Annotated in this window: 45 protein-coding genes, 1 tRNA gene and 1 pseudogene (2 of these 47 cut by a window edge); 23 read left to right on the top strand and 24 right to left on the bottom strand. The window is 62.0% G+C overall.

What is annotated here, in order from left to right; genetic code table 11:
• The 3 genes from D0550_RS07790 to D0550_RS07780 form a co-directional block, all read left to right on the top strand.
• Positions 1–996, top strand: partial view of an acyl-CoA dehydrogenase family protein gene (locus D0550_RS07790; RefSeq protein WP_206606154.1) — the 3' portion only. Its footprint begins 192 nt before the window's first position; the window shows 996 of its 1188 coding nt (coding positions 193–1188); the start codon falls outside the window, past its left edge; its stop codon occupies positions 994–996.
• Positions 997–1013: 17 nt separating this feature from the next.
• Entirely contained in the window at positions 1014–2144 is a 1131-nt protein-coding gene (locus D0550_RS07785) for an acyl-CoA dehydrogenase family protein (protein ID WP_116808722.1), read from the top strand.
• Positions 2145–2365: 221 nt separating this feature from the next.
• Positions 2366–2632 carry a hypothetical protein gene (locus D0550_RS07780; RefSeq protein WP_116808552.1) on the top strand — a complete coding sequence of 89 codons (267 nt, stop codon included), beginning with the start codon at positions 2366–2368 and terminating at the stop codon, positions 2630–2632.
• A 1-nt stretch (position 2633) separates the two neighbouring features.
• Here D0550_RS07780 and D0550_RS07775 read toward each other — a convergent pair whose 3' ends face one another.
• Entirely contained in the window at positions 2634–3467 is an 834-nt protein-coding gene (locus D0550_RS07775; protein ID WP_161965697.1) for an MOSC domain-containing protein, read from the bottom strand.
• Positions 3468–3670: 203 nt separating this feature from the next.
• On the opposite strand from D0550_RS07775, the gene D0550_RS07770 reads away from it, so the two are divergent.
• Positions 3671–4462, top strand: a complete 792-nt coding sequence (locus D0550_RS07770; RefSeq protein WP_206606153.1) for a queuosine precursor transporter — start codon at positions 3671–3673, stop codon at positions 4460–4462.
• Between the two features lie 8 nt (positions 4463–4470).
• Here the strand turns inward: D0550_RS07770 and trxA are convergent, their stop codons facing one another.
• Positions 4471–5328, bottom strand: a complete 858-nt coding sequence (gene trxA, locus D0550_RS07765) for a thioredoxin (RefSeq protein WP_161965696.1) — start codon at positions 5326–5328, stop codon at positions 4471–4473.
• A gap of 168 nt (positions 5329–5496) precedes the next feature.
• On the opposite strand from trxA, the gene putA reads away from it, so the two are divergent.
• Together putA and D0550_RS07755 are read left to right on the top strand one after the other, a co-directional pair.
• On the top strand, positions 5497–8652 hold the full coding sequence (gene putA, locus D0550_RS07760) for a bifunctional proline dehydrogenase/L-glutamate gamma-semialdehyde dehydrogenase PutA (RefSeq protein ID WP_206606152.1): 3156 nt from the start codon (positions 5497–5499) through the stop codon (positions 8650–8652).
• 288 nt (positions 8653–8940) lie between these two features.
• A pseudogene (locus tag D0550_RS07755) lies at positions 8941–9881 on the top strand (IS110 family RNA-guided transposase).
• A gap of 435 nt (positions 9882–10316) precedes the next feature.
• Here the strand turns inward: D0550_RS07755 and D0550_RS07750 are convergent.
• The 10 genes from D0550_RS07750 to D0550_RS07705 all read right to left on the bottom strand — a co-directional run bounded on the left by D0550_RS07750 (position 10317) and on the right by D0550_RS07705 (position 18276).
• The gene (locus D0550_RS07750) at positions 10317–11030 is read right to left on the bottom strand and encodes a YkgJ family cysteine cluster protein (RefSeq protein ID WP_116808549.1); all 714 of its coding nucleotides are present in this window, start codon (positions 11028–11030) and stop codon (positions 10317–10319) included.
• A gap of 103 nt (positions 11031–11133) precedes the next feature.
• Positions 11134–11634: a SixA phosphatase family protein gene (locus D0550_RS07745; protein ID WP_116808548.1), complete on the bottom strand. Its 501-nt coding sequence runs from the start codon at positions 11632–11634 to the stop codon at positions 11134–11136.
• An 8-nt stretch (positions 11635–11642) separates the two neighbouring features.
• The gene (locus D0550_RS07740) at positions 11643–11954 is read right to left on the bottom strand and encodes a Rieske (2Fe-2S) protein (protein ID WP_116808547.1); all 312 of its coding nucleotides are present in this window, start codon (positions 11952–11954) and stop codon (positions 11643–11645) included.
• Positions 11955–12506 carry a putative Fe-S cluster assembly protein SufT gene (gene sufT, locus D0550_RS07735; protein ID WP_116808546.1) on the bottom strand — a complete coding sequence of 184 codons (552 nt, stop codon included), beginning with the start codon at positions 12504–12506 and terminating at the stop codon, positions 11955–11957.
• A 13-nt stretch (positions 12507–12519) separates the two neighbouring features.
• Positions 12520–12966 carry a Fe-S cluster assembly sulfur transfer protein SufU gene (gene sufU / locus D0550_RS07730; RefSeq protein WP_116808545.1) on the bottom strand — a complete coding sequence of 149 codons (447 nt, stop codon included), beginning with the start codon at positions 12964–12966 and terminating at the stop codon, positions 12520–12522.
• Between the two features lie 4 nt (positions 12967–12970).
• Complete coding sequence (locus D0550_RS07725; protein WP_116808544.1) at positions 12971–14224, bottom strand: cysteine desulfurase; 1254 nt, start codon at positions 14222–14224, stop codon at positions 12971–12973.
• On the bottom strand, positions 14221–15543 hold the full coding sequence (gene sufD, locus D0550_RS07720) for a Fe-S cluster assembly protein SufD (RefSeq protein ID WP_161965695.1): 1323 nt from the start codon (positions 15541–15543) through the stop codon (positions 14221–14223). Before sufD ends, D0550_RS07725 begins: the two co-directional genes overlap by 4 nt.
• Positions 15540–16292, bottom strand: coding sequence for a Fe-S cluster assembly ATPase SufC (gene sufC / locus D0550_RS07715; protein ID WP_116808542.1), 753 nt, complete (start codon positions 16290–16292; stop codon positions 15540–15542). The genes sufD and sufC overlap by 4 nt, the downstream gene beginning before the upstream one ends.
• A gap of 46 nt (positions 16293–16338) precedes the next feature.
• Entirely contained in the window at positions 16339–17796 is a 1458-nt protein-coding gene (gene sufB / locus D0550_RS07710; RefSeq protein ID WP_116808541.1) for a Fe-S cluster assembly protein SufB, read from the bottom strand.
• A 21-nt stretch (positions 17797–17817) separates the two neighbouring features.
• Positions 17818–18276, bottom strand: coding sequence for an SUF system Fe-S cluster assembly regulator (locus D0550_RS07705; protein WP_116808540.1), 459 nt, complete (start codon positions 18274–18276; stop codon positions 17818–17820).
• A 291-nt stretch (positions 18277–18567) separates the two neighbouring features.
• On the opposite strand from D0550_RS07705, the gene D0550_RS07700 reads away from it, so the two are divergent.
• The 8 genes from D0550_RS07700 to D0550_RS07665 all read left to right on the top strand — a co-directional run bounded on the left by D0550_RS07700 (position 18568) and on the right by D0550_RS07665 (position 25054).
• Positions 18568–19587, top strand: coding sequence for a class I fructose-bisphosphate aldolase (locus D0550_RS07700; protein WP_116808719.1), 1020 nt, complete (start codon positions 18568–18570; stop codon positions 19585–19587).
• 56 nt (positions 19588–19643) lie between these two features.
• Positions 19644–20504: an ABC transporter ATP-binding protein gene (locus tag D0550_RS07695; protein WP_116808539.1), complete on the top strand. Its 861-nt coding sequence runs from the start codon at positions 19644–19646 to the stop codon at positions 20502–20504.
• A complete protein-coding gene (gene mlaE, locus D0550_RS07690) occupies positions 20501–21268 on the top strand; it encodes a lipid asymmetry maintenance ABC transporter permease subunit MlaE (protein WP_116808538.1) in 768 nt (255 codons plus the stop codon). The genes D0550_RS07695 and mlaE overlap by 4 nt, the downstream gene beginning before the upstream one ends.
• Positions 21269–21281: 13 nt before the next feature.
• Entirely contained in the window at positions 21282–21797 is a 516-nt protein-coding gene (gene mlaD / locus D0550_RS07685; protein ID WP_116808537.1) for an outer membrane lipid asymmetry maintenance protein MlaD, read from the top strand.
• Positions 21794–22477 (top strand): MlaC/ttg2D family ABC transporter substrate-binding protein, encoded by a 684-nt coding sequence (locus D0550_RS07680; protein WP_116808536.1) that lies wholly within the window; start codon positions 21794–21796, stop codon positions 22475–22477. The genes mlaD and D0550_RS07680 overlap by 4 nt, the downstream gene beginning before the upstream one ends.
• Positions 22474–22818: an STAS domain-containing protein gene (locus D0550_RS07675; protein WP_116808535.1), complete on the top strand. Its 345-nt coding sequence runs from the start codon at positions 22474–22476 to the stop codon at positions 22816–22818. The genes D0550_RS07680 and D0550_RS07675 overlap by 4 nt, the downstream gene beginning before the upstream one ends.
• Before the next feature lie 76 nt (positions 22819–22894).
• The gene (locus D0550_RS07670) at positions 22895–24025 is read left to right on the top strand and encodes a pyridoxal phosphate-dependent aminotransferase (RefSeq protein WP_116808534.1); all 1131 of its coding nucleotides are present in this window, start codon (positions 22895–22897) and stop codon (positions 24023–24025) included.
• A 72-nt stretch (positions 24026–24097) separates the two neighbouring features.
• Positions 24098–25054 (top strand): FRG domain-containing protein, encoded by a 957-nt coding sequence (locus D0550_RS07665; protein ID WP_161965694.1) that lies wholly within the window; start codon positions 24098–24100, stop codon positions 25052–25054.
• A gap of 9 nt (positions 25055–25063) precedes the next feature.
• Here the strand turns inward: D0550_RS07665 and D0550_RS07660 are convergent, their stop codons facing one another.
• Positions 25064–25825, bottom strand: coding sequence for an MlaA family lipoprotein (locus tag D0550_RS07660; RefSeq protein ID WP_116808532.1), 762 nt, complete (start codon positions 25823–25825; stop codon positions 25064–25066).
• Between the two features lie 124 nt (positions 25826–25949).
• A complete protein-coding gene (locus tag D0550_RS07655) occupies positions 25950–27413 on the bottom strand; it encodes a M48 family metalloprotease (RefSeq protein ID WP_161965693.1) in 1464 nt (487 codons plus the stop codon).
• A gap of 580 nt (positions 27414–27993) precedes the next feature.
• On the opposite strand from D0550_RS07655, the gene D0550_RS07650 reads away from it, so the two are divergent.
• The 4 genes from D0550_RS07650 to D0550_RS07635 all read left to right on the top strand — a co-directional run bounded on the left by D0550_RS07650 (position 27994) and on the right by D0550_RS07635 (position 36107).
• Positions 27994–29685: a ShlB/FhaC/HecB family hemolysin secretion/activation protein gene (locus D0550_RS07650; RefSeq protein WP_116808530.1), complete on the top strand. Its 1692-nt coding sequence runs from the start codon at positions 27994–27996 to the stop codon at positions 29683–29685.
• A 19-nt stretch (positions 29686–29704) separates the two neighbouring features.
• The gene (locus tag D0550_RS07645) at positions 29705–34522 is read left to right on the top strand and encodes a two-partner secretion domain-containing protein (RefSeq protein WP_161965692.1); all 4818 of its coding nucleotides are present in this window, start codon (positions 29705–29707) and stop codon (positions 34520–34522) included.
• Between the two features lie 152 nt (positions 34523–34674).
• A tRNA-Ser gene (locus tag D0550_RS07640) sits at positions 34675–34767 on the top strand.
• A gap of 179 nt (positions 34768–34946) precedes the next feature.
• Positions 34947–36107 carry a Fic family protein gene (locus D0550_RS07635; protein WP_116808528.1) on the top strand — a complete coding sequence of 387 codons (1161 nt, stop codon included), beginning with the start codon at positions 34947–34949 and terminating at the stop codon, positions 36105–36107.
• Between the two features lie 53 nt (positions 36108–36160).
• On the opposite strand, the gene D0550_RS07630 is transcribed toward D0550_RS07635, so the two are convergent.
• The 9 genes from D0550_RS07630 to D0550_RS07590 all read right to left on the bottom strand — a co-directional run bounded on the left by D0550_RS07630 (position 36161) and on the right by D0550_RS07590 (position 47405).
• Complete coding sequence (locus D0550_RS07630) at positions 36161–36478, bottom strand: hypothetical protein (RefSeq protein ID WP_153067083.1); 318 nt, start codon at positions 36476–36478, stop codon at positions 36161–36163.
• 124 nt (positions 36479–36602) lie between these two features.
• Complete coding sequence (locus tag D0550_RS07625; protein ID WP_116808526.1) at positions 36603–38048, bottom strand: PQQ-dependent sugar dehydrogenase; 1446 nt, start codon at positions 38046–38048, stop codon at positions 36603–36605.
• A gap of 94 nt (positions 38049–38142) precedes the next feature.
• A complete protein-coding gene (locus tag D0550_RS07620; protein ID WP_116808525.1) occupies positions 38143–41223 on the bottom strand; it encodes an efflux RND transporter permease subunit in 3081 nt (1026 codons plus the stop codon).
• Positions 41224–41238: 15 nt separating this feature from the next.
• Positions 41239–42222, bottom strand: a complete 984-nt coding sequence (locus tag D0550_RS07615; RefSeq protein ID WP_116808524.1) for an efflux RND transporter periplasmic adaptor subunit — start codon at positions 42220–42222, stop codon at positions 41239–41241.
• Position 42223: 1 nt separating this feature from the next.
• A complete protein-coding gene (locus tag D0550_RS07610; protein ID WP_161965691.1) occupies positions 42224–43579 on the bottom strand; it encodes a TolC family protein in 1356 nt (451 codons plus the stop codon).
• 96 nt (positions 43580–43675) lie between these two features.
• Positions 43676–45112, bottom strand: coding sequence for a heavy metal sensor histidine kinase (locus D0550_RS07605; RefSeq protein ID WP_116808522.1), 1437 nt, complete (start codon positions 45110–45112; stop codon positions 43676–43678).
• 15 nt (positions 45113–45127) lie between these two features.
• Entirely contained in the window at positions 45128–45799 is a 672-nt protein-coding gene (locus D0550_RS07600) for a heavy metal response regulator transcription factor (protein WP_116808521.1), read from the bottom strand.
• A 56-nt stretch (positions 45800–45855) separates the two neighbouring features.
• Positions 45856–46884: a FecR family protein gene (locus D0550_RS07595; protein WP_116808520.1), complete on the bottom strand. Its 1029-nt coding sequence runs from the start codon at positions 46882–46884 to the stop codon at positions 45856–45858.
• 2 nt (positions 46885–46886) lie between these two features.
• The gene (locus D0550_RS07590) at positions 46887–47405 is read right to left on the bottom strand and encodes an RNA polymerase sigma factor (protein WP_161965690.1); all 519 of its coding nucleotides are present in this window, start codon (positions 47403–47405) and stop codon (positions 46887–46889) included.
• A gap of 199 nt (positions 47406–47604) precedes the next feature.
• Between D0550_RS07590 and D0550_RS07585 the strand changes: the two genes are divergently transcribed.
• The 4 genes from D0550_RS07585 to D0550_RS07570 are packed head-to-tail and all read left to right on the top strand — an operon-like array spanning position 47605 to position 53254.
• Entirely contained in the window at positions 47605–50088 is a 2484-nt protein-coding gene (locus D0550_RS07585; protein ID WP_116808518.1) for a TonB-dependent receptor, read from the top strand.
• A 12-nt stretch (positions 50089–50100) separates the two neighbouring features.
• Positions 50101–51450 (top strand): spinster family MFS transporter, encoded by a 1350-nt coding sequence (locus D0550_RS07580; RefSeq protein ID WP_116808517.1) that lies wholly within the window; start codon positions 50101–50103, stop codon positions 51448–51450.
• A 17-nt stretch (positions 51451–51467) separates the two neighbouring features.
• On the top strand, positions 51468–52415 hold the full coding sequence (locus tag D0550_RS07575) for an alpha/beta hydrolase (protein WP_116808516.1): 948 nt from the start codon (positions 51468–51470) through the stop codon (positions 52413–52415).
• A gap of 8 nt (positions 52416–52423) precedes the next feature.
• Positions 52424–53254, top strand: a complete 831-nt coding sequence (locus D0550_RS07570) for a M55 family metallopeptidase (RefSeq protein WP_161965689.1) — start codon at positions 52424–52426, stop codon at positions 53252–53254.
• Here D0550_RS07570 and D0550_RS07565 read toward each other — a convergent pair.
• Positions 53227–54669: a MaoC family dehydratase gene (locus D0550_RS07565; protein ID WP_153067082.1), complete on the bottom strand. Its 1443-nt coding sequence runs from the start codon at positions 54667–54669 to the stop codon at positions 53227–53229. The two genes, D0550_RS07570 and D0550_RS07565, sit on opposite strands and share 28 nt — an antisense overlap.
• Positions 54670–55166: 497 nt before the next feature.
• On the opposite strand from D0550_RS07565, the gene D0550_RS07560 reads away from it, so the two are divergent.
• Positions 55167–57671 carry the 5' portion of an HAD-IIIC family phosphatase gene (locus D0550_RS07560; protein WP_161965688.1) on the top strand. The gene runs 1071 nt beyond the window's last position, so only the first 2505 of its 3576 coding nucleotides appear in the window; it begins with the start codon at positions 55167–55169; its stop codon lies beyond the right edge, outside the window.

Genomic DNA, 57671 nt, shown 5'->3' with positions numbered 1-57671 from the left:
GTGCCCGAGTGGCCGAAGCAGTACGGTGGCGGCGGTTTGAGCAAGGACGAGGCGCGGGTGCTGCGTGAAGAGATGGCGGCGATGAAATGCCGTCCGCCGCTGACTTCGTTTGGCATTTCGATGCTCGGGCCGGCGCTGCTGAAGTACGGCAACGAGAAACAAAAGAGCGAGCACATTCCGAAGATCGCGCGCGGCGAGATTCGCTGGTGCCAGGGATATTCCGAGCCGGGCGCCGGCTCCGACCTGGCATCGTTGAAGACGCGCGCCGACGATCACGGCGATCACTTCATCGTCAACGGCTCCAAGATCTGGACCAGTTACGGCGACAAAGCGGATTGGATCTTCTGTCTGGTCCGCACCAGCTTTACCGGCAAGAAGCAGGAAGGCATCAGCTTCGTGTTGTTCGATATGGAATCGCCGGGGGTCACGACCAGCCCGATTCGGCTGATCTCGGGTTACTCGCCGTTCACGCAGACGTTCTTCGACAACGTCAAAGTGCTCAAGGAAAACCTGCTCGGCGAGTTGAACAAAGGCTGGACCATTGCGAAGTACCTGCTCACGCACGAACGCAACATGATCGGCGGCTTCGGTACCCAGCGGGTCACGCCGCTCAGCCAGCTCGCCATCAAGAGCGTTGGGCTTGCAGCGGGGCGGCTGGCGGAGCCCGCGTTGCGTACCGATATTGCGCGCTTCGAAATGGACGCGCTTGCGTTTGCGCTCACCATGAGCCGCGTTACCGACGAGGCGAAAGCGGGCAATGAGACCGGCGCGATATCGTCGATGCTCAAGTACTACGGCACCGAGCTGAACAAGCGCCGCGCCGAGCTGACCATGTCCGTGGGCGGCAGCGAAGGCTTGAAGTTCGGCGATGCTCCCGGCGAGGAACAGCTGGCTTCAATGTGGCTCAGGACCAAGGCCAACTCCATCGAGGGTGGCACGTCGGAAATCCAGCTCAACATCATCGCCAAGAACGTGCTGCGTCTGCCGGGCGCGTGACACGCAAGGAGCGGCTCATGACTCTGGTACTCAATGACGATCAATTGATGTTCCGTGATGCCGCGAAGCGCTTTGCCGCCGAGCGTGCACCGGTTTCTCAGTTGCGCAAACTGCGTGACGATGCCGACCCGGTCGGCTTCGATCGCAATGTCTGGAAAGAAATGGCCGAGATGGGCTGGGCGGGCGTGCTCGTGCCCGAAGAATATGGCGGTGTGGGATTCGGCTTCGTCGGCGCCGGGCTGATCGCCGCCGAGATCGGTCGCAATCTGAGCGCGACTCCGCTGCTGTCGACCGCGGTGTTGGCAGTGACCGCGCTGTTGCGAGGTGGCACGCAGGCACAGAAAGAAACATTGCTGCCAGCCATTGCTGGCGGTGACTTGCTCATCGCGTTTGCCAGCGACGAGTGCGTGCGTCATACGCCGTATCACATTGCCACTCGCTGCACGGGCAAGTACAAGCTGAGCGGGCGCAAGTTGCACGTGCTCGATGGCCACATCGCCGATCGTTTGATCGTTAGCGCGCGCACGTCAGGCGACATCAGCTCGCGCGACGGTATCTCTCTGTTCCTGATCGATCCGAAAGCGGACGGCGTCACCATCACGCGCTCGTCGATGGTGGATAACCGCAATAGCGCGGTGGTCGAGTTGCGCGACGTGGTGGTCGGCGAAGCTGACGTCGTCGGCACATTCGATAAAGGCGCGATTGTTCTCGATGCGGTGCTCGATGCGGGCCGCGCCGTGTTGGCGGCGGAGCTGTTGGGAGTCGCGGAGGAAGCGTTCGAGCGTACGTTGAGTTATTTGCGTGAGCGCGAGCAGTTCGGCGTCAAGATCGGCACGTTCCAGGCGCTCCAACATCGTGCAGCCCATTTGTTCTGCGAGATCGAATTGGTGCGCTCGGTGGTACTGCGAACCATGCAGGGGCTGGATGCGCAGGAGCCGACAGCGTCATCGCTGGTGTGTCTCTCAAAAGCGAAAGCCAGCGATGTGGCACGCATCGCGACCAATGAAGCCGTGCAAATGCATGGCGGCATTGGCATGACCGACGAATTCGACATCGGTTTCTTCATGAAGCGCGCTCGCGCCGCCGCGGAAACGTTCGGCGATCAGTACTACCACACGGATCGGTTTGCTCAATTGTCTGGTTATTAGTGGTTGGCAGGCTATTCGCATGAATGGCTTGTCACTGCACTGTAACCGGTACAGGGGAACCTGACCTCGCCGCCGGGCGTTGGTTACGAAGCGTGCGCGGTGCCGCGACTTCGCACGCATGTTTCACTGAGATGACGACCTTGTGATCCGTTGCTCACGGCCACTTGAGCCACAACGCGTAGGGTGCCGGGGTCGTCTGAGCTGACAGAGTGTCGAAGATTATGACAATCGAGCGCGACTACGATCCCGAAGCCACTCTCGAGATGCCCCGTCCGGTGCTGATCGATCCTGAGCTGGAAGACGCGGATCCCGAAAAGACCCTGGTGCGTGAAGACTGGGAGAGCACCGTGATCCGTCGTGTCGCTCCCCACGTTGCCGCCGTACAGAGCGCCGTCGGCGAGGATGCCGTTGCCGAGGCGCGCTTCGGTTGGGAAACGCAGACACTGCGCTTGCTGTCGCGCGTGATGACTCGCCAGCAGGGCGAGTAATTCAACCGATACTGGCCTTGCTGGTGCCGGCAGTCACTGCGAACTGCTGACCCACCTTCAATTCAGTGCCTACGCCGCCGGTCAGAATCAGGTTCTGACCGAACAGCACGCCGCGCATATTGCGGTCGAAGCGGAATTCCTTCAGCGCCTTCAATGGCTCGTCGCTGGTGCGCTCGCCGGTGAGCTGATCGGTGGTCGTGACCACGCAGCGGTCGCAAGGCTTGACCACTTTCATGCGCACCTCGCCCGCGATGAATTCATCGACGCTGTCTTCACCAAACGGCGGCAGGCCGTCCACGACGATGTTGGGACGGAAGCGGTTCATCGGCAGCGGAGTCTGCATCCGGCGATTCAAGTCCTCGAGCGAGCCCTGCGAGATCAGCAGCCAGGGCCAGCCGTCGGCAAATTGAGTCAGGGCCTCGACTCCATCGGTCCACTGCGTGTTGCTCACACGCTTGCGTCGCTTGTCAAAGCGCACCAGCCGCGCCGGTTTGCCCAGGTGCGCGGTGAGCCAGGTCGCGGCTTCATCCCCTGCATCGAAGGCATCGACTTTGTCGCGCCAGATCGTGACTTCCCGCTCTGAGCCGGTCAGGTTCAGCGGTACTGTCAGATCGGCGCCGGCGGGCTTGCGCAGGATGAGTTGATCGCCACCAATGGCGGTTTCGATTTGCGCCAGTTGCGGGCGCTCGCGTTGAGTCAGGAAGCGGCCCTCGGGCGTGATGACCAGCCATTCGCGGTCATGCTCGAACCCGGTCTCGGTGAGGCGCGCGCTTTGGAGCGCAATCCCGCGACAAGACTTGACCGGATAGATGTTCAGCTCCGTGATCTGGACCATGATCTTGTGAACCGTGCGGAGGAAAGGGCGAAGCATAACCGGTCCCGCACGCGGGTGGCATCGCTTGCCCGCCCCGGAAGTGGTGCATACTCGTACGACTGCATAACACCAATAGCACCTGGTGAACCTTGGTTTCATCTCCAGACACGGCGCATCCAGAGACGGCGCGGCCGCTGCCCGCCGCGCACTCGCAAGCTCTCAGTTTGGCCGCCACCACCGCGGTGGGGCATCCGGTGCACAACCGGGCGGCGAAGCTGTTCATCGTGCTCGCGGCATTTCTGGTCTGTAACGCCGTGATCGCCGAGTTCGTCGGCGTGAAAATCTTTGCGCTGGAGCCGACGCTCGGCATGCAGCCTTTCAACTGGAACCTGTTCGGGCAGAGCGGCTCGTTGTCCTTCACCAGCGGGGTGCTGTTGTGGCCGGTCGTGTTTCTGATGACCGACATCATCAATGAATATTTCGGCACGCGCGGCGTGCGTTTCATTTCCTGGCTGACCGTGGTGCTGATCGTCTACGGCTTTATCGCGGCCTATGCGGCCATCTCGCTCACGCCGGCCGGGTTCTGGGTCGAGGCCAACAGCGAGCGCGGCGTGCCGGACATGCAGGCGGCTTTCAGCAATATCTTCGGACAGGGAATGTGGACGATTGCCGGCTCGGTGACGGCCTTTTTGGTGGGCCAGCTGATCGACGTGGCGGTGTTTCACCGCATTCGTATGATGACCGGTGAGCGCTGGATCTGGCTGCGCGCGACCGGCTCGACGGCGGTGTCACAGCTGATCGACAGCTTCATCGTTCTCTATATCGCCTTCGTGATCGGTCCGCAGCAATGGCCGATGCCGTTGTTCCTTGCCGTCGGCAGCGTGAACTACGCGTATAAGCTGCTGATGGCGTTCCTGCTGATTCCGTTGATCTATGTCACGCGGCGCTTGATCCACGCCTATCTGGGACGCGAAACGTCGCAGCACCTGCAGGAGACGGCGCGTCTCTCCAACTGAGACGCGGCTCAGAACAGCAGGCGCGCCATTTCCTTGCGGGTGCGCGGGACGATGGGGTCCGCCTCGCCAATCAACTCGAATGCCTGCAGCAAGCTGCGGCGCGCCAGATCGTCCTTATAGCCGCGGTGGTTGCGCATGATCTCCAGCCAGGTCTGCAGCGCCGGCTCGACGTCACCGCCCAACAATTGATGCACAGCCAGCGCATGTCGCAGGTCGAGGTCGCTGTCGCCGCTCGCAACCCGTTCGCGCAACGAGCGAACATCGGGATGGGCGGCGACGATGTCGCTGAAATTGAGCAACGCGGCCAGCCGTTTCACCCCGGCATGATTCGGCTCGATACCTTGCAAGCGCGCTAACTCAGCGCGTGCGCCTTCGAGATCGCTATCGAGCGCTCGCAGCTCCGCCAGCTCGGTCAGGTAAGTGATGTTGTCGCGATCGTTCGCCAGGGCGCTTTCGATGATGGCGCGGGCGCCCGAGAAATCGCCCTGGGCTTTGAGCACCTGGGCGCGCTCCAGCGGTGCATCGGAGCGGGTGGGCAAATGCTTGTCGAGCAGCCGGCGGATCTGCGCCTCCGGCACCACGCCGACAAAGTGATCCACCGAGGTCCGGTCTTTGAACAACACAACGGTCGGCAAGCTGCGGATGCCGAGCTGCTGCGCCAGTTCCTGTTGTTCGTCGGTGTTGACCTTGGCGAGGCGGAAGCGACCGCCGTATTCCTCGGCCAGCCGGTCGAGGATGGGCATGAGCTGTTTACAGGGCCCGCACCAAGGGGCCCAGAAGTCGACCAGCACCGGCACGCGCGCCGAGGTCTCGACCACTTCGGTCATGAACGTGTCGGCAGTGACGACGGTCGTTTCCTGGCTCACGCAGCCTCCCATCAAGCTGATCTGCTAAAGATGCAATCGTCCGGCGAGAGATTGAGTTTCGCCGACGCGATTTCAAGCGCTCTCGGTTTGCCCGCTGTCGCCATCTACGTACAGCCTGTGCCGCATCGCGTTGTGTATACCGTGCTTTCCTGCGGAAAGAAATAAACCATGATGTCGTCCCAGCAACCCCGCACTGCTCGGCGGCCCATCGCCGACGCCATCAACCGGAACTATCTCGGCGACGAAGAGCAGATCGTCCGCAGGCTGACAGCAGCGGCCCGGGTCTCGCAGGAGCAGCGTGACAAGATTGTAAGCCGCGCGGTAGCGCTGGTCGAAGGTGTGCGCAACTACCAGACGCAGCGCACCGGGCTCGATGCTTTCCTGCGCAAATACGATCTGTCATCCCAAGAAGGCGTGATTCTGATGTGTCTCGCAGAGGCGCTGCTGCGCATCCCTGACGATGCCACGGCCGATCGCTTGATCGCGGACAAGATCGCCGCGGGCGATTGGGCTGCGCACTTGAGCGATGCCGAATCGTTGTTCGTCAACGCGTCCACGTGGGGCTTGATGCTCACCGGGCGCATCGTTCGCCCCAGCGATGCTGACATGCACGATCCTCGCAGCGTGCTCGCTCGTATTGCCGGCCGTATCGGTGAACCTGTCATGCGCGCGGCGTTCCGTCAGGCGATGCGCATCATGGGGCATCAGTTCGTCATGGGGCGCACCATCGAGGAGGCGCTGGATCGTTCCGTCAGCGCCGAGAGCAAGCTGTACCGTCATTCGTTCGACATGTTGGGCGAATCGGCTCTGACTACGTGGGATGCCATGCGCTATCTGAAGGCGTATCACGAGGCGATTCAGAAGATCGGCGCGCATTCGAGCAAGGCCTCGTCCAGCGAGGCGTCGCCGGGCATCTCGGTGAAGTTGTCGGCTTTGTTTCCCCGCTATGAGTTTGCGCAGCGAGAGCGAGTGCTCAAGGAACTTGCGCCTCGCCTGCATGAGCTGGCGATGGCGGCGAAGACAGCAAACATCCCGTTGACTGTGGATGCGGAAGAGGCGGAGCGGCTCGAGTTGTCGCTGGAGCTCATCGAATACGTGGCGCACTCGCAGGAGCTGCAGGGTTGGGATGGATTCGGCCTGGCCGTGCAGGCGTATCAAAAGCGCGCCATCGACGTTATTCGCTGGCTGAAGGACCTGGCGCAAGCGAGCGGCCGGCGCTTGAATGTCCGTTTGGTGAAGGGCGCATACTGGGACAGCGAAATCAAACGCGCACAGGAGCGCGGCTTCACGGGCTATCCGGTATTTACGCGCAAAGTGAATACCGATGTTTCATACATCGCCTGCGCACGGGAGCTGATTGCTTCGGGCCCGGAGATCTATCCGCAGTTCGCCACTCACAACGCCCAGACAGTCGCGACCATCATCGAGCTGGCGGGCGAGCAGGGGCGGAAATTCGAGTTCCAGCGTCTGCATGGCATGGGCGAAGAGCTGTACGAGCAGATCGTTGGCGAGCAGAAGCTTGGGATTCCGTGCCGCGTGTATGCGCCGGTCGGCTCTCACGAAGACTTGTTGCCCTATCTGGTGCGGCGCCTGCTGGAAAACGGCGCCAACACCTCGTTCGTCAATCGCATCGTCGATGAGGAGCATGCAGTCACCGACATCGTCCGGGATCCCGTGCTCGAACTGGATGGATTGACGCAGATCCCGCATCCGCGGATACCGCTGCCGCGCATGTTGTACGGCTCGTCGCGCTTGAACTCGATGGGCGTCAATCTGGCCGATCCGGCAGAGCGAGAGCCGCTGCTTGCGAAGATCAAACAAGCGGCGCAGCAGCGATGGGTGGCGGGAGCCATCGTCAACGGGGAATTGCAGGAGAGTCGGGGCGTCGAGGTGCGCAATCCGGCGAATCGGAGTGAAGTGATTGGCATGGTGAGGGAAACGGACGTCGCGCTGGTCGACAAGGCGCTCGCGGCTGCCGTACCGGCGCAAGTCGAATGGGATGCGACGCCGGCGAGTCAACGCGCTGAAATTCTGGAGCGTGCTGCGGATCTTTATGAAGAGCGCATGCCGGAGTTGATTGCTTATTGCGTGCGAGAAGGCGGACGCACGATTCCGGACAGCATTTCCGAAGTGCGCGAGGCGGTTGATTTCTTGCGCTACTACGCGGATCGCGCGAGGAACGAGTTTGGCGCGGGTGTTCGCATGCCCGGGCCGACGGGTGAGAGCAATGAGTTGAAGCTGCGCGGCCGCGGCGTGTTCTGTTGCATCAGTCCTTGGAATTTCCCAATCGCTATCTTTACGGGGCAGATTGCCGCCGCACTCGCTGCTGGAAATTCAGTCCTCGCGAAGCCGGCGGAACAGACGCCGCTGATTGCGACACGCGCCGTGCAGATACTGCTGGAGGCGGGCGTACCGCCGGGTGTTTTGCATCTGTTGCCTGGTGATGGAGCAACGGTTGGTGCGCGCATCGTTGCGGACCCGCGCGTCGCTGGCGTTGCATTTACAGGCTCGACTGAGACGGCGAAGCTGATCCATCGCTCGCTGGCGAATCGCGAGGGCGTGATTCCGGTGCTGATCGCCGAGACCGGCGGTCAGAATGCCATGATCGTCGACAGTTCGGCGTTGCCCGAGCAGGTCGTGCTCGACATCGTGCAGTCCAGTTTCAACAGTGCGGGTCAACGATGCTCGGCGCTGCGGGTGTTGTATGTGCAGGATGAGATTGCAGATCGCGTTGCTGAGCTGCTCGCTGGATACATGGAGGAGTTGGTGGTCGGCGATCCCATGTTGCTGACGACGGATGTCGGGCCGGTGATCGATCCGCCTTCCTGCGAGATGCTTCGTGCACATGCGGAGAAGATCACGCGCAGGGCTCGCTGGAGTCACGCTTACAAGTTGAAGCCGGAGCACGAGCAGGGGACGTTCTTCGCACCGGCGGCGGTGGAGATTGAGGCGCTGTCGCAGCTAACGGGTGAGGTATTCGGACCGATCGTGCATTTGATTCGCTATCGGGCGAACAAGCTCGATCAGGTGATCGATGCGGTCAATGCAACGGGCTTCGGGTTGACGCTGGGCGTACATACGCGCGTTGACGCTACCGCTCGATACATTGCCTCGCGCGTTCGCGCTGGCAATGTTTACGTCAATCGGAACATGATTGGGGCGGTGGTGGGTGTGCAGCCGTTTGGAGGTCGCGGGCTGTCAGGGACTGGGCCGAAAGCTGGTGGGCCGTATTATTTGCATCGGTTCGCGACGGAGCAGACGGTGACGATCAATACCGCTGCGGTCGGTGGGAATGCGAGTTTGTTGACGATGGTGGGGGAGTGAGGGGGCGGAATCAGAGTCAGAGCGTTGGCGCTCGCACGCCGCCGAGGTGGGGGACCTTCTCCCGGCGCCGGGCACGGCCGGAGCGCACTGCGCCCCTACACCGCACGTCCCTTGTATCTTCGGTTTTCGTTAAATTTAGCTCGGCCTCGCGCAGTAGATCGTCCGTCCCCGGCACCATGAGAGTCCGATCATCAGCTTGATCGCTGCGCGAGATCTTTCCACACCCGAACAGTTGGCTGGGACACCCTAAAGGTGATCCCGAATGGGTTGCAAGGTGGGGTACGAAAGATGTCTGAGCTGTATGTAGGAATCGACGTATCGAAGGAACGCTTGGACGTTGCGTTCAGCGATGGCAGGGAGGGGCAGTTCGGCAATGATCCAGCCGGGCACAGCCAGTTGCGCGGGGTGCTATCACAGCAGCCGCCACGGCTGGTCGTGATGGAGGCGACCGGCGGTTTTGAGCGGTCAGCGGCAGCCGCGCTGGCCGCAGCGGGCCTGGCGCTGCGGATCGTCAATGCGCGGCAGGTGCGAGATTTTGCCAAGGCCAGCGGACGACTAGCAAAGACGGATCGACTCGATGCGCAGGTGCTGGTGAAATTTGCGCAGGCGATGAAGTTGGAGCCCCGCGAGCTGCCCAGCGAGCAGCAACAAGGGCTACAAGCGTTGATCGCGCGGCGCCAGCAGCTGATCGAGATGCTGGTGATGGAGAAGAACCGCCTGCGTACCGCGCACAAGGATGTCAAACGCGGTCTGAAAAAGAACATCGACTGGCTCGAGCAACAGCTCAAGCATGCCGATCAAGATCTTGGCAGTGCGTTGCGTGAGTGTGGGGTCTGGCGCGAGAAGGTTGAGCTGCTCGAATCCGTACCCGGCATTGCGCGGGTGACGGCGTTAAGGCTGCTGGCGAGTCTGCCGGAACTTGGCACCCTCAACCGCCGCGAGATCAGCGCACTAGCCGGCGTGGCGCCCTTCAATTGCGATAGCGGCGGTTGGTCGGGCATCGCTGTATCTACGGCGGTCGTGCGTTCGCCCGAAGTGCGCTGTACATGTCGGCGCTCGTAGGTGTGCGTTACAACACCGTGCTGAGGGCGTTCTATCAGCGTCTTCGCGCTGCTGGAAAGCCCGGCAAAGTCGCGTTAGTCGCCTGCATGCGCAAGCTCCTGACCATCATCAACAGCATGATCCGGCATCGCCAGTGCTGGAGCCCGAAGCTAATGGAATTAGCCTGATCACAAGACAGTTGCTGATGAGCCCTGCTGTTGCGGTCCCGTCCCTGTACCGCAAAGCCGCCGGGAGAAGGTCCCCCACCTCGGCGGCGTGCCGACAGGTCGGTGGGAGAGTCCAGGCTGCGTACTGATATGTTGGCGCGAGAGTCCAGGCCGTATGCCGACATGACGTTGAGCGAACATTCGAGGTCCGTTCGGGTCGGAACAGAGTCACGCGCGAAGCTGCTGTAACGTTTCGGCGTCGTCGGGAGTGTCTTAGCTCCTTCCGGCAGCTTTGCGGCACATGGATGGGGCCGCAACAGCAGGGCTCATCATGGACGTGCGGTGTAGGAGCGCTAGCGCTCCGGCCGTGCCCGGTGCCGGAAGGAGCTAAGACACTCCCGGCGACGCAGACCACCAACGCCTCTTACAGCAACGTTCGCAGCGCGCTTTAACGCTTCAATCGGCGAGATCTTCAAACTCACCAGGAACATCATCGCCTGACAGCTTTTTGAACGGCGCGCGTTTCTCCTCGAAACGTTGGCGCGCTTCAGGCTCCGATATCGCCGTGTCCAGCGCGCAATTCATCTCATACACGTTCGTGTCGTAACCCGCCTCACGCATGGCTCGCGTGAACGCGTCAACGTGAGCGCCGCCGGCTTGGTACACCATCGGCGCGAACTCAGGATCAATCTCAAGGTTGTCGGGATCTTCGTACGACTGCTGACAGCCCACCACATCCGTCGCGTGATAGTTGCGGCAGGTTTGCGGGCGGGCTTCGTAGATGGAGCAGCGGCCGGCGCTTAGGAACGGGCATTTGACGTTGCGGCGCATGCGTTCCATGTCGTCCATGCCCTGTAACGCTGCGCTGTTCGCGCGCACCTCGGAATAAATCCGTGCTTTCTCTTCCGCCGGTAGCGAACGCTCGACGAAATCCAGAATGCTGAACACCTCGACGGCACGGACATCGACGCTGAAATGACAACACCACGTGCAGCCAGCGCGACAGGCGAGCGTGCCTACATCGGGAGCTGACGCGATCCGAGCGTCGTGACGCTGGCGAGAGTGTTCGTACGCGCGCACGACGCCGAACTCGCCGATCTCATTCGCGGCGCGCTGATGTTCCTCAGCGAGAACGCCGAGCACGAAAGGAACGTCGAGAGAAATCTCCATTGAATAATCCAGCGCGCCTTACGGGCGTCTATCGTCTAGCCAGGCAGCTGCGTGCTGCCAGAGCGACATCATAGGGAGGTGAGGGCTTTTCCGGGCTTGCGCCCTAACAACTACTGCAGTTCTTCGGGTAGTCCAACTCGGCATTCAGGCCGCTGTCCCACTCCAGCTCGCTCCAGTCGTCGATCTCGAACTCCAGCGTATAGATCGCGCAGGTCGGCATGTTGTCGATCTCGCGCTCGGCCGAGACGCGATCGGCGAATTCCGTCAGCCCGGGATTGTGGCCGACGATCATCAGATGCTGCGCCGTGCCGCCCAGCTCTCGGACCACTTCCCTCAACACTTTCGGCGACGCGAGATACAAGCGCTCATCCTGCTGCAGCTTCGACGCAGCCAAATGCAATTCGCGCATGAAGATCTGTGCAGTAGTCAGCGCGCGTACAGCGGGGCTGGCGATCACCAGATCCGGTTTGAGCTTGCGCTCACGCAGCCGCCGCGCCATCTCCGGTGCATCCTTCTGCCCGCGGGGCTCGAGCATGCGATCCCAATCCTCCTGACCGGAGTGCTGAGCTTCGGTTTTGGCGTGGCGAAGCAGAGTGAGGCGCATGTCATTCCTTAATCGGTTTGGATCTCGACCATGCCGTCATCGTTGACGCGGGTTGGATAGGTGCGCACGGGCTCGTAAGCCGGCGGCGTCAATGCTGCGCCGGTGCGCAGGCAAAAGCGGGCGCCGTGGCGTGGGCAGACGACGACATCGCCGTCGACCTCACCGCCGGCCAGTTCGCCGCCATCGTGAGTGCAAAGGTCGTCGATCGCGTAGAACTCGCCGCAGATATTGAACACGGCGATCAATTGAGCGTCGATTTCGGTCTGCGCGTAGTCGCCGGGCGCAATCGAGGCGGCGAGAGCCACGGGATGCCAGGTCATTTACATCATTCCCGTCTGCAATCGCGCCGCTTCCGACATCATGGTCTGATTCCAGGGGGGATCGAACACCAGCTCGACATCGGCTCGTGTGACCGTCGGCACCAGCTCGACTTTGTCCTTCACGTCCTGCACGAGCACTTCGCCCATGCCGCAACCCGGCGCGGTCAAGGTCATCTTGATGTCCGCAATGCGTCCGCCTTCGGGGGTGTGCGTGATGTCACAGGAATACACCAGGCCCAGTTCGACGATGTCGATGGGAATTTCCGGGTCGTAGCAGGTGCGCATCTGATCCCACACCAGCTGCTTCACGTCCTCATCGGTCGCGTTGGGCGGCAGTTCGGGCGCGAGGCTCGGCTCTTTACCGAGCGCATCGGCATCCTTGCCGGGGATGCGGAACAGATTGCCCTCCACGTAAACCGTGAAGCTGCCGCCAAGGGCTTGAGTGATGAAGCCGGTCTTGCCTTCGCGCAGGGTCACCGGGATGCCGGCGGGAACCATGATGGCTTCGACGTCGCGCTGTAGGGTTACAGGTTCGTTGTCGTGGCTGTGCATGAAAAGGAACCAATTACTCGGTAGTCACCGGTTCGGCAGCGCGCTCGAGGGCTGCGTTCAATGTATGCCAGCACAAGCTCGCGCATTTCACGCGAGCGGGAAACTCGCGCACGCCGGAGAGGGCGGCGAGCTTGCCGAGCTTGGCGGGATCGACGCTGGCGTCGTGCTGAGTCAGCAGCGCATGCACATCGTCGAACAGTTCTTTCACTTCCGACTTCGTCTTGCCTTTCACGGCTTCGGTCAGCAACGAAGCGGACGCGACCGAGATCGCGCAGCCGGCGCCTTCGAACTTCACATCGGTGAGGTGCTCGCCCTTGAGATTGGCGTACATGGTGAGGCGATCGCCGCACAACGGGTTGTGGCCGTCGGCGTGCACGTCGGCAGGATCCAGCTTGCCGAAGTTGCGCGGATGGCGGTTGTGATCGACGATGACGTCGCGATAAAGGTCTTTCAGGTCCATCGGCTCAGCCCAACACTTGACGAGTATGTTCGAGGGCGGCCACCAGCCGGTCGATCTCCTCGCGCGTATTGTAGAACGACATCGAAGCGCGCGCCGTCGCCGGAATCTTGAAGAACTCCATCACCGGCATGGCGCAGTGATGCCCGGTACGGATCGCGACGCCTTCGGTATCGAGAATGGTGCCGATGTCGTGCGGATGAATGCCGTCGAGCATGAACGACACGACTGCGGCCTTGTTCGGTGCCGTGCCGACGATGCGCAAACCCGGGACCTGAGTCAGACGCTCGGTCGCATATTCGAGCAGCTCGTGCTCGTAGGCGGCGATGCGGTCCATACCGATCTTTTCCAGGTAGTCGATGGCCGTTGCGAGACCGATAGCGCCGGCGATGTGCGGCGTGCCGGCCTCGAACTTCCAGGGCAACTGATTGAACGTCGTCTTCTCGAACGACACCGACAGAATCATGTCGCCACCGCCCTGCCACGGCGGCATGGCTTCCAGCAGCTCACGCTTGCCGTACAACACGCCCATGCCGGTCGGGCCGAGCATCTTGTGGCTGGAGAAGCAGTAGAAGTCGCAGCCCAGGGCCTGCACGTCCACCGCCGTGTGCGGGATGGCTTGTGCGCCATCGAGCAGCACCGGCACGCCGTGCTGTTTGGCGACCTTGATGAATTTCTCGACCGGTACGATCGTGCCCAGTGCATTGGAAACATGCGCCAGCGCCAGCAGGCGCGTACGAGGACCAATGAGCTTTTGGAACTCGACGAAATCGACTTCGCCCTGCTCATTGATCGGAATCACCTTGAGCACCGCGCCGATCTGGTCTCGCAGCAGCTGCCACGGAACGATGTTGGCGTGATGTTCGAGAGCGCTGATCAGGATCTCATCGCCAGGCTGGAAACCGGTGCGCGCGAAGCTCTGTGCAACCAGGTTCACGGCTTCGGTCGTGCCGCGAACGAAGATGATTTCTTTCGTGTCGCGGGCATTGATGAAGCGGCGAATCGTCTCACGCGCGCCTTCGTAGGCGTCGGTCGCGCGCTGACTCAGCGTGTGAACGCCGCGATGCACGTTCGCGTGATCGTGCTCGTAATAGCGGGAGATCGCTTCGATGACCGACTTGGGCCGCTGACTCGACGCTGCGTTATCCAGATACACCAGCGGTTTGCCGTTCACCGTCTGGTGCAGGATGGGAAAGTCGCGCCGGATGGCGGCGACATCGAGCCCTGTCGCGCTGCGTGTGGCTGTGACAGCTGCGTTCATGCCTTGGCCTCGTTAGCTAGCTTGAACCGCTCATCGATCTGCTTTTCCAGCGCGGCGTGCACGGGGGCGAGGTCGATGGTCGAGAGAATGGATTCGGCGAATGCCCGGATCAGCGCGGCACGAGCGTCGGATTCCGACAAGCCACGTGAACGCAGATAGAAGAGGGCGGTCGCATCGAGCTGACCGGTGGTCGCGCCGTGACTGCATTTCACGTCGTTGGCGTAGATTTCCAGCTCGGGCTTGGTGTCGATCTCGGCGGTCGCTGACAGCAACAGGTTGCGGCTCGACTGACGCGAGTCGATCTTCTGCGCGTCTGGACGCACGATGATCTTGCCATTGAAGACGCCGCGGCCGCGCCCGCCGGCGATGCCGCGATAGTCTTCTTCGCTGGTCGTGTGTGGAGCAAAGTGATCGATGCGCGTGTGTGCGTCTAGGTGCTGATTGCCCATCGGGGTCAACAAACCGAACAACGCCGAGTGCGCGCCGGTGCCTTCGAGCAGCGCAGTGATGCCAGTCCGGCCCAGGCTGGCGCCGAGCTGGATGTCATGAATTGAATAATGCGCGTCCTTCGCGAGCTTGGTCTGAATGTGGCCAATGTGGAACGCACGAGGCGCTTCCTGCTGCACTCGGAAGTGCTTGACCGCGCCACCAGCAGCGACTTGGAACCGAACAACCGAGTTCGTGAAGTATTCGGCCTCGTTCGCGCCCAGATAGTGTTCGACGATAGTGGCGCGGCTGTTGCGACCCGCAGCGACGATGATGCGGGGATGACTCATCCGCCCGCTGGCCGCGCTCGTCGACTGGTGCACGATGTAGATAGGCGCATCGAGCACTACGTTGTCCGCAAGATTCACTACGACGCCATCCTCGAAGAACGCCAGATTCAACTGTTCCAGCGCGTTGCCGGTGAGCTGATCGTGATCCTTCAGATACGCGGCGACGGCAGCCGGCTCACGCTGCAGCCATTGCTTGAGCGTCAGCACGGTCACGCCCGGTGGCTGTGCCGTTTGCGAGGAGAGGGCAGGTAACCAATGACCGTTGACCAGCACGATGCGCGTGCCCGTCGTCGTCAGCCAGTCGGGTTGATGCGCGTCGAGCGCGGAAGCATCTGCTGGTGTGAACGAGCGCGTTTCGAGACGACGCAGGTTGGTGTACTTCCAGGCTTCGTCACGTTGCGTCGGAAAACCCGTCGACAGGAATTGATCGAGCGCGGCACGACGCAGTACCGTCAGCTCATCGCTGCCCGGCCAGCGCGCATCGAACGCGGCTTGGTACCGCTCGATCGGCGACGCAGTGCTTTTGGCGTCCACAGCGCTCACGCAGCGGCCTCCTGCTTCACCCAGTCGTAGCCACGCTTCTCTAGCTCCAGTGCGAGCGACCTGTCGCCGCTCTTGATGATCTTGCCGCCCGAGAGCACGTGCACCTTGTCCGGCTCGATGTAATCGAGCAGACGTTGATAGTGAGTAATCATCACGATCGCGCGATCCGGGCGACGCAGGCTGTTCACGCCGTTGGCGACGACGCGCAGCGCGTCGATGTCCAGGCCCGAGTCGGTTTCGTCGAGCAGCGCGAGCGACGGCTCGAGCACCGCCATCTGCAGAATCTCGTTGCGTTTCTTCTCGCCGCCGGAGAAGCCTTCGTTGACGCCGCGGTTCAGGAAGGCCTCGTCCATCTGCATGAGCTTCATCTTCTCGCGCACCAGCGTGAGGAACTCGAACGCGTCCATTTCGGACTCGCCGCGATGTTTGCGAATGGCGTTGAGGCCAGCCTTCAACAAATAGACGTTGTTCACGCCCGGGATCTCGACCGGATACTGGAACGCCAGGAACACGCCTTCACGCGCGCGCTCTTCGGGCGCCAGCGCGAGCAGATCCTTTCCTTTATAGGTGACGCTGCCGCCGGTGACCGTGTAACCCTCGCGGCCAGCCAGCACTTGAGCGAGCGTGCTCTTGCCGGAACCGTTGGGGCCCATGATGGCGTGCACTTCGCCCGCGCCCACTTCGAGGTCGAGACCGTGCAGGACCTGCTTTTCGCCGGCGAGCGCGTGGAGATTTTTGATACTGAGCATAAATGGTTGGCAGTTGGAGATTGGCGATGGCTACCACGTCGGCGTTTTAGCCAACGGATCCCTCGAGACTGACGGCAAGCAGGTTCTGCGCTTCGACGGCGAATTCCATCGGCAGCTCCTTGAACACGGCCTTACAGAAGCCGTTGACGATCATGTTCACCGCGTCCTCTGCGGAGATGCCGCGGCTCAGGCAATAGAACAACTGATCGTCGCCGATCTTCGACGTGGTGGCTTCGTGCTCGACGCTCGCGGTCGGCGTGCGGACTTCCATATAAGGGAAGGTGTGCGCGCCGCACTTGTCGCCCATGAGCAGCGAGTCGCACTGCGTGAAGTTGCGTGCGTTGATGGCGCTCGGCAGAACCTTCACCAGACCGCGATAGGCGTTCTGGCCGTGACCGGCCGAGATGCCCTTGCTCACGATCGTGCTGCGCGTGTTCTTGCCGATGTGAATCATCTTGGTGCCGGTGTCGGCCTGCTGATAATGGTTGGCCACGGCCACCGAGTAGAACTCGCCCACCGAGTTGTCGCCGGTGAGGATGCAGCTCGGATACTTCCAGGTGATCGCCGAGCCGGTCTCCACCTGCGTCCAGCTGATCTTGGAGTTCGCGCCACGGCATTCGCCACGCTTGGTGACGAAGTTGTAGATGCCGCCGACGCCGTTCTCATCGCCGGGGTACCAGTTCTGCACGGTCGAGTACTTGATCTGTGCGCCTTCCAGCGCGATCAGCTCGACCACCGCCGCGTGCAGCTGATTTTCATCGCGCATCGGCGCGGTGCAGCCTTCGAGATAGCTCACGTGCGAGCCTTCCTCGGCGACGATGAGCGTGCGCTCGAACTGACCGGTCTTGGCCGCATTGATGCGGAAGTAAGTGGACAGCTCCATCGGGCAGCGCACGCCTTTCGGCACGAACACGAACGAGCCGTCGGAGAACACCGCCGAATTCAGCGTAGCGAAGTAGTTGTCGGTATAGGGCACGACGCTGCCGAGATACTTCTCGACCAGCTCGGGATATTTCTGCACGGCTTCGGAGAACGAACAGAAGATCACGCCGGCCTTGTGCAGACGTTCCTTGAACGTGGTCGCCACCGACACGCTGTCGAACACCGCGTCGACGGCCACGCCGGCGAGGCGGGCGCGCTCGTGCAAAGGAATGCCGAGCTTGTCGTAAGTCTCCAGCAGCTTCGGATCGACCTCTTCGAGGCTCTTCGGCGCATCCGCCTTGGGCTTGGGCGCCGAATAGTAGGAAATCGATTGATAGTCGATGGGCTGGATGCGCAGGTGCGCCCAGTGCGGCTCTTTCATGGTCAGCCAGTGACGGTACGAGCGCAGGCGCCAGTCGAGCATGAATTGCGGCTCGCCCTTTTTGCGCGAGATGAGACGAATGACGTCTTCATCCAGGCCGGGCGGGACGGTGTCGGATTCAATGTCCGTGACGAAGCCGTGCCGGTACTTCTGGGCGACCAGGGCTTCGAGGGTCGGATCGGTTTGGGGATTGCTAGCCATTTGGAACGTTCAACCCAAAAATTAATCGTGCGAAGCGCGCAGCCGGCTCAGCGGGACGGTGGTCGTCGTCACGCCGCGCGTGGTGCCGGCGAGCTCTGCCAGCGAGATATCGGTGAGCGCGCGCCGGATCGCGGCGTTGACCTTCTGCCAGGTGTGGCCGACAGCGCATTTCGACTCGAGGCCACAGTTGCTGTGGGTGCTGCTGCACTCGGTAATGGCGAAGGGACCTTCGAGCGCATCCAGGATGCGGGCGGCGGTGATCTCGCCGGGAGGCTGCGCCAACTGATAGCCGCCATGACTGCCGCGCGCGGAGGTGACCAGGCCGCTGCGTTGCAATTTTTTCAAAAGCTTGCTGACGGTAGGCAAGCCGATATGAGTGGCCTCGGCGACTTCCGTCGCCGTCCACAAGCGGTCCGGCTGCCCTGCCAGCTGGGCGAGGATCACCGTGCCGTAATCGGTCAGCTTGCTGATACGAAGCATGGGGGTTCCATCGAGGGTTTCGGTGGAGGATATGGGACCATTCTAGTCCCAATGCAAGGCTGTGACCACCCCGAGACAGGAGTGAGCTTGGATTGCGTCAATTTTACCGGTGGGAAACCGGCCGTTGGCTACAGAGTCCAACGTTGTCGTTCCGCTACAACATGTGTATCGGCCGGAGCTGAGAACGATTTGCTATCCTACGCCCCCCAAAACTTGAGGCTTGCCGATTGGGCCGACGCTGTTGGCGGCGTGGAGCCGCGCGCAAGCTCACCCCTGAAGGCGGAGGACAATATGAATCGCACTGAGCTTGAATCGATCGCGCGCGCAATGGTTGCCAAAGGCAAGGGCATCCTGGCAGCCGACGAATCCAGCGGCACCATCAAGAAGCGTTTTGATGGCATCCAGCTCGAGTCGACCGAGGAAGCGCGCCGTACCTATCGCGAACTGCTGTTCACCACACCGGACGCGGCGAAGTACATCAGCGGCGTGATTCTTTATGACGAGACCCTCCGGCAGAAGACCAAGGATGGCACGCCGTTCCCGCAATATCTGACCAAGCTCGGCATCGTGCCGGGTATCAAGGTCGACACGGGTGCGAAGCCGCTGGCGGGTTTCCCGGGTGAGACCATCACCGAAGGCCTCGATGGCCTGCGCGAGCGTCTGGCCGAATATCACAAGCTGGGCGCGCGCTTTGCCAAGTGGCGTGCTGTGATCGACATCGGCAAGGACATCCCGACGCAGTTCGCGATCGATGCGAATGCGCACGCGCTGGCTCGTTACGGCGCGCTCTGCCAGGAAGCGAACATCGTCCCGATCATCGAGCCGGAAGTGCTGATGGACGGCGACCATTCCATCGAGCGTTGTGAAGAGGTGACGAGCGCCGTGCTGAAGTCGGTGTTCGAGCAGTTGGATTCACACCGCATTCATCTGGAAGGCATGATCCTGAAGCCCAACATGGTCATCTCGGGCAAGAAGAACACCGCGCGCGCTGGCCGTCAGCAGGTTGCCGAAGCTACCGTGCGCACGCTGAAGCGTTTTGTTCCGAGCGCGGTGCCGGGCATTGCGTTCCTCTCCGGCGGCCAGAGCGCCGCGGAAGCCACCGAGCACCTGAGCCTGATGAACAAGATCGGCGGCCTGCCTTGGGAGCTGACGTTCTCGTACGGCCGCGCCCTGCAGGACGAAGCTCTGAAGGCTTGGGGTGGCAAGGCGGAGCAGTTCGCTGCCGGTCAGAAGGCCTTCGCTCGTCGCGCCAAGTTGAACGGCGACGCGCGCAACGGCAGCTACACCGCTGCTTCGGAGCAGGCTGCTTAAGCCTGGCGTAAGTATGGGCGGAGACAATGCATCGCGTGTTCATATCGGGGTCGTGAATGGTCTCTAGCACCGATGCGTCTTCCGCCCAACGCTCCGCCGCCGCCGAATCGCTGATCGCCAGGGATTTAATAGAAATCCGCGATCTGCATTATTCGGTCGGCGGCAGGAGCATCTTCTCCGGGCTGAATCTGTCGATTCCGCGCGGTCGAATTACCGCGCTCATGGGACCGAGCGGCACCGGCAAAACCACCCTGCTGCGTCTGATCACCGGGCAGATCAAGCCGACCAGCGGGCAGGTCCTGTTCGACGGCATCGATGTGTCGGCGCTCAAGACGCGTGAGCTGTACGCGCTGCGCCGGCGCATGGGCATGCTGTTTCAGAACGGTGCGCTGCTGACCGACATGAGCGTGTTCGAGAACGTCGCGTTCCCGCTGCGCGAACACACCGATCTTCCCGAAAGTCTGATCCGCAATATCGTGCTGACTAAGTTGCAAGCCGTCGGCTTGCGAGGCGCCGCGCAGTTGATGCCGGCGGAGTTGTCGGGCGGTATGAATCGTCGGGTCGCGCTCGCTCGTACCATGGCGACCGATCCCGAAGTGCTCATTTATGATGAGCCGTTCACTGGCCTCGATCCGATCTCAATGGGTATGATCGTGCGGCTGGTGCGCCATATGAATAACGCGCTGGGCATCACCAGCATCGTCGTCTCGCACGACGTGAAAGAACTTTCCGAGCTTTCCGACACCAGTTACATCATTGCCGGCGGCAAGGTGGCGGCGTCGGGCGAGCTGAAGAATCTGAAAGGTCATCAATCCGACATCGTCAATCAGTTCGTCAACGGACTGCCCGACGGTCCGGTGCCATTTCATTATCCGGCAGCTGATTATTACCAGCAGCTGCTGGGGTCTGAAGCATGAAATTACTGCGAGAGCTGACGGACAACGCGGGGGATTTCGCGGCGAACGTCGGCGGCGTCACCTTGTTTCTCGGCCGCGTGCTCGCTCAGGTGCCGCGCGCGCTGTTGCGGCCGTCGCTGATCATCGAGCAAGTCCACAATGCCGGCGCGTTGTCGCTGGTCATCATCATGACCTGCGGACTGTTCGTGGGCGCGGTGCTCGGTCTGCAAGGTTATGACCTGTTGTTGCGCTTCGGCTCGGAAGACGCGCTGGGCACGGCCGCGGCGCTCGCTTTGATCAGAGAGCTGGGGCCGGTGGTGACTGCGTTGTTGTTCGCGGGTCGGGCCGGGACCGCGCTCGCTTCAGAGCTCGGTCTGATGCGTGCGACCGATCAGCTCACGGCGATGGAAATGATGGCGGTCGATCCGATCCGTCGCGTGGTCGCGCCGCGCTTCCTGGGCGGTTTGATCGCCATGCCGCTGCTCACCTTGATCTTCATCGCGATCGGTATTTTCGGTGTGCAGGTGGTCGGCGTGCAGTTGTTCGGCGTGGACTCGGCGTCGTTCTGGTCGCAGATGCGCTCGAGCGTCGGTCACGACGACATCGCCGAAGGCGTGCTCAAGGGCTGCGTCTTCGGTTTCGCTTGCAGCCTGATCGCGGTGTACGAAGGTTACACCGCTACCCCGACGGCCGAAGGCGTCGGCCGTGCGACCACCCGCACCGTGGTGATATCCGCGGTGCTGACTCTGATGCTGGATTACATGCTCACAGCCATCATGCTGTGATTGCGGAGCGATTATGCGTGCGACACGCACTGTAGAGATCTCGACCGGACTGTTCGTGCTGCTGGGCTTCGCGGCACTGTTCTTCATGGTCACCCAGATTACCAACCGTGAACTCTCGGTCGACGGCGGGAGTTATATGGTGACGGCCCAGTTCGAGAACATCGGCAGCCTGAAGCCGGGCGCCGCGGTCTCGATGGCCGGTGTCACGGTGGGCCGGGTCGATTCCATCAGTTACGACCAGAATGTTTACAAAGCCGTTGTGAAGATGCGAATTGCCTCCAGTTACAACCGCATTCCGAGCGACAGCGATGCGGCCATCATGACTTCGGGTCTGCTCGGCGGTCAGTACGTCGGCATCACTGCCGGCGGCTCCGATGAGTTCCTGAAGCAGGGCGATCGCATCGAGCTGGTGCAGGACGCGCTGGTCCTGGAGAACTTGATCAATCAGTTGGTTGCCAGCTTCATGAGCAAGCGCGATGACCAGTCGGGCTCGGGCGGCCAGAACAAGACGGAGGAAGCGAAGCAATGAGTATCTTCGTGAAGAGCAATCGCAGGAACATCCTTTCGGCCGGCCTGGCGCTGGTCGCCACGGTCGGCTTGTTCGCCGGCGCCGCGCAGGCGCAGGACGCAACCAAGCTCGGCCCGCAGGAGCTGGTCGCGAAGGTCGCCAACGACACGCTGAAGGATCTCGACGCGAATCGCGCCGAGTACACCAAGAACAAGAACAAGGTGCGCGAGCTGGTCGATAAGAACATGCTGCCGTACTTCGACACCGCCTATTCCGCGCAGCTGGTGCTGGCGAAACATTGGCGCACGGCGACGCCGGAGCAGCGCAAGCGCTTCGTCGAGGCGTTCTATCAGTCGCTGCTGCAGAACTACGGCGAGGCGCTGCTGGAGTTCACGCCGGAGCGTCTGAGGATCCTGCCGTTCCAGGGCAACCCGAACGACAAGGTCGCGACGGTGCGCACCGAGGTTCGTCGTGACGATGGCAGCCGCGTGCCCGTGAACTACTCGCTGCGTCAGACCGACAATGGCTGGAAGGCGTACGACGTGCAGATCCAAGGCGTCTCGTACGTGAAATCGTTCCGCACCGACTTTGGCGCGGAGATCGATCAGAAGGGCCTGGACGCCGTGATCCAGCGTCTGGAGCAGCAGGTCGCGAGCGGCACGGTCCAGAAGCCGGCCGAGCAGGCGAAGCCGGCGCGATGAACGCCAGACCGGCCACGACTTCGGGTCCAGCCAAACTTGAAGCGCTCGGCAACGGGCGCTTCAAGGTTTTCGGCGCGCTCAACGCCGACACTGCGACTGACCTGCTCAAGCGCAGTGACGAAGCCTTCAAGGGTGGCACTGCCCTCGAAATCGATCTGGCCAATGTCCCGGAAGGCGACAGCGCCGGGCTGGCCTTGATGATCGAGTGGCTGCGGCTGGCGAAACAGCGTCAGCAAACCATTCACTTCAAGAATGTGCCCGAGCAGATCGCGGCACTGGCGCGCATCAGCGAAGTCGAGAATCTGCTGAACGGCAGCGGCAAGAGCGCCGCCGAGCGCTAGATTAGTTCGGCACGCGTGTTCGGTTCATAATGTGAGCCCGCCCGGCAGGGCCGGTCCTGCCCAGCACGGTGCTCACATGCTTGCCCAAGTCGATCCCTTCTACGCCATCAGCATCAGCCGCCTCGCTCACGAGTTGAAGGCGCAGGGCCGCTCTGTCATTCATATGGAGTTCGGCCAGCCGTCGACGGGCGCGCCGCGTGCGGCGATCGAGCGGGCCCATGAGGTGCTCGATATCGATCCGGGCGGCTATTGGGAGAGCGTGGCGCTCAAGACGCGGCTCGCCAAGCACTATCTCGACAGCTACGGTGTCAAGGTCGAGCCCGAACAGTTCATTCTGATGTGCGGCGCCTCGCCGGCGCTCACACTGGCGTTGAGCTCAACGTTCGCTGCCGGCGACCGTATCGCTCTCGCGCGGCCGGGGTACGTCGCTTATCGCAATACGCTGCGCGCGTTGCATCTCACGCCGGTCGAAATTCCATGTGGGCCGGAGTCGCGATTTCAGCTGACCGCGGCCAGCATTGCTGCCCTCGATCCGGCGCCTCAGGGAGTGATTGTCGCGAGCCCTGCGAATCCGACTGGCACCATCATTGTTCCTTCCGAGTTGGCAGCCATCGCGCAAGTGTGTCGCGAGCGGAATATCACCATCATCTCGGATGAGATCTATCACGGCCTGAGCTATGTCGGCCCGGCGCGCTCCATGCTGGAGTTCGAGCCGAACGCGCGGATCGTCAACAGCTTCTCGAAATACTTCAGCATGGTCGGCTGGCGGCTCGGCTGGTTGCTCGTGCCCATGGAACACCAGCCGCGCGCTCGCGCGTTCATGGGCAATTTATTTCTAACCGCGCCGACATTGAGTCAGCACGCGGGACTGGTCGCGCTCGACTGTCGGGATGAGCTGGAAGGTTACGTCGCCACGTATGCCCGCAATCGCCAGTTGTTGTTGGAAGCGTTGCCCAAGCTCGGCCTGAACAGCATTGCTCCGCCGGATGGCGCCTTTTATATCTACGCTAACATCGGCCATCTCACCGACGACTCGATCTCTTTCTGCCAGTCCTTACTCCGCGACACCGGCGTCGCCACCGCCCCCGGCGTCGACTTCGACCCGGTCGAAGGTCACCGCTACATGCGCTTCAGCTTTGCCGTCTCGACAGCAGAAGTCGAAGATGCGATCGAACGAATCACGCCGTGGTTCGCGCGCCAGTCCTAGCGGCCGATTTAGCGGGATAGCGCACCTGTTCGTGCGGTCTTCTGTTCGTGGCATCCGAACCGAGGACTGATAGTGGAGTTGATCCGAGCGCGAACCGCGAAAGAACTGTTCAAAATCATCTCACCCAACGGCAAGCTGCTTACCAAAGAACCAGGTACGGCAATATTCCGCGGGCAGGCGGACGCAAGCTGGCCAGTCATCCCAAGTGCGTTGCGGCCTGGCGCATTGATTCCATATTCACGGGTGCGTCAGGTCTGTCCCCGCTTCACCAATAGAGACCAGATAGAACTGGAGCTGCAGGCAATTCGCGACTTTGGTGGGGTGCTGGATCGCGCTGGCCGTCACGTTCCCCATGACGACGTGGTTGCCGTCTCGGCCTACCCGCGGCAATTTCTCGAGGAAAGTAACAAGCTGGGTCGAGGTGAGCTCGTTTGGCCCCCCAAGGCCTACCACTCGCTGATCGCCCTGGCCCAGCACAATGGGCTACCGACCCGCTTCGTCGACTTTACGTATCACCCTTACGTGGCCGCCTACTTTGCCGCCGCCGGAGCACTTCATCGTAAGGACGACGGCTCAGGTGAGCTTGGCATTTATATTGTTCTGGGCTGGGCGAGGTTCGCGGTGAGCTCGTACGAGTTCCGCGAGGAACCGTGGGAAGTGTTTCTGCCGCGCGAGTCCAAGTATTGCTACCAGTTGATCCAGCCGCCTGCCTTTCACAACGAATACTTGCGGGCGCAAAAGGCGTGCTTCCTCGCATATCTGCAGTTCAAGCCGCGGGCGAACGAACTTTGCGAAGTGCGTAGCCTCGAGCGGTATTTCGAGGACCGCGTGCAACAAGAAATTGCAGCCGGCGACCTGGCATTGGGCATGCCGAAGCTGATCAAGGTCACTCTGGGCACGAGACACGCGCCCTCCCTGCTGGACATGCTCAGCAGGGAAGGCGTGGATGCGAGCACGATCTTTCCGAGTATTTCCGGCTGTGTGCGTTCGATGTACGAGCGATGCGAGGACGACGTGCCTGGCGAGTGAGTCGCTTTATTACTTCGGCGGCGTTTCCGGCGGCGACTCCTCGTCTTCCTCCGGTTCCTCGATATCTTCGAGGGTTTCCGGCGGCGGGTTGCCGTCGAAGATCTTGAATTCGCGTTGCTGCACCCAGGCGTCGCGGATGAAGACGTACGGGTCGTAGGCGCGCTTGATGGTTGCATCCAGCGGCAGCAGCTCGGAGCGGGTGTGGATCGGGCTGATGAGGCGCTGGGCCCAGTCGGCTTGCCAGGGCAGGTCGGTGTATTGCAGCGGGGTGACGAACCAGTCGAACACGCGTGAAGGGGCGTCGCGTACTGACGAGGGGCCGAACAGTGGCAGCATCAGATACGGGCCGGATGGCACGCCCCAGTGAGCCAGCGTCTGACCGAAATCCTCATCGTTCTTTTCCAGGCCGAGCGGCGTGGCCACGTCGAAGATACCGACCACGCCGAGCGTGGTGTTGATCAGAAAACGTCCCGTGTCCTTCAGGCCCAGCACCACCTTGCCCTGCAGGAACTGATTGATGAATGTGCCGGGCCCTTCCAGATTGCTCAGCACATTGCCAACGCCGGTGCGCACGAACTGCGGCACCACTTTGCGGTAACCCTTGGCGACCGGCTTCAGTGCCCCCCGGTCGAGGGCGTCGTTGAACTTATACACTCCGCGGTTGAACCCCTCGAAGCTCTCCTTGTTCGTGGTGCGGCCCGGGGCGCTGGCGCAGCCCGCAACAACTAGGGCAAGCAACAGAGGCGCGGCGGCGCGCAATAACGTGCTCATGCGTCGTGAATCCTTCAAACAAACAGAATCAGATGGGCGCCGCAAGACGGCGACATGCACCGCCGTAGGGCAGGGCCGGACCAGGGCCTATGTCGGGGCACACCCGGCGGGTGTGCAGATTGTATCAATTTGCGCGTCGACGGCCGTTGCCGTTGCTGGCCTCGATGGGCCGGCGCATCGCCCGTTTGGGCAATGCTTGCTGAATTTCGTCCAGGCGGGCATCGAAGCGCGCGCGCTGCACTTCGGTGATCTTCGGCACGGCAAGCGCGAGCTGCAGCTGATTGACGGCCAGCAGCAAGTCGCCACTCATGATGTGGTATTCGGACATGTAGTAGTACGAATCGGCCACATCGCCCGCGGCGTTGGCCGCCTGAGCGGTGAGCTTGGCTTGTTCGGGCGTCGGCGGCACGGTGTTGAACAGATCGAGCAGGATTTCGTGCGCCAGCTTGTTGTCGCCGGTCTGCATCAACGTTTCGGCATAGCGAATCGTGACCGCGACATTGCGCGGGAACAGCTCGGTCGCGCGCTTCAATGTTTGCAGGGACGCCTTGCCTTCGCCGGCCTGCAGCTGCGCCTGCCCCAGCGCGGTGTGGTACTGAAGGATGGTCGGATCCCCCGAGCGCAGCCGCTCGAAAATCGCCACGGCCTTGCCGGGTTGACCGGCCATCATCATGGCCAGGCCTTGTCCGTAAATCTGCGCCGGCGATGCGTCGGGCTCGTTGTTGATCGTGGCCGCGTAATACGCACGCGGATCTTCGCCGGCCGGCGTCGACAGCACACGCAAGCGCTCGTGCGTCAGCGCATAGCTCACGCTCGCCGGTGCCGGAGTCACAGTGAGTTGCGCCGCACGTTCCTTGGTCTCGGCGATACGCGAGGTGCTCACCGGGTGCGTGCGAAGCATTTCGGGGATGTTTATTTCGCTGGTGCCGGCCAGACGGCTCATGGTCTCGAAGAAGGCCGGCATGCCGTTCGGATCGAAGCCGGAGCGGGCCAGCAGGCCCAGACCGACGCGGTCGGCTTCGGATTCGTTGGAGCGCGTGAAGCTGATCTGCTGTTGGATGGCCAGGCTCTGCGCCGCTGCTACACCGGCCATCGCGGCATCGCCGCCGCCCGCCGCCGCACCGACCAGAATCGCCGCAAGCATGGCGGCGGTGGACACGAGACTGGAGCGACTCTGCGCAGCGATGCTGCGAGCAATGTGCCGCTGTGTAACGTGTGCAATTTCGTGGGCCAGCACGCCGGCCAGCTCGCTCTCGCTCTTGGTCTTCAACAGCAGCCCGGTGTTCACACCGATGAACCCGCCCGGCAACGCGAAGGCGTTGATGGAGTTGTCCCGGACCATGAAGAAGTTGAAGCGCTGCGCGCCGTCGTGCGCCTGGCTGGACAGCTTGTAGCCCAGCGAGCGGATGTACTCGGTGACCTCCGGATCCTCCAGGATCTGGTCCTGATCCCGCAGCCCGCGGACGATCATGCGGCCGATCTGGTACTCGTCCTCCAGGGTCAGCATGGTCTGCGCCGGGCTGCCGATGTCGGGCAAATCGTCCGGATCGGCATGACTGACGCCCCCGACCATGACCAGGGACGCCACGGTGGCGCACAGCAAAGCCTTGATTGACGAGAAAGAGGGCATTTTCACAGGCAGCAGTGTGGTGCGGGCTAGCGAGGCTGTAAAGCGTCACTACTTCGACCTTAACCGTCGCTGTACGTTCATCGCCGACGCAAAAGTCGCGACAGGTCAGGGGCTTGGGGGGAGTTCCGGCACGCACAGGGCGATATTCGCGGGCCGTGCCCGGAACGGATTCCGAGGTCGGCGGGTGACTTTCCGCTGGGGGTGAAGGAAATCGCGCCCCAGCGCGTGCCACCGATGACTCATGCCGGCACGAGTGCTTCCCCCGATGCATCGATCAGGGCACTCGCCCTGAATGCTCACGGCTCACATCTGAACCACTTCGCATCCTCAGCGTAATTGATGCTGCAACAGGCGCCGCCAACCTGAATTGCGAGTGGCGTCACGTCGTGTCCCCGATTCGAGTGAAAAAAATGTCGACACGTAGCCAGCATTCTCGATGCTCACAGTGAAGTGTCGTTTCGTGCCGGGCGTGAAATGACATACGTGGAGATTCGGGGTGAGTTCGAAACGCTGGGCTGCTTTGTGCCTGCATGCAGGCATGCTTTCTTCGATTGTGGTCGCCGCGGGTCCGGCGCTGTCGCAAGTTCGTGCACCCGACGCGGGCACGATTCTGCGTGAGACCGACCCGACGCGCGGTCTGCCGTCGCGTCTTCCTAACAACATCGGTCCCGCCGAAGCGGTGAGCTCACCAGACGCTGCTCGCGAACAGGCGCGCGTCAAAGTCACGTCCGTTCATATCGTCGGTGCAAAACGTTACAGCGAAGCGCAGCTGCAAGCGGTCGTGCAGGACCTGATCGGTCGCGAGGTGGATTTCTTCGAGCTGCGTCGGGCTGCGGATCGCATCGCTCAGCACTATCAAGAGGACGGCTGGTTCGCACGCGCTTACTTGCCCGAGCAATCCCTGAGTGACGGCGCCGTCACCATCACGGTTTTGGAAGCACGCGTCGGCGAGTTGCGTATCGAAAGCCCGGAGCAAGCGACGCGCGTTCGCGAGGAAGTGATTCGCGAAATGCTGATGGCGCGTCAGCTGCAAGCCGATGGGCTCGGAATCAAACATCTCGAGCGAGCGGCATTGCTGGTCGACGATCTGCCGGGCATCAGCGCGGCGGTCGTGTTGGCGCCGGGGTCGTCCGAAGGCGTGACCGATATCGTGGCGCGCGTTCAGAACACCGATCGGGTGCGCAGCGCGCTGGTAATGGACAACAGCGGCCTGCCAGCCACCGGACGCGAGCGACTCACGGGTCAGGTAGCCCTCGCGTCGCCGCTGCGGTTCGGCGACGAGCTGGTCGCGCTGCTGAACGTCAGTGAAGGCAATCGTTTCGGCCGTCTCAGTTATGAGCTGCCCGTGGGGCGTGATGGTTGGCGCGTCGGTGCCGCGGTGTCGGCGCTCGACTATGAGCTCGGCGATGAGTTCAAGGCGTTGGACGCCGAAGGCAAAGCGTTCACGTGGGGCTTCACCGCCGACTATCCCTTGATTCGCAGCAACCGCTTCGACCTGCGCTTCACCAGCGGCATCGAAGAGCGTCGCTATGAAAACTCGGCGCTGGGTGAAGAGACATCGGATTCGCGCATCCGCGCGGCGCGTGCTGGATTGCTCGCCAATCGACTCGACAGCTTTGGCGGCGGCGGTATGTGGGTGTACAGCGCGCTCGTCACCGCTGGCGATGTGGATCTGTCCGGCAACGCATTCGATCTGTTGCGGGATCAGGTGACCGCACGCAGCGACGGCAGCTACACGAAATATTCGTGGAACGTGGGACGTCTGCAGCGCCTCGGCGATCGCGATCGGCTGTCCGTGAGCCTCGCGGGGCAGTTCGCTTCCAAGAATCTCGATTCTTCGGAAAGGCTCAATCTCGGCGGCGCCAATGGCGTGCGCGCGTTCCCTGAGCTGGAGGGCGGCGGCGACCAAGGCTGGATCGCCAACGTCGAGTGGCTGCACACGCTGTCCGCCGATTGGCAGTTCTCTTTGTTCTATGACATCGGCTCGATTCAGCAGCACAAGCGCCCCTGGACGCGCTGGAATGCTGGCAATCCCAACCTCGACAACCGATATGAGCTGCAGGGTGGCGGCGTGAGCGTGACGTGGACCGCGTTCTCCGGTGTGGAGATCGACGCGAGCGCCGCGACTCGCTTCGCAGGCAATCCGGGGCGAGATCCGGTGAGTGGCAACGATGCGGATGGCTCGCGTCGTGAGCCGCAGCTGTGGATCTCCGCTCGCTGGTCGCTCTGAACAATCGGTTGAATCTCACATGAACAAGCACGCATCGATGAATCGAATCTACCGGCTGGTCTGGAGCGACGCGCAGAACACTTGGGTGCCCGTTGCGGAGTTGACTTCGGCACGAGGCAAGCGCAGTCGCGCCGGCCGAGCCGCCGCGGCAGTTGCACTGGCACTCGCATCGAGCGCGGCACTCGCTGCCGAGCCCGCGGTCGGTACGCTACCCAGAGGCGGTCAAGTGATCCGCGGCAACGCGTCGATCACGCAGAACGACGCGCAACTGGACATCCATCAATCGAGCAACCGCGCCGTCATCGATTGGCAGCGCTTCGATATTGGCCGCGATGCCACGGTGAACTTCTGGCAGCCGTCTGCGTCGTCGGTGACGTTGAACCGGGTGCTGTCGTCTGACCCGTCGGCGATCTTCGGTCGCTTGAATGCCAACGGTCAGGTGTTCATTTCCAATCCGAACGGCGTGCTATTCGGGTCGAGCGCGCGCGTCGACGTTGGCGGACTGGTGGCCTCGTCGCTGCAGATCGATCCCGATGATTTCATGGGCGGCAACTTCCGCTTCAGCAACGGCGGCGGTGCTGTCATCAATCAAGGCACACTCACGGCAAAAGACGGCGGCTATCTCGCGCTGATGGCGCCGGAAGTGCGCAACGAAGGTGTGTTGTCGGCGCGCCTTGGCACAGTAGCCATGGCCGCCGGTGAAGCAGTGACATTGAATATCGACGGCAGTCGGCTGCTCTCGGTGCAGGTCGATCCGTCGACCGTCGACGTGCTGGTCGAGAACCGTCATCTGATCGCCGCCGATGGCGGCCAGGTGATTCTGTCCGCGTCGGCCGCGCAACGTCTGGTCGACAGCGCGATTCCCGGCGCTGGGGGCGCCACGCAGCTCGTCGTTGAGAACGGCCAAGCCCGGCTCGTGAATGTCGAAGGCACGGTGCGCGCCGCGAATGTTTCTATCGACGGCGGCACGACCGGCATCACTCGCATTGCCGGCACTATCGACGCGAAATCGGCTGCAGGCGATGGCGGTCATGTGCTCGTCACCGGCGATAAAGTTCACCTCGATGCGGGCACGGCCATCGATGCGAGCGGCAAGCGCGGCGGCACGGTCCTGATCGGTGGCGACCAGCAGGGTCTCAATCCAAACATTCGTAACGCGCAGCGTTTGTTTATCGACGCCAACGCAGCGATTCATGCTGACGGCGGCGCCGGTGCAGACGGCCGCGGCGACGGCGGGCGTGTCATCACGTTCTCGAATCAGGCCACGCAGGTTTACGGCGCACTGACCGCACGCGGTGGCGCATCTGGCGGCGACGGCGGGTTCATCGAAACATCCGGCGGCTGGTTCGATCTCGGTACTACTGTGCCCGATGCCTCGGCTGCGGCCGGCAAGGCGGGGGAATGGCTGATCGATCCCTATTCCATCGGAATATTCAGCGGTCAGATGCCCATGGGCATCGGCGGCGATCCCGATTGGGTGAGCACCTGGGACAACGCCATGCTGGGGACCGAGAGCATCGAGGCGGCGCTCAACGCTGGCACGAATGTCACGATCACCACCGGTGCGGGCGGCAGCGCCAACGGTGGCATCATCACCGTCGGCGACTCGATTACCAAAATCGAGGGTGGGCGTGCATCGCTGACGCTGCAGGCTCATAGTCACATCATGTTTCTCGCCGGCGCGGGAATCAGTTCCACCTTCGGCGCGCTCGATGTGACGCTCAACTCCAATATCGACGGCGTGGGCGACGGCGGCATTTATCTCGCGGCGGGCTCGTATATCTACAGCAACGGCGGCAACATCGTCCTGCGCGGCGGCGATCCTGGTCTGTCCGTTGGCGGCATTGCCGATCCGGTGCTCCACACGAGCCTGTTCGAGTCGCAACTGCTCGCTGTCGGCGCGAACAACTCAGATCCGACGCCGCGTTATGGCGTGCACCTGACCGGCTCCATCATCGATGCCAGCGGCGGCGATGGCGGCAACATCGATATCCTTGGCGTCGGCGCCAGCGGCTATTCCGGCATCCAGATCGAAAACGGTTCGAGCATTCTCACCTCGAACGACGGCTACATTACTCTGAATGGCCTCGGCGGAAATGGTGGCGTGGACAGCAACGGCGTGCGCATCACCGGCGCAGGCACGACTGTGTCGACTGAGGGCGGCGAACTGCGCATCTACGGTGTGGGCCGCAGCGCTGCCTGCAGCACGAACTGCGGCGATGGCATTCAGATCGATGACCACGCGGTCGTCAGCTCGGGCGATGGCAACCTTCTGTTGCGTGGCGCGAGCCTCGGCACTATGGGGCGTGCCCGTGGTGTCTGGATCGACAATGCCACGCTGAGCACCTACGGCACGGGCGATATCGATGTCATGGGTCGCGGCAGCGGCAACGGCGAGCATGCCATCGGCATTCACATCACGAATAGCTCGGTCATCGAAGCGACCGGCGGTGGCGACGTTACGCTCACCGGCTACGGCTCGACCTCCGGCCTCGGCGACAACAATGAAGGCGTGAAGATCGATACCAGCATCGTCGAGGTCATGGATGGAAACCTGACGGTTACCGGCACGGCCGGCAGCGGTTACGCCTACAACATCGGTGTCAACGTTCGCAATGGCAGCGAGCTGCGCATGCATGGCGACGGCGCAACCATGCTGATCCGTGGCACCGGCGGCTCGGGCGTTACCGGCAACTGGGGCATTCTGCTCGAAGAGAATGCGGTGTTCGAATCCACCGGCAGCGGCCGCATCATTCTCTCGGGAATCGGTGGCACCGGCACCGATAACACCGGCATCATGGTGACCGGCGGTTATAACAATCGCATCGGCTCCTCGACCATGACCGGCGATATCACGCTGGAAGCCGACACGATGAATATCGCCAACGGCACTCACAATGGTCTGACGGTGCAATCGAGCGGCCGGCTTCATGTCGCGCCTCGCACCGCGAATACGACCATCGGACTGGCCGGCGCCGCGGGCACGCTGAATCTCGATACCTACGAGCTCAACACCTTCGCGGACGGCTTTCATGAGGTCGTGATCGGCCTGTACGGCGGCACCGGCCTCATCACTGCCAATGCGTTCACTTTCGCCGATGCACTGACGCTGCAAAACGTGGGCGCGGGCAGTGCCGGCATTTCGATTCAAGGCGCCCTCGGTGTCGGCAGCAATACGTTGCAGTTGGCTTCGGCTGGCGCAGTGACTCAGAGCGCTGCGATCTCCGCGGGCCAGCTGTTCCTGTACGGCACAGGCCCAGTCACGCTTACGAATGCCGGCAATCAAATCGGCAGGCTGGCTTCCTACGACGCCGGCAACATTCACTACGTGAACAATGGCAGCTTCGCGGTGGGCGACGTGATCGCGGGCTACACGAACTTCAACGGCATCAATACCGCTGGCACGGTGCGCCTCGAAGCGCGCGGCTCGACTGCTGACCTGACGTTGGAGCGGAACATTGTGACTACGGCGACCGGCACTGCCGTCGAGCTGTCGGCAGGCCGCGCCTTCATCAACGAGGCAGGCTCGAACGCCATTCGGGCAGCCAATGGACGCACGCTGGTCTGGGCCGGCGATCGCGCGAGCACCGATCTCGGCGGGCTCGGCTTCGACTTCAAACAGTATCGCGCGACGTATGGTGTTACTACGGCGGCGCAGGCGACTGGTAACGGCATCCTGTATCAGGACGCGCCGATCCTGACGGTGGGCTTGAACAATGTTTCCAGGACCTACGACGGCACGACCGATGTCGCGCTCGATGCTGGCGACTTCAACGTCACAGGCGCGATCGATGGCGACGTCGTAGTTGTTACAACGTCGAGTGCGGGGCAGTTCGACACCAAGGATGCGGGTGGCGGCAAGACCGTTACTGCCTCCAATGTCACGTTCGATTCCGCGAGCAACGGTTCGATGGCTGTGTATGGTTATGAACTCGCGTCCACCACTGCCACCGGCAGCGGCACCGTCACGAAGAAGGACCTGACGATCTCAGCGACGGACGCCACGCGCGTCGAAGGCCAGAGCAATCCGACGTTCGGGGCGAGCTTCAATGGCTTCGTCGGGGGTGAAGATCAGAGCGTGCTCAACGGCTCGCTGGCGTTCGGCACGAGTGCTGACGAGTCGTCCGCTGCCGGCACGTATTCGATCACTCCCACAGGCGTGACCGCATCGAACTACACCATCACCTATCAGCAGGGCACGCTGACGGTCACTGCAGCGGGGCAGCCGCCGCAGGAACCCGAAGTGCCGAACGTGCCTGAGGTTCCACAAGAGCCTGAAGTGCCGCAGGGTCCGGGAGGTCCTCAGGTTCCGGAAGTCCCGAATCCACCTGAGCCGCAGCCGCAGGCGCCGTCGCCGTCGGCCCAGCGCATTCAGCAACTCGTCACGACGCCAAATGCCGGCCGCGTGGTCCTCGCGTCCGCGGATCGCACTCTGGCTCTGCGTGAGCCGACCGCTCGCAACATGATCGTGGACGGCGGCATCTCGCTCGGCGGTGCCGCGTCGGGCGGAAACCCCGCGCAGTCGACGACGGTGTGGGGCGGCTTCACCTCGGCGGAGCCCCTGGATGCGCTTCAGATCGAGAGCAACGAAGTCACGTACCGGTTGCCGTCGGACACATTCCGCCACAGCAATGCGCGCGAGAGCATTCGCGTTTCAGCGCAAGTGGCTGGTGGCGGCGGCCTCCCGAGTTCGCTGCACTTCGATCCGCAAACCGGCGTGCTGTCGGGAACGTTGCCGGCGGGCCAGCCGTCGCTGGTGGTCGTGTTCATCGCGCAGGACGCCGTTGGCGGTGAAGCCAGCACCCGACTGGAGCTGCTCGCTCCTCAAGTGCGCTGAGCCAGTGACGGGGGAGGGACGCCACGCAGGCGGCGTCCCTCAAGATAGTATTCTTTGCGAAACCTGCTATTATCGCGCCCCCGTGAACCCGCACAGAAATCGGTCTTCCTCTAGTAAGCCGATGATCTTGCTGTAGAATTCCTTCTCGGCGCGGAGAGGTACCGAAGCGGTCACAACGGCACCGATTCGAAATCGGTTGAGGGCATTACGTCCCTACGAGGGTTCGAATCCCTCCCTCTCCGCCATTCTCGCTCCTTCTCCGCCGCTCCTCTCGGAATCAACCCGTCACCCGACCGGTCATCGACCTTTGGTCGATCAGCTCGTTGTGGAATCGCGGCGCTCGCCGGTGCAATGCTATTAAAGGGAACGGCCTTTTGCTTTAATAATGACGGGCGCTATTCAAGCAGCTTTAACAAGGGCCCTCATGAAGCGCACCGACATTGGCCAGTACGCAGTCAGTATTGCTGGAAGCGAGAGCGTCCGTGCGTTTGTTCCCGCACCGCTTCCGCCCGAGCCGCAACTGCAACTGGAAGGAACCGTTCGCGATGCACTCGACCGCGCACTGCTCGCGCTAGGCAGGCTCGACGGTGCTGCCGCCACATTGCCGGATGTTCACCTGCTCCTTTACACCTATCAACGTAAGGAGGCGGTGTTGTCGTCGCAAATCGAAGGCACGCAATCCACTCTTGATGATCTTCTCGCCCATGAGATCGGCGAGGCTGCCGGCGTTCCGCTCGCCGACGTTGCGGAAGTCTCGCGATATGTCGCCGCGATGACGCACGGCTTGCGACGGTTGCGCGAAGGCTTCCCTCTTTCAAACCGCTTGTTGAGAGAAATGCATTCGATTCTTCTGGAGAGCGGACGCGGCGCGGAGAAAACGCCTGGTGAGTTTCGAAAGTCCCAGAACTGGATCGGTGGATCGCGCCCGGGCACCGCGGCTTTCGTGCCGCCCCCACCGCAAGAGGTCGAGCGCTGCATGTCCGATCTCGAGCGCTTTCTGCATTCAAATGCGCCCGCACTGGTGAAGGCGGCGCTGGCGCACGTGCAGTTCGAAACAATTCATCCGTTCCTCGACGGCAATGGACGCATCGGCCGTTTGCTCATTACGCTCGTGCTCTGCCACGAGGGCATCTTGCGTGAGCCGCTTCTCTATTCGAGCTTGTACTTCAAGCAGCATCGACAGCAGTACTACGCGGAGTTGAACGCGGTGCGCGAGTCCGGAGACTTCGAGCGTTGGCTGGAGTTCTTCGCGACTGCAATCCGTGTGAGCGCTGATGCGGCGACAACGACAGGACGTCGGATTTTCACCGTGTTCCGCGAAGACCGCGATCGGTTGAAAGGTATCGGGAGGCAGGCGCCCACGGCGCTGCTGATCCAGGAAGCCTTGCAGGCGAAGCCGCTTGCAACGATCGCCGCGCTCACTGAAGTTACCGGACTGACTACGCCCACTGTGACGCAGTCACTACGCGAGCTGGAAAAACTTGGAATTGTGCGTGAGACGACCGGCAAGGCCCGAGGCCGTGTGTTCACCTATGCGCGCTACCTCGATGCGTTGAATGCAGAGAACGAACCCAAAGTTGGCTAGGGTCAAAACTGGATCACTTGACGCGCGACGTGGCGCGAACCCTGGTTAATTCCTCACTCCTCCTCCACCGACTCCACTCGTCCATCCTTCTGTATCGTCTGTACGACGTATTGGCACGCGCTGGCCGGTCCGGGGCCGCTCAGGTCGAGAATCGCGTGGAACGCGTCCTGCGCGCCGACCCAGTCGAGCTGGTAGCCGGGGTGATTGCTCAATAGCGAGCTGAGGAATTCGGGATCGCGCGAATTGGGGACGTCGGGTGTGAATTCGACGACGAGCCTGAGCGAGCACGGCGGGGGACCGGCTGCATTTGCCACTGCACCGCCGAATCCCACGGCGCTCAGTGCGATACCCAATGCTAGCAAGCGGCGCATCGTCTTCATTTCATCCGGCAACGCGGGTGTCCGCGTGCCGATATGAAACTGAAGCCGACGATCACTTCCAATCGTCGGCTTCACCTAGTGGCTCAGTACTGGTTGCAGTCGTCCTTTTCAGCACCTAGCTCACGTCCGCCGGGACCAGGCGGATCACGTGATCGGGGGTGTCGGGGCCGGGAATCTCCAGCGCGACGTACAGGTAGCCGTCAGGTCCGGTGATGATGTCGCGCACGCGGCCCTGACCTTTGAGAATGAGCTCTTGGTGAATCACGCGACCGCCTTTCACCTCCAGGCGGTGCAACTCCTGCTGCGCGAGGGCACCGAGGAACAGCTGGTTTTTCCAGTGCGGAAACGCGTCGCCGGTGTAGAAACGGATCGGGCTCACCGCGATCGAAGGAGTCCAGTGCAGCACCGGCTGCTCCATGCCCGTCTGCTTGGTCCGCGACGAGACCGGTGTGCCGTCGTAGTTCATGCCGTACGTGATGGCAGGCCAGCCGTAGTTGCGGCCGCGGCGGATGTAATTGAGCTCATCGCCACCGCGCGGCCCGTGCTCGGTCTCCCACAGCTCGCCAGTCACCGGATGGATTGCCAGGCCCTGCGGATTGCGGTGGCCGTAGCTCCAGATCGACGATAGCGCGCCGGACTTTTTCACGAACGGATTGTCGGGCGGGATACGGCCATCGGGAAACAAACGATGCACTTTGCCGTTGGGCCGCGACAGATCCTGTGCCTGACCGACTTCGCCGCGCTCGCCGAACGAGAAGAACATGTAACCGTTGTGGAATACCACGGCGCTGCCGAAGTTGATGGCGAGATTGGTATAGGTCTCGGCCGGCGCCTCGTAGATGGTCTGTTGATCGACCCACTTGCCCTTGCTGATACGGCCTCGCACCAGCTTGGTGTTGGCGGTTTCATCCGGCCGCGGATCGGACAGAGTCAGATACAGCCAGCGGTTGGTCGCGTAGTCCGGATCGGGCGTGATGGCGAGCAGGCCGCCTTCGTCGCGCGCCAACACCGGCGGCGTGCCTTTGATGGTGCGTTTGGTCCACTGGCCGTTCTTGTTGCGCTTCGACTCGGTAAGTTTGCCATTGCGCTCGGTGACCAGGAGGCGACCGTCGGGCAGGAACGCGAGCCCCCAGGGAACGTCGAGATCGGTGATGACCTTCTCGACGCGATAGGGATGTCGCTCGCTGTGCTGGACATCGTCGGGGAGCTCGTAAGTTTCCTCGACGGCGGGATCGGCGTTGCGGTGAGCGGCTTCACGGATCAGGACCACGAGGGCGCTGATTTCCGAGTCGCTGAAAGTCTTGCTGAAAGCGGGCATGCCTGAGCGGCGCACGCCGTTGCGGATCACGCGGCGCAGGCCGACGTCGTCGGAGGCGTTCATCCATTTTTTGTCGAGCAGACTGCTGGCGCGGTTGCCCTGCATGTCGGCACCGTGGCAGCCGGCGCAGTACTGCGTATAAAGGGTGTTTGCGTCACGCGACGGCGGCGGCTGAGGGGCGGCATGGAGCACGAAGGCGCTGAGGCTGGCCGCACCGGCCAAGAGGAGAAGGAGTCGTCGCATGATCCTTTATAACCGAGAAACGCCGACTGTGTTCCCTGACAGCGGAAAGTTCCCGATCGGCGACAGTCGAAGCGCCGCAATCGTCATGCAAAGTTCACGATTTTGGCGCGAAGCGTGCGAAGCGCAGCGCCAGGGTCGGCAGCACCAGCAGATTCAAGATCATGCTGGTGAGCAGACCGCCGAGAATGACGATGGCCATCGGCCCTTCGATCTCCTTGCCAGCTTCCTCGCTGCCGATGGCGATCGGCAGTAACCCCAGCGCGACCACCAGCGCAGTCATGACGATGGGCAACAGGCGTTCGGTTGCTCCCTGGAAAGCGGTTGCGACGTTCCACGGCTTGCCTTCCTGCGTGACCAGTTCCTCGTAGTGGGAGATCATGAGGATGGAGTTACGCATGCTGACGCCGAACAGCGAGATGAAGCCGACCATCGCGCCAATCGACAGAGCGCCGCCTGTGACCACCAGGATCAGCACGCCGCCGGCCAACGCAAAGGGAATGTTCGCGAGCACGAGCAGCAGGTTGCGCAGGTTCGCGAGCACGAGCGACAGGAGCATGATGATGACGATCGCTGCAATCACGGAGTGAAACAACAATTCGTTTCGCGCAGTGACTCGCGCTTGCTCCGCACCGGTGACAACTACCGAGACGTCCGAGGGCAAGGCGATTTCGGCGCGAATCTTCCGTTGCACTTCGTGGGTAAACGAGCTGAGGTCACGGCCATCGACATCAGATGTGACCTGCTGCCGTCGTCGGGTGCCCTCATGCATGATGAGGTACCGACCCGGTGTGCTCTCGATCGTCGCCAGCTCCCGCAGCGGCAGCGTGGTGCCATCGGCGTTGCGCACCAGCAGGTTGCCAATCGACTCCGGGTCCCGGCGACTGCCTGGTTCCAGAATGACCGCGACGTCGAACACTCGATTTTGATCGTTGGTTTGCGCCACTGTGATGCCCTGGTAGCTGAACTGCACAGCCTCGAGGACATCCAGCGGCGCGAAGCCGTATTGGCGTAGACGATCCGGGCGCAGGGTGACGCTGAGCTCAGGCGATCCGGACTGAGATTGCGACAGCACCTCGGCGGCACCCGGCACCGTGCTCACGAGCTCCTTGATCTGCGCCGCGATCCGATCGAGAACATCGAGGTCTTCGCCGAAGATATTGATTACGACGGCGCCGCGTCCGCCGCTGAGAATTTCTTCGATGCGTTCCTCCAGAAACGGCGTGACCGCAAAGCTGATGCCCGGAAACGTCTGTAGAGTGGCGCGGATCTCATCCTGCACCTGCTCCTCTTCCTCACCGGAGATCGGCATGAGCTCGATTTGAAATTCGCTGAATTCGGCGCCGCTCGTGTCTTCGCCTTGTTCCGCGCGCCCGAGTTGTTGCGCAACCGATCGGATGCGCGGGTTCTTGAGCAGTTCCCGAGTGATCTCAGTCCCCAGGTGCAGGCTGGTGCCGATCGATGTGCCCGGCGCAGTCATGACGCGCAGGACATAGTGGCCTTCCTTGAACTCAGGCAGGAATTCCCCACTCAGAAATGGCAGCGCGAGCAGAGCGGCAAAGCATACGGCCGTCGTGCTCGCGACGATGGCGCGTGGGCGCTCATTGATCCACGCCAAACTGCGACGATGCCAATGTTTCAATCGGTCGATGTAGCCTGGCTGCCTGGCATCGACCCTCGCGAGCAGCAGATAACACAGCGCCGGCGTCAATGTGATCGCGACGATCAGGGACGCAAGCGTCGCCAGCACGAACGATGCGGCCAGGGGGGCGAACAGTCTGCCGTTGATGCCCGACATCATGGCGACCGGCCAGAACACCGCTATGACGATGAAGCTCGCATAGACAATGGGGCTGCGTACTTCGAGGGTGGCATCGACGACGACAGCGTCGGGCGGTTTCGGATCCGGGCGGGCGCGGTTTTCGCGCAGGCGTCGCCAGACGTTTTCCAAGCCAACGATGGCGTCGTCGACCACGACGCCGATCGCGATGGCAAAGCCGCCCAGCGTAATCGTGTTGATCGATGCGCCGAACTGCACCAGCGCGACCAGCGCCATCAGCAGGGACAGCGGAATCGTGGCAATCGCAATGAACGCGCTGCGCAGGTTAGCCAGAAAGAACAGCAGCACGACGATCACCAGCACGCCGCCGATCAGCAGCGCGTGATTGATGTTGCGGATCGACGTTTCGATGAAATTGACGGGGCGAAACAGCGCCGGGTGCAGCGTGATCCGCTCGGCGTCGAGCATGGGTCGCAACTGTGCAATGGCCGTTTCGACTGCGTGTGTCACATCCCGTGTGTTGGCGCCGTACTGGCCGTGAATGCCCAGGACGATGCCGGGTTGTCCCATGACCTGCGCGTCGCCGAGCTTGGGCTCGGGGCCATCGACGACGTTGGCGATATCTCGCAATCGGACGCTGATGTTTCCACGCCGCGCCACGACTGCTTCCGCAAGCGCGGCAGCGGTGAGCGATTGTCCCTCGGTGCGCAGAGTGATGCGTTGATTGTCGGTCTCGATGAATCCTGCGCCGCGAACTCCAGTGGACTTGCCTGCGGCTGCCACGATGTCATCGATCGACAATCCATAGAGCATCATGCGATCCGGCAGGACCTGGATCTGCAACTGCCGGACCTCGCCGCCGAATGTTTCGACGCGAGCAACGCCTGGCACGCCGAGCAAGCGCTGTCGCACCGTCCAGTCGGCAAACGTGCGCAGTTCCATTGCCGAGTGATGATCGGACGTGAGGCCAATGGTGAGCACCGCGCTGGTAGATGATGCGAGCGCGCCCATGCCGGGCGCGTGAACACCTGCGGGTAGTGCGCCTGCCAGTTGCGCGAGATGCTCGGCGGTCAGCTGGCGCGCTCGATAGATGTCGGCATCGTCTTCGAAGACCAGAGTGACGACCGACAACCCCTGGATCGATTGGGAGTAGAGAGTTTGCAGTGCCGGGGTCCCGTTCAAGCTGTACTCGATCGGGCGGGTCACCAGCGTCTCTACTTGTTCGGCGGACAAGCCTGGGGCTTCGGTCTGCACCACGATTTGTGGGGGAGCGAACTCCGGAAAGACATCCAGCTTGGCCCGCTGAGCAACGAAAACTCCGTAGACGGCCAGCAGCAAAGCGATCGCTACCACCAGATAGCGGAAGCGAACGCACAGCGTGACGATGTGGCGGAGCATGGCTATCTGATATGCCTAGTCCGCCAGGTTGATTTGCGATCGCAGCTCTTCGGAGAGCAGGGTCTGTGCCCCGCTCACCACGATGTTTCCGGACGGAGCGGCGCTCGCTGCGACGAACCAACCTTCATCCAAGGCATGCTCCAGCACCACGGGCGTGCGTTCGAAGGTTCGATCATCCTTCTGAACGAAGACCCAGGTCTGACCTTGATGTCTGACGATGGCAGAGCGGGGCAGCACGACGCCGCGTAGCCGCGGTCCCTCCAGTGCGAGAAAAGCAACGACACCCATCTCGGGTCGCAGATCCAGCGAGTTGGGTTGGAGCAAGAACAGCAACCCCTGGCCGGGATTGTTTGCGGATGCCGTAGTCGCCAGTCCCAGGAAACGCGCTTGAGCCGAGCGTGTCGCATCGAATGGCGACTGCACACGCGCCGTCTCGGGAGGCGACGGCAGCGATTCTCCAGGAGGCAGATCCACCTGTATCACCGCGTCTTGACTGGTCAGGCACGGTACGAGTCGAGCGGTGTCGTTCTTGCAGAAGAGCGTATTCCAAGCGATGCGCAGCTTGGTGCGAATTGCTTCCAATTGAATCTGATCGCGCTTCACTGCTGCCGCGGCGGTCTCAACCGTGCGTGCCGACGCGTTCTGCTCGTTCGCGTGTAGCGCTTGTACCCGGGCGAGTTCTTTCGCCGACGCCTCAAGCGCGGCTTCAGCGGAATGCAGCTGCGCCAACAGATCGAAGAACGGTTGCAGATCGATCACGCGGCCGTAGCCCTTTACTTCGCGGGCCAGTTCACGGGGTTCGAGAGCAGCAACGGTGATTCCAGCTTTGGTCTGCTGTTCCGCGCTCAACCGCACGGTACCCGGTGGATTGCTCTCGTCCGCTCCCGCTTCCAGATCGCCAGCGTCCATAGCGGGTGGCGCTCGAAAGTGGTCGAGAGCCCAGATTGCCAGAGCGCCGAGGATGATTCCGCCCACCAATGCCACAAGCACGTTTCTCATTTCACTTCGCGCGTCCGTGGAGTGCACCGAGTGCGTCGATCTCGGCGAGTGGCTGCTGTAACGCATCCTCGAGTTTGCCCGCCGCCTGTGCCGCTTGAGCTTCGCTGTCGAGCACGGCTACCGCGCTGACCGCGGCTTCCAGCTTCGCCGTCTGATATTCCAATTGATCGATATCGCCAACACGCAGTCGTGTCTCCTGGCGAGCGATGCCGTTCTCGGTCGCTTCGTGGAGCGCGCGTGCGCGCGTCACTTGGTCGATCGCCACACGGTGCGCTGCGCTCGCTCGATCGATCTGTGCAATGACGCTTGTTTCGAGCGCACGAAAGCGGGCCGCGCTTTCCGCGCGTTGCGCCTCTGCTTGGGCGATCGCACCTTGATTACGATTCAGTGGCAACTCGAGGCCGATGCCCAGGCTCCACTTACTCTCACCCTGATCCCACTGATACGCGGGTCCGAGACGAAGGTCCGGATACTGTTTGGCGATCTCAGTCTGCAGATCCGCCTCACTGGCCACGTACTCGGCGAGCCCCGCGGCAATATCGGCTCGATAGTGCAGAGCCTGACGGCGGGACTGTGCGACGTCGATGACAGGAACCAGATCGAGGACGAAAGCAAACGAGGCGCCAGCAAGAGCATGCAACGGCACACCGAGCGCACGCGCGAGGTTGTTCCGGGCATCGTTCTGTTGTCGCTCGCTTTCGGCGAGGTCCACTTGCAGCCGAGTCAATGCAACCCGCGCAGGCGAGAGCTCTGCGGCGGAAGCTGCGCCGAGAGTGAAGCGTTGTTGAAGCAAGTCCACGACACGCTGCTGGATCACCAGCTGCTCTTGCAACAAGGTGAGGCGCCGTTGTGCGGCGGTCAGCTCGATCAGTACCGATCGCAGCTCACTGCGAACCTGCCAGGCGGCGCCGATGAAATTCAGCCGTGCCGCTTCCGCAAGATGTTCTGTTTTACTGATGCGAATGCGGCGCTTGCCCGCTGTCTCGATCGGGATATCGACGGACATCCCCGGTATCCCACGGGGCGTGCCGCTCTGCGCATCGACGTTGTAGCCCGGTATCAGGTTGACGACGGGATTGGGGCGCATAGCGGCGGCTGCCACTGCCGCAACGGCCGTTTCCCACTGGGCGCGTGCCAGTTGCAGATCGGTATTGAAATGGAACGCGGCGAGCGTCAAAGCCGACAGATCCCACGACGGCCGCGGCCAGGGCTCAGCCAGCTTTGGAGCGTGGGCCTGCAGAAATGCGCGCAGCTCAGCGTCGTTCAAACTGAGCGAGTCGTACTGTTCGGCGATGGCCTCTGGTTGTAGCGGTCGAGGTTCGAAGTGCGTGCAGGCCGATAGCACCAGGAGACTCATCGCGAGGATCCAGACTCGATGGCGGCGCCCCGAACACATGGTGCAATACTGCCAGCGAGGCAGTAACACCACTTTGACGAAACATTGACGAAGTTGTCAGGAAGCGGCGTTGCCAGGAAAGGTCAGGGTGACTTCCGTGCCCTGGCCGACTTCACTCACTACTCGAGCGGCGCCGCCATGTAACGCCATGATGGATTGGACCAGCGCCAGGCCGAGCCCGAAGCCGCCGGTTCGTTGGCTGCGAGAGGCGTCGGCGCGATAGAAGCGATCGAACAGGTGTGGCAAATGCTCCGGAGCGATGCCCGAGCCGGAATCGCGCACACTGATGCTCGTCGCTCCGCCATCGGCTGTCGTGATGCGAATCGTTACTTGACCTGTTGCCGAGGTGTGTCGCACGGCATTGCTCAGCAAGTTGCTGATCGCGCGCTGGAACAAGATGGAGTTTGCCTGCAGGCACGCATTGCCTTCACAGGCGAGCGTCACGCCATTCTCCTCGGCGTTGGCTCGATGGAACTCCATGACGTTCTCGATTTCTTTGCGTGCGTCGAGCTCGACGCGCTCCAGCCGTCCGTCGACCTGATCGGCTCGCGCCAGAAACAACAGCGAGTCGATCATGCGTGCCAGGCTGCCGAATTCCTCGATGCCGGACTCCAGTACCTGACGGTAATCGTCCACCGAGCGTGGCTGCGACAACGTCACCTGCGACTCGGTCAAAAAATTCGTTACCGGCGTGCGCAGCTCATGCGCGATGTCGGCCGAGAACTGTGAGAGTCGTCGAAACGAATCTTCGAGACGTTCCAGCATCTGATCGAACGCGTCGGCGAGCGCGGTCAGCTCCTTGGGCCAGGCCTGGCTGCTGATGCGGCGATCGAGATTTGCGGCGCTGATGGCGCGAGCGGAACGCGTGATTGACTCAAGCGGTGCAAGTCCACGGCGCGCAATGGCATAGCCAGCCAGTGCGGAGACCGCCAAGCCGGCCAGCAGCACGAATAAAAGGTTCCGCCGATAGCTGGCAAGCAGTGCCGCCTTGTTGGAAACATCGAGGGCGAGTTGAACATGCCAGAGCTCGCCTGCGGTGGTGGGTGCAGTCGCGGCCAGCAAAGCGACTGTCTGGCTGCCGAGCCTGACCTCATGCGGTTCCTCGGTGTTTCCGTCCGCTGGTGTCAACGCCTCGAACGCTGTCAGATCGACGAGCTGGCTCATCTCAGGCGTTTCGACGACCAACTGTCCTCGCTCGTTCAGCACTCGCACGTAATAGCGACTGAAACGTCGCGCTGCCCCTTCCAGCCGGGTTTCCTCGTCGAAAGCGGCCATGTCGTGCGGCCGATCGTGGATGACCGCCCTGAGCACAAAGACCTTGTCAGCGAGGAAGCGGGCGGTCTCGTCCTGCAGGCTCCTCGCCAAAGTCCAGTAAAGAAACAAGCCACCGGCCAGGAGGATGCCAAATCCCGATACTGTGATCAGAGCGGTAATGCGCGCGGCAATGGACCACGTGCTGGATCCGGCGGACTTCTGGGCGGGCACAGTGGACATGGACACGCAATCCGGTCAGCGCACTTCCAGGACGAAGCCGACGCCGCGAACCGTGTGGATCAGCTTGAGCTGTGAATTGCCATCGACTTTGCGCCGCAGCCGGCCGACTGAAACATCGACCAGGTTCAGGTCGCTATCGAAGTTGATATCCCAGACCTGAGAAGCAATCTCCGTGCGGCTGAGCACCTCCCCCTGACGGCGCATCAGCAGGGCCAGCAGCAGAAATTCTTTTGGGGTGAGGTCGAGCAGGCGGCCGGCGCGGGTTGCCCGGTGTTTGTGGAAGTCGAGATCCAGATCGGCGATCCGCAGCGTGTCCGGCTCTCGATTCTGGCCTCTGCGCGTCAGAGCTCGCACACGAGCCAGCAGTTCTGCGTAGACGAACGGTTTGACGACATAGTCGTCAGCGCCCAATTCCAGCCCTTTGACCAGGTCCTCGGTCTGATCGCGAGCCGTTAGAAACAGCACAGGCGTTCGATTCCCCGAGGCGCGCAGCTGACTGACCAGCGACCAGCCATCTGCCCCCGGCAGCATCACATCCAGAACCAGCGCGTCGTACTCCTGGGTCTGCATCAGATGCAACCCAGTCACGCCGTCCTCGGCCGAATCAACGACGAAGCCCGCTTCCTTCAGCCCTTTACAGAGGTAGGTACGGGTTTTTGCTTCGTCTTCGACGATCAGCAGGCGCATCGGATTGCATCCCCAGGGAACGCACTCGCGCCAGTGTACCGGAGCGCTCGTTGTTTTTATGCCGGGGGGCGGCGCACGATGACGCGAGTGCCCTGGCGCTCGATGGTGAGCGACCGGTCGCGCTGCAGATAGCTGATGAAAGTCTCCACCCGGTCAGCGTCGAAACTGCCGGTATACAGGCGACCCCGCAACTCGTCGCCTTCGATGACCAGCGTCGGCGAACGAACATAGGCGGAGAATTGCTCGGCAATCTCCGCCAGCGAGCGCTCTTCGAAAACGATACGGCGATTCTGCCAGGCGCTCAGCGCTGCGATATCGACTTTGGTTGGCGGACCGACTGCGCCGTCGCTGTGGATCGTGACGCCCTGGCCAGGCGTCAGTTGCACATTCGACAACCGAGCTGTCTGCGCTTGAGGGTGCTCGATATTGACGCGGCCTTCTACGACGTAAACCTCGGTCCGCTCGCTGGTCCGGTGCACGTCGAATTTCGTGCCCACCGCATTGACGGCCGAGCCGTCGGCAAAGACGCGAAAGGGGCGGGTGGAGTCGTGCGCGACGGTGAACAAGGCCTGGCCGGACACCATTCGGATGTTTCGAGCCTTGGGCTCCAGACTGACCTCGAGTTTGGTTTTGACATTGAGAGAAACCACTGAGCCGTCGTTGAGGGCCACGGTCAACTGTTCGCCCACACCGGTCTGGTAGGTGTGCGTGCCGTCCTGCACCAGATACAGCAACGTGGCGGCCACTGCCGCGACAGTCGCAGCGGCAGCAGCGATCCAGTGCCAGCGGCGGCTCGTCTTCGGCGTTGTTCTTTCGACGGGCGAGCGCAGTTCCGAAAACTCGACTACGTTGGAGCCGCCTGTGTGAAGCTCGGTGGACAGCTTGCGCTGCGGGTCGATGCGTGACAGGCCGTCGTCGATTACGTGACTGAGCAGCAGTTCGCGCACGTTATGCGGCGACTGCTTGAGCCAGGCGATGAACTGCTGTCGTTCCGCCGAGCTCGCGGTCGGCAGCCGCTCCAGCCAGCGGCCGGCCTCGGCGGCGACCAGACGATCATGCTGCGAGTGATGCTTCGACTTGGCCACACTCAGCGACTCCTTGTCGAGCGCGACGCCGACGTCTCGAAAATCGACAGGCGAATTTCCTTCTTGGCCTCGACCACATAGTTGCTGACCATCCGCGCCGTGGTGCCGAGCTTCTGGGCCGCCTGCTCATAGCTCAGTCCGTCTCGCTTGACCAGCAGCAGCGCAATGGCACAGCGCTCGGGCAGGCTGCTGAACGCGCGCTCGATCTCTTGCTCCAGGCTGAGCTGATCGACCGAGTCCTCGGTCCGATGGTCGTGGCCGGCCAGTTCCGCGTCCGCATCGTCCCAGCTGACGTGAGCGCGGCGCGCATGCAAATAATAGTAATCGGCGACCACGTTGCTGGCGATGCCGAGCACATAACGCGCCGGATCCTGAACCAGCTTGTTTTCATCGTAGCGGAGCAGGCGAAAGTAAACCTCCTGGGCGAGGTCTTCGATATCGTGCCAACGCTCCCGTTTCAATCGGGTTCGCAGATAACGCCGCAGGCGATGCCCGTATTCGAGCACCGCGGTGGTTGCCAATTGTACGCAGTGGACTTGGGCTGGCTGCATCTGATTTGAATGACCGGCTCAGATTGCACGCTCAGCCCTGGCGGGCGGCCAAATAAAAATCCCGTCCCTTGGGTAGCGATTGCCACCCAAACGCCGACCTCTCTCACTGAGAGGGTGATTTGCAGATCCGCAGGCCCCTTCCGAAACTACAACGATATGGGGAGAGAAAATGAACGCGATTCCTCCGCTGCTGCTCGCCGCTGGCCTGGCGCTCGCGGCTCCTGTCCAAGCGCAACTCACCGGCGACGCGGTTGCGTTCTCGATCGAGCGCAAGCGGCTGCCGGAAGCATTGGCGCAGTGGTCGCGGGTCACGGGTCTGCAGGTGATCTCGCAGGCGGAGGTGGTGCGGACCTTGACCGCCAACCCGGTGATGGGCACGCACACGCCGATGGAGGCTTTGCGGCTGCTGCTGGCCAACATGCCGCTCACGTTCAGCACCATCGGTGAGAACACCGTGGTGATCGAACCGATGGAACGGAATGCGTCCGCGCCCAAGACTACATTGCCGTTGCAGCGTCTCGCGGCCGCTCAAACGCCTGCGCCGAGCGTCCGATTGGAGCCGGCCCGGGTCGAGCAGCCCATCCAGGAAGAGGTCATCGTCACTGCGCAGAAACGTTCGGAACGACTGCAGGATGTGCCGGTGCCAGTGGCGGCGATCACGGCGACCGCGCTGGTCGAGACCAACCGGGTGCGCTTGCAGGACTACTATGAAAGGTTGCCCGGCGTGAATTTCACCCTGGGGACTCGCGGTGAGCCGTCGGTGGCTATTCGAGGTATCACCACGGGCGCGGCGACTCCAACGGTCGGCCTCACGGTCGATGACGTGCCCTATGGCACATCGACCAACCTCGGCGGCGGCTACACCGTGCCGGATCTCGATCCCAGCGACCTGGAGCGCATCGAGGTGCTGCGTGGCCCGCAAGGCACGCTGTACGGCGCGAGCAGCATGGGTGGTCTGATCAAATATGTCACCAAGGACCCGAGCACCGATGCGCTGAGCGGCCGCCTGCAGATGGGCGCGGAGAGCATCGAGAACGGCGATGGTCTCGGCGGCAGCGTGCGCGGCTCGGTGAACGTGCCCGTGACTGACGAACTGGCGATTCGCGCCAGTGGCTTCATGCAGTATCGCCCGGGTTACGTCGACAATGTTCAGACCGGCGAGCAGGGCGTGAACGAGCGCAAATCCTACGGCGGCCGTCTGGCTGCGCTGTGGCGCCCGAGTCAGGATCTGTCGATCAAGTTCAGCGGCCTGATGCAGGACATCAACACGCTCGGCTCGCAACTCGTCTTTGTGCGGCCCGGGCTCACGGATCTGCAACAGAGCACGCTGCGAGGGACGGGCAGCTATCACACCAAGAACCAGGCTTATGGCTTGACGGTCGCGACCCGGTTCGGCGACGTCGATTTCACTTCTGTCACCGGCTACACCGTCAACGACGTGCTGGCGAAGACCGATTATTCGTCGGCGTTCGGTGCCTTGGTCGCGCCGTTCGGTGTCACCGGCTCGCCGCTGATCGACGACTACACAGCCGGCAAGTTCACTCAGGAAATTCGTTTGTCCGCGCCGATCGGCGACCACTTCGAATGGTTGCTGGGTGGCTTCTATACCGATGAGCGCACCCGCTGGCATCAGAGCATCCTCGCGGCCGACCAGTCGACTGGCAACGTGGTCGGCGCGCCGTCGTTGTCCAACTGGCTGGTGACCTATTCCGAATACGCGCTGTTCGGCGATCTGACCATCAAGTTCAGCGAGCGCTTCGATGTGCAGATCGGCGGCCGCGCCACTCAGAATCGCCAGACGTTCGAGCAAGTCACATTATCCAGCCCGAGTAACACCACCACGGTGATTCCGCGGAAGGTTTCCGAAGACGAGCCGTTCACTTATCTGCTGACGCCGCGCTTCAGAATCTCTCCCGACCTGATGGTGTACGCGCGGGTGGCATCGGGCTATCGCGCCGGCGGTATCAATGCATCCGGTGCCGTGGTGCCGACGTACAAGCCGGACAAGACCAATAACTACGAGCTCGGCGTCAAAGGCTCGGCGTTCCAGAACACGCTCACCTACGATGTCTCGCTGTATCACATCCTGTGGGAAGACCTGCAGCTGAATCTGCTGAATGCGCAGCGCCTGGTGTATGTCGGCAACGCCAGCGAGGCCAAGAGCCAGGGTGTCGAGTTGTCGATCGAGGCCGCGCCTTTCGAGGGGTTCACCGTCAACGCGGCGGCTACTTATAACGATGCGGAACTGTCCAAGTCCTTCCCATCGACCAGCACGCTGTGGGGAGCCAGCGGCGATCGCTTGCCCTACAGCAGTCGTTTCTCCGGCAGCCTGACCGCCCAGCAGCGCTTCGCGCTGACCGACAACATGATGGGCTTCGTCGGCGCGTCGCTCAGTCACATTGGCGATCGTCTGAGCGTGTTCCAGGGATCCTCGGGCGGCAGCCCGTTGCCGCGTCAAGAGTTCCCGGCTTACACCAAGTACGACCTGCGTGCTGGCGTCGAGCTGGACGACTCCTGGACCGCCAATTTGTTCGTCAACAACGTGACCGACAAGCGCGGCGTCGTGCAAGGCGGCATCGGGTTCCGCTTCCCCTTCGCTTTCCAATACATCGAGCCGCGCAGTATCGGGCTCACGCTGGCCAAGTCGTTCTGACGGATCGTGTCCATGCCGCAAGGGCCCGCGCCCGGAACCGGGTACAAGCGCTACGTGCTGGCGATGATGACGTCGGTGTACATGCTGAACCTCGTCGACCGCGGCTTGATGTCACTGCTGTTGCAGCCGATCAAGGAAGATCTGAGCCTGAGCGACACCCAGCTCGGGTTTTTGACCGGGATCGCTTTCGCTCTGTTCTATGCCACGCTCGGTCTGCCCATCGCTCGATGGGCAGATCGCGGCAACCGGGTCACTGTGACCTCACTCGCCATCGGGCTGTGGGGTCTGACCGTCATGGCATGCGTGCTGGTCACCAATTTCGTGCAGCTGGTGTTTGCGCGGGTTGCGGCAGCAGTCGGCGAGGCGGGCTGCAAGCCACCGACTTACTCGCTGGTGGGTGATTACTTCTCGGGATCGTCGGAACGCACGCGTGCGATGGCGATCTATCTCACCGGCAACTCGCTCTCCACGCTGGTGGCGTACACCGTCGGTGGCTGGCTCAACGAGCTCTACGGCTGGCGCATGACGTTTTTCATCATGGGCATTCTCGGCTTGCTCCTGGCTATCGCGGTCAAGCTCACCGTGATCGAGCCGCGTACGCAGACGCCGGTCGTGCGCACGGGAGAAACGCAGGCTCCGTCCACCAAAGTCGTCATCGCGACGTTGTGGCGTCAACCCTCGTTTCGTCATCTGAGTCTGGCGCTGATTCTGCTCTACACGGTAGGGCTGGGGCTGGGCCCATGGCAGGCCGCGTTCATGATACGCACCTATCACATGAGCACCGGCGAACTGGGCTTGTGGCTCGGTTTGATCTGTAGTGCGTCCGGAGTAGTGGGGGCGCTGCTCGGCGGCTATCTCGCCAGCCGCTATTTCCAGGGCAACGAGCGCGGCCAGATGGCGATGAGCGCGCTGGCGGTCGCGTTGATCCTGCCGTGTTTCGTCGCGTTCCTGATGTTGCCGGAAAAGAATCAGGCCCTGCTCGCGCTGATCCCGCTGATGATGGTGTTCACCGTTTTCATGGGACCGACGTACGCGCTCATGCAACGGCTGGTCGCGGACAATATGCGCGCGACCATGATGGCGCTGGTCATGTTGCTCGCCAATCTGGTGGGCATGGGGCTCGGTCCGCAGATCGTCGGCATTCTCAGCGACCTGCTGCGGCCGACATTCGGTGGCGATGCACTTCGCTATGCGATGTTGATCGTCGCTTCGGCCGCGCTGTGGTCGGCTTATCACTTCCTGCGCGTGGGCCGTACGGTGGCGAATGACCTCGCCGCGATGGGGCACGGGGCCAGTAGAGAACCCGTAGCTCACGGAGGCAGGCGCGGCTCGATGATCGCCACTCCTGCTGCCTCCAAATAACGAACGGATACCTTTGTATGCAGAAGAACAATAACGAGCCGGCACTATGCGAAGAATGGCCGCTTGCCAGCGCCTTGCAGGACGATCACGAATTCTTTCCCAGCGTGGAGAGCCATTTGATTCGCTCGCGCCACGTGGCGCAGACCTTCAAGGTGCAGGTGATGTTGCCCGGCCAGAAGCGCAGCGAGACCGCCCGCTTTCCGGTGATCTATGCCACCGACGGCAACATGACCTTCGACATGCTCAAAGGGATTTCTCACATTCTGCAGATGTCGGCGCGCGATGCGCCGCGTTTCATCCTGGTCGGCATCGGCTATCCCAGCGATTGTCCGCGCGCCGGGGCGCTGCTGAGAGGGCGCGATCTGACTTTCCCCGGCTATCCCAAGTTGAATCGCGAGCCGCCGCCCATCGCGGGAGTGCTGCTACCGCGCCAGGGAACCAAGGACTTTTGCGGCGCCGAGGATTTCCAGAACTTCATCGAGCACGAGCTGATTCCACTCATCGACCGGCGCTATCCGACGCAGGCCGGCGAGCGAACCTACTTCGGGCATTCCGCCGGCGGCGGCTTTGGCCTGTACACCTTGTTCAAGCGCTCGAGCCTGTTCAACAACTACATCGTCAGCAGCCCGGGCTTGATGTACGACGGCGAGTCCTCGGGAGGTGTTTCCTACCAGAACTACGAGTTCGCCCTGGAGCTGGTTCGCAGGTGCATCGAATCTGGACCGGCGTTGCGCCGAGCCAGGCTGTATATGTCGGTGGGCTCCGAAGAGGAATACGAACCGGAGCTGAAGAACTGGCGACTCACGAGCAGTTTTCATCGCGTCACGTCCGTGCTCAAAGCAGCCGCGCTAGCCGATCTGGAGGTGACGACAGAGGTGCTGGCCGGCGAAACCCACGTCACGGCGTGGCCAATATCGTTCATCCATGGAATCAAAGCGCTGTTCGGCTCACGACCTCAAGGATAGGTGTCATCGTGCGAAAGTTGTTTATCTCGGCGGATATCGAAGGATGTGCGGCTGTCGCATCTCAGGACGCGTTGAAGCCCGAGCGCTGGGAATGGCCCGCTGCACGCCGCTGGATGACGGGTGAAGTCATTGCAGCTGCGGAGGCAGGTCTTGCGGCGGGCTATGACGAAGTGATCGTTGCCGACGGCCACGGCAACGCTCACAGCATCGATCCCGACTCGCTGCCCGACAACGTGCGACTGATCAGATCCTGGCCGCGACCGCTGTTACAGATGCAGGGAGTGGAACTGGAGGGAGTGGAGGCGTGTGCGTTCATTGGCTATCACTCTGCATCGAGCGAGCCCAACAGCATTCTGGCGCACACCTACAACGGCGCAGCCTATCGGTCTGTGCGGATCAACGGCCAGATCTCTTCCGAGGGGTATTTAAATGCGCTGGTGGCTGGCGAGCTGGGCGTACCGGTGATCTTCGTTTCAGGCGACGAGCAGACAGTGCAGGATGCGAGGCGCTACGCGCCGGAGGCGGTAGGCTTTGTGACGAAGCAGTCCATTGGCTGGCGCTCGCAGGCATCGCTGCCGCCGTCGCAAGTGCGCCGCATGCTCAAGAGCTCGTTTGAAGCAGCGCTGCGTCGTTCGCTGCCGAAGCCGTTCGTGCTTCCCGGTCCGTTTCACCTGGAGCTCGAGATGATGAATCAGGTGTCAGCAGAGCTGCTCGCGTTGCTGCCGGGCGTGGAGCGCAAGGGTCCGTGGACAGTAACGAGAAGATTCGATTGCGTCCGGCCCATGATGCACTTCGTCGCGTTCGCCATGCTCTACACGCCGACGGGCGTTGCGCTTTGATGAAACTGCCGGACGATCGCCAGCAACGGCGGCAGCGGATCGCCGGCGCCGGCATCGACCAGGGCACTGGTCTGATCGGTTCTGAGTCGGGGCAGCCTGGGCTTGGTGAATCTCGCATTCGCTTGCCGCGCCAATCGGTCGCACAAGGCTTCACCCTCGGTCTTGGCGGCGATGTACTCGGCGAAGCCGTTCTCTGGCTGCTCGACAAAGATCGAGGACGGATAGAGATAGTGAACCGGCGCGTCGTGTCGGCGGCGGGCGGTCGTGAGTTCCACCAACGTGGCGAACGCGGTGACGTACACCGACCGGAACTGTTGGAACAAGTCTTCATTCCAGCGATCCGTATTCGCTGCGATCGGCGGCGACGCAAAGAAATACACGTGAGAAAAATTGCAGCTTCGGAGCCAGGTGCGCTCCGACTCCAGGTCCATTGCGTCGAGCCGCCGCGTCTCGCAATGCCGGCCTGACTCTTTGATCTCGGCGCAGACCCGCTCTGCATCCTGCTGGCCACGCGCGTACGTGATCGTGACATCGGCTCCGCCCGCGGCAGCAATCTTGGCAGCCACTTCACCGAGGCCGCGCGACCCGCCCACGATCAGGACCCGATGCCCGGAGCATATTGGAGACGGCACCAGCGCCGCGACTTCCCGCATCGTTCGTTGCATTACCGGGCGCGGTCGGAAAAAGGCTTCAATGGTTCCGGCGAAATAGCTCCCGTTCACCTGCATGCGCACCAAGCGCAGACGACCCTCCGAGCCCGCTATTTGATAGCGCAGCTCCGAGGCCGAGCCATCGTTCTGTGCCAGGCGCCGCAGTTTCAAGCCGGAGTAGATGGAGTCCATGCCCGGGCAGCGCATGCCGACGACCTGTGTCGTCGCAAGCAGGTCCGCGATCCACGATCTACTCACGAGTGCGGCGAGCGAGGGGAACAAACGATTCAGCAACTCACGGCCGAGCTGCAATGGCACCGCGCCGGTCGATACGGTCGGCGGATAGTCCATTTCCGCCGGTCGGGTAGGAGCGAACTCCAGATCTTCGATCATCGCATCGGCATAGGCGGGCTTGAGCTCTACCGTTGAGGTGAATGCTGGACGGCCGGCGCTCTGTGCCGACACTCGAATTCTGGTTGCGCCCACAGCGGTGACCATGAGTTTGACAACCGTCCCGGTGAGCACGGGATTGTGAAATGTCGCCGATAGCGCCGCCGGTTCCTGGTACTCGAGCGCCTGGCGCGCTGCCAGTTCATCGAGCGAACGCAGTAACAGATGAATGCCATGTATGACAGTCCCACCAAACTGAGTGCGTCGAGCGGTCACTGCATCGACGTGTAAGGGATTGAAGTCGCCGCACAGGCGGGCGAACGCCTCGCTTTCGCCCATCGATAGGGAGAACTCAGTGCTGAAGTTGGCAGTCACTCGCTGACGCTCGCAGTTAACGCAGGCGGCCGAATCGTTTCAAACGATGCACGAGTCCGTCAATCCGCCCCTCGTTTATTTCATGTCGCTGCCCATGGATGAGCGAAGCGACACGCTGCGCATTGTATAAATTGCTCTGCAATGAATGCGGTAAAGCTGCCGCAACGCTTGCCAATAGCTCGTGCTCTGTCACCGCACGCACTCGGCATTGTGCGGCGGTAAATCTCCCGACGAATGCGAGCGTCTGTGAAAAGTCACAAGTGCGTAACTGGCGCGGAGTCGTCACGCGTAAGCCGATGATAGATGCGGTCGCGCGCCAAAACTCCAAACGTGTGTGACGAATAGATTCGGTGCGCTCCTTTTGCCCCTGCCCCGTAATGATGCAGCCCTCTCCGACATCCGCGGTTGTGGCGATGTTCACTGCTGCTAAATTCCCGCCCCCGTCGCTGCCGGTAAGCGGCGCACCGGTTCAGTGCGGAAGCCAAGGAAGGTACGTGATGAATGATGAGACCACGGATCGAGTCTCCCATCTGAATGAACTGTTCGGACGCAACGATGCGGTGATGACTGAAGGGCGGGCGCGGTCCGAGAGCACATCTGAAAATGTACCGTCGATTGCAATCTCTGCGACGTTCACAGCCGATTTGATCAGTGCGCCGTTGCAGTTCTGGATGGATCGGTTGGCTATCCCGGCTCGCGTGACGATGGCGTCGTATGCGCAGTTGATTCAGGAGTTACTGAATCCGGCTAGCGTGCTCTCCAGCAACGGCACAGGCTTCAACGTGTTGCTCATCAGGGTGCAAGACTGGATTCGCGATCGCGCCGGCAGCCCTCAGAGCAACCTCGAACACTTGCAGCGAGTGGCCGGCGATCTGATCGAGGGCATGGAGGTCATCCGCACGCGCACCAAGGCGCCGATCCTGGTGCTCTTTTGTCCTTCCTCTGCGTCGTTGCCCGAGGTGTATCGCGAACCCATCGCAAGCCTGCAACGCGACCTTGCCCGCAAGTTTGAGTCGCTGGCGTACGTGCACTGCTGGGACCATGTCGAGCTGACCAAGTTATATCCGGTGGTCGACTACGAAGATCCGAGGATGGAGCGGCTCGGCCACATTCCTTTCTCCCGCGAGTACTTCGTTGCCATGGCGACTTTGCTGGCGCGGCGTTTGGCTGCGCTGGTCAAGCCGCAGTACAAGGTCATTGCGCTGGATTGCGACAACACGCTTTGGCGAGGCATCTGCGGTGAGGATGGCGTTGCCGGCATCGAGCTGACGCCAGCCCATCTGGAGTTTCAGCGGATGCTGGTGCGACAGCACGATGCCGGCGTGCTGCTCTGCCTGTGCAGTAAGAACAACGAACGCGATGTCGCGGCGGTGTTCGAGCAGCGCCCCGACATGATTCTGCGCCAGGAACACGTGATCGCGTCCCGGGTGAACTGGAACCCAAAATCACAGAACTTGCAGTCGCTGGCGCAAGAACTCGACCTGGGCCTCGATAGCTTCATCTTCGTCGATGACAGCGCGATGGAATGTGCCGAGGTGCGCGACAACTGCGCGCCGGTGCTGACGCTGCAGTTCCCGACGACGCCGGCGGAGATCGACCATTTCGGGCGTCACGTCTGGGCATTCGATCGTATCGGGGTGACTGAGGACGCCAAGCGTCGCACCGAGCAATACCGGCAGAACCGAGCGCGAGAGGTGGCCCGCAAGGACGCCGGCTCGCTCGCGAAGTTTCTTGCATCTCTCGAGCTCGTCGTGGACGTGTCACCGCTGCAGCCATCGCAGCTCGCGCGTGCGGCGGAGCTGGTCCAGCGCACGAACCAATTCAACTTGACCGGCATTCGCCGTCGAGCAGGCGAGATCGAGTCGCTCTGGAGCGCGGGTGAGCTGGATATCCGAGTCGTCCACGTGCGTGATCGATTTGGCGACTATGGTCTGGTCGGCGCGCTGTTTCTGCGTTACCGGGCAGATGCCATCGAGGTCGACACATTTGTGTTGAGCTGCCGGGTGCTGGGACGCGGTGTCGAGCACCGCATCGTCAATGAGCTGGGTAAGCTGGCACGTGCCAGAGCACTGCCTGCTGTCGTGCTCCGCTACCGTAAGACATCGCGCAATGCTCCGGCCTGGGAGTTCATAGAGAAACATTTCCTGCGCTTCGAGCAGTCGGACGCCACTCCCGAACAGGACCGGATCTTTGCGATTTCCATGGCGTATGCCGAGGCGACGAGTGTCGATGCGTCCGGGCAGACGTCCGATCTACAGCAGGAGCAGGCTTCGACCAAGAACGCGCAACCGCTGCACCCTGCCTCAACGCAGTGGCATCAGGCTGCATTCGAACTGAGCCGCGTTGTCGATATCGTCGAGGAGATGAACCGATCGAGTCGCTCGCAGTCGCAAAGCGAGCGGGATGACTATGTGGCGCCTCGCACGCCAGTCGAGGAGGCGGTTGCGCAGATATGGGCCGAGGTTCTTGGTCGGGACAAGGTGAGTGTCGACAGCGACTTCCTCGATCTCGGCGGGAACTCGTTGCTCGCGGTCCAGGCGATCGCGCACATCGAATCGGTGTTGGGCCTGGAGCTGTCGGTCTTCGATTTCTTCGAGGATCCGACTGTCGCGGGCGTTGCCGAGAAGCTCGCCGATGCCGCGCAAGCCGAGGCGCCGATTCAACCGGTCGATCGCAGCGTGCCGTTGCCGCTGTCCTCGGCGCAGCGTCGACTCTGGTTCATCGATCAGATCGAAGGTGGCAGTCTGGCGTATCACGTGCCCCTGGCCGTCAAGCTGGTTGGCAGCGTCGATCGCGATGCCTTGCAGAAGGCGTTGGACGCATTGGTGGCGCGGCATGAGGTGTTGCGCACCAGATTCTCTAGCGTGGGCGGCGAGCCGGTTCAGCACGTCGTGGCAGACGCCCGGTTTCAGCTTCTGCACGGAGATTTGACAGAGCTCAGCGACGCGGTCCGCGAACAGTCCATGAGCGAGGTATCTCGGCAGGAATTGACTACGCCATTC

The organism is Steroidobacter cummioxidans (assembly GCF_003104955.1).
This window is presented reverse-complemented; position numbering and strand designations above follow the sequence as displayed.

Bases quoted from the DNA above. Each gene is read 5' to 3' on its own strand.
- D0550_RS07785 (WP_116808722.1), top strand. From the start codon at position 1,014: ATGACTCTGGTACTCAATGACGATCAATTGATGTTCCGTGATGCCGCG.
- D0550_RS07780 (WP_116808552.1), top strand. From the start codon at position 2,366: ATGACAATCGAGCGCGACTACGATCCCGAAGCCACTCTCGAGATGCCC.
- D0550_RS07775 (WP_161965697.1), bottom strand. From the start codon at position 3,467: ATGGTCCAGATCACGGAGCTGAACATCTATCCGGTCAAGTCTTGTCGC.
- putA (WP_206606152.1), top strand. From the start codon at position 5,497: ATGATGTCGTCCCAGCAACCCCGCACTGCTCGGCGGCCCATCGCCGAC.
- D0550_RS07750 (WP_116808549.1), bottom strand. From the start codon at position 11,030: ATGGAGATTTCTCTCGACGTTCCTTTCGTGCTCGGCGTTCTCGCTGAG.
- D0550_RS07745 (WP_116808548.1), bottom strand. From the start codon at position 11,634: ATGCGCCTCACTCTGCTTCGCCACGCCAAAACCGAAGCTCAGCACTCC.
- D0550_RS07740 (WP_116808547.1), bottom strand. From the start codon at position 11,954: ATGACCTGGCATCCCGTGGCTCTCGCCGCCTCGATTGCGCCCGGCGAC.
- sufT (WP_116808546.1), bottom strand. From the start codon at position 12,506: ATGCACAGCCACGACAACGAACCTGTAACCCTACAGCGCGACGTCGAA.
- sufU (WP_116808545.1), bottom strand. From the start codon at position 12,966: ATGGACCTGAAAGACCTTTATCGCGACGTCATCGTCGATCACAACCGC.
- D0550_RS07725 (WP_116808544.1), bottom strand. From the start codon at position 14,224: ATGAACGCAGCTGTCACAGCCACACGCAGCGCGACAGGGCTCGATGTC.
- sufC (WP_116808542.1), bottom strand. From the start codon at position 16,292: ATGCTCAGTATCAAAAATCTCCACGCGCTCGCCGGCGAAAAGCAGGTC.
- sufB (WP_116808541.1), bottom strand. From the start codon at position 17,796: ATGGCTAGCAATCCCCAAACCGATCCGACCCTCGAAGCCCTGGTCGCC.
- D0550_RS07705 (WP_116808540.1), bottom strand. From the start codon at position 18,276: ATGCTTCGTATCAGCAAGCTGACCGATTACGGCACGGTGATCCTCGCC.
- D0550_RS07700 (WP_116808719.1), top strand. From the start codon at position 18,568: ATGAATCGCACTGAGCTTGAATCGATCGCGCGCGCAATGGTTGCCAAA.
- D0550_RS07695 (WP_116808539.1), top strand. From the start codon at position 19,644: ATGGTCTCTAGCACCGATGCGTCTTCCGCCCAACGCTCCGCCGCCGCC.
- mlaE (WP_116808538.1), top strand. From the start codon at position 20,501: ATGAAATTACTGCGAGAGCTGACGGACAACGCGGGGGATTTCGCGGCG.
- mlaD (WP_116808537.1), top strand. From the start codon at position 21,282: ATGCGTGCGACACGCACTGTAGAGATCTCGACCGGACTGTTCGTGCTG.
- D0550_RS07680 (WP_116808536.1), top strand. From the start codon at position 21,794: ATGAGTATCTTCGTGAAGAGCAATCGCAGGAACATCCTTTCGGCCGGC.
- D0550_RS07675 (WP_116808535.1), top strand. From the start codon at position 22,474: ATGAACGCCAGACCGGCCACGACTTCGGGTCCAGCCAAACTTGAAGCG.
- D0550_RS07670 (WP_116808534.1), top strand. From the start codon at position 22,895: ATGCTTGCCCAAGTCGATCCCTTCTACGCCATCAGCATCAGCCGCCTC.
- D0550_RS07660 (WP_116808532.1), bottom strand. From the start codon at position 25,825: ATGAGCACGTTATTGCGCGCCGCCGCGCCTCTGTTGCTTGCCCTAGTT.
- D0550_RS07650 (WP_116808530.1), top strand. From the start codon at position 27,994: ATGCTTTCTTCGATTGTGGTCGCCGCGGGTCCGGCGCTGTCGCAAGTT.
- D0550_RS07645 (WP_161965692.1), top strand. From the start codon at position 29,705: ATGAACAAGCACGCATCGATGAATCGAATCTACCGGCTGGTCTGGAGC.
- D0550_RS07635 (WP_116808528.1), top strand. From the start codon at position 34,947: ATGAAGCGCACCGACATTGGCCAGTACGCAGTCAGTATTGCTGGAAGC.
- D0550_RS07630 (WP_153067083.1), bottom strand. From the start codon at position 36,478: ATGCGCCGCTTGCTAGCATTGGGTATCGCACTGAGCGCCGTGGGATTC.
- D0550_RS07625 (WP_116808526.1), bottom strand. From the start codon at position 38,048: ATGCGACGACTCCTTCTCCTCTTGGCCGGTGCGGCCAGCCTCAGCGCC.
- D0550_RS07620 (WP_116808525.1), bottom strand. From the start codon at position 41,223: ATGCTCCGCCACATCGTCACGCTGTGCGTTCGCTTCCGCTATCTGGTG.
- D0550_RS07615 (WP_116808524.1), bottom strand. From the start codon at position 42,222: ATGAGAAACGTGCTTGTGGCATTGGTGGGCGGAATCATCCTCGGCGCT.
- D0550_RS07610 (WP_161965691.1), bottom strand. From the start codon at position 43,579: ATGAGTCTCCTGGTGCTATCGGCCTGCACGCACTTCGAACCTCGACCG.
- D0550_RS07605 (WP_116808522.1), bottom strand. From the start codon at position 45,112: ATGTCCACTGTGCCCGCCCAGAAGTCCGCCGGATCCAGCACGTGGTCC.
- D0550_RS07600 (WP_116808521.1), bottom strand. From the start codon at position 45,799: ATGCGCCTGCTGATCGTCGAAGACGAAGCAAAAACCCGTACCTACCTC.
- D0550_RS07585 (WP_116808518.1), top strand. From the start codon at position 47,605: ATGAACGCGATTCCTCCGCTGCTGCTCGCCGCTGGCCTGGCGCTCGCG.
- D0550_RS07580 (WP_116808517.1), top strand. From the start codon at position 50,101: ATGCCGCAAGGGCCCGCGCCCGGAACCGGGTACAAGCGCTACGTGCTG.
- D0550_RS07575 (WP_116808516.1), top strand. From the start codon at position 51,468: ATGCAGAAGAACAATAACGAGCCGGCACTATGCGAAGAATGGCCGCTT.